Origin of the sequence: Achromobacter sp. LC458 (genome assembly GCF_001005835.2) — a bacterium.
In the GTDB taxonomy this organism is placed as follows: Bacteria; Pseudomonadota; Gammaproteobacteria; order Burkholderiales; family Burkholderiaceae_B; genus Achromobacter; species Achromobacter spanius_B.
On the sequence record NZ_LBHW02000040.1, the window covers coordinates 1 to 54,913 of the forward strand.

53 protein-coding genes are annotated in these 54,913 nt (G+C 65.0%); 25 read left to right on the forward strand and 28 right to left on the reverse strand.

Annotated elements, in window-relative coordinates; translation table 11 throughout:
* Positions 1-112: 112 nt before the first annotated feature.
* From YH64_RS24595 to flgA, 3 genes are all read right to left on the reverse strand, one after another.
* A complete protein-coding gene (locus tag YH64_RS24595) occupies positions 113-592 on the reverse strand; it encodes a flagella synthesis protein FlgN (RefSeq protein WP_046807750.1) in 480 nt (159 codons plus the stop codon).
* 37 nt (positions 593-629) lie between these two features.
* Positions 630-923, reverse strand: coding sequence for a flagellar biosynthesis anti-sigma factor FlgM (gene flgM / locus YH64_RS24600; RefSeq protein ID WP_046807748.1), 294 nt, complete (start codon positions 921-923; stop codon positions 630-632).
* Positions 924-1,050: 127 nt separating this feature from the next.
* On the reverse strand, positions 1,051-1,767 hold the full coding sequence (gene flgA, locus YH64_RS24605; RefSeq protein ID WP_046807747.1) for a flagellar basal body P-ring formation chaperone FlgA: 717 nt from the start codon (positions 1,765-1,767) through the stop codon (positions 1,051-1,053).
* Positions 1,768-1,944: 177 nt separating this feature from the next.
* Between flgA and flgB the strand changes: the two genes are divergently transcribed.
* The 19 genes from flgB to YH64_RS24700 all read left to right on the forward strand — a co-directional run bounded on the left by flgB (position 1,945) and on the right by YH64_RS24700 (position 26,440).
* The gene (gene flgB, locus YH64_RS24610) at positions 1,945-2,352 is read left to right on the forward strand and encodes a flagellar basal body rod protein FlgB (protein ID WP_006219042.1); all 408 of its coding nucleotides are present in this window, start codon (positions 1,945-1,947) and stop codon (positions 2,350-2,352) included.
* Positions 2,353-2,374: 22 nt separating this feature from the next.
* Positions 2,375-2,794: a flagellar basal body rod protein FlgC gene (gene flgC, locus YH64_RS24615; protein WP_046807746.1), complete on the forward strand. Its 420-nt coding sequence runs from the start codon at positions 2,375-2,377 to the stop codon at positions 2,792-2,794.
* A 20-nt stretch (positions 2,795-2,814) separates the two neighbouring features.
* Positions 2,815-3,513: a FlgD immunoglobulin-like domain containing protein gene (locus YH64_RS24620; RefSeq protein WP_046807745.1), complete on the forward strand. Its 699-nt coding sequence runs from the start codon at positions 2,815-2,817 to the stop codon at positions 3,511-3,513.
* 69 nt (positions 3,514-3,582) lie between these two features.
* Positions 3,583-5,061, forward strand: coding sequence for a flagellar hook-basal body complex protein (locus YH64_RS24625; protein WP_046807744.1), 1,479 nt, complete (start codon positions 3,583-3,585; stop codon positions 5,059-5,061).
* Positions 5,062-5,094: 33 nt separating this feature from the next.
* Entirely contained in the window at positions 5,095-5,856 is a 762-nt protein-coding gene (locus tag YH64_RS24630; RefSeq protein ID WP_046807743.1) for a flagellar basal body rod protein FlgF, read from the forward strand.
* Positions 5,857-5,920: 64 nt separating this feature from the next.
* Entirely contained in the window at positions 5,921-6,706 is a 786-nt protein-coding gene (flgG, locus tag YH64_RS24635; RefSeq protein ID WP_006219047.1) for a flagellar basal-body rod protein FlgG, read from the forward strand.
* Positions 6,706-7,395, forward strand: coding sequence for a flagellar basal body L-ring protein FlgH (locus YH64_RS24640; RefSeq protein WP_046807742.1), 690 nt, complete (start codon positions 6,706-6,708; stop codon positions 7,393-7,395). The genes flgG and YH64_RS24640 overlap by 1 nt, the downstream gene beginning before the upstream one ends.
* A 2-nt stretch (positions 7,396-7,397) precedes the next feature.
* Entirely contained in the window at positions 7,398-8,534 is a 1,137-nt protein-coding gene (locus YH64_RS24645) for a flagellar basal body P-ring protein FlgI (protein WP_046807741.1), read from the forward strand.
* 5 nt (positions 8,535-8,539) lie between these two features.
* Complete coding sequence (gene flgJ, locus YH64_RS24650; RefSeq protein WP_046807740.1) at positions 8,540-9,517, forward strand: flagellar assembly peptidoglycan hydrolase FlgJ; 978 nt, start codon at positions 8,540-8,542, stop codon at positions 9,515-9,517.
* A 73-nt stretch (positions 9,518-9,590) separates the two neighbouring features.
* Positions 9,591-11,264 (forward strand): flagellar hook-associated protein FlgK, encoded by a 1,674-nt coding sequence (flgK, locus tag YH64_RS24655; protein ID WP_046807739.1) that lies wholly within the window; start codon positions 9,591-9,593, stop codon positions 11,262-11,264.
* 45 nt (positions 11,265-11,309) lie between these two features.
* Positions 11,310-12,569, forward strand: a complete 1,260-nt coding sequence (gene flgL / locus YH64_RS24660) for a flagellar hook-associated protein FlgL (RefSeq protein ID WP_046807738.1) — start codon at positions 11,310-11,312, stop codon at positions 12,567-12,569.
* A gap of 143 nt (positions 12,570-12,712) precedes the next feature.
* Positions 12,713-14,713, forward strand: coding sequence for a methyl-accepting chemotaxis protein (locus YH64_RS24665; RefSeq protein ID WP_046807737.1), 2,001 nt, complete (start codon positions 12,713-12,715; stop codon positions 14,711-14,713).
* A 110-nt stretch (positions 14,714-14,823) separates the two neighbouring features.
* A complete protein-coding gene (locus YH64_RS24670) occupies positions 14,824-16,689 on the forward strand; it encodes a methyl-accepting chemotaxis protein (protein ID WP_046807736.1) in 1,866 nt (621 codons plus the stop codon).
* A gap of 29 nt (positions 16,690-16,718) precedes the next feature.
* Entirely contained in the window at positions 16,719-17,186 is a 468-nt protein-coding gene (locus YH64_RS24675) for a hypothetical protein (RefSeq protein ID WP_046807735.1), read from the forward strand.
* A 138-nt stretch (positions 17,187-17,324) separates the two neighbouring features.
* Positions 17,325-19,055, forward strand: a complete 1,731-nt coding sequence (locus YH64_RS24680) for a methyl-accepting chemotaxis protein (RefSeq protein ID WP_046807734.1) — start codon at positions 17,325-17,327, stop codon at positions 19,053-19,055.
* A 352-nt stretch (positions 19,056-19,407) separates the two neighbouring features.
* The gene (locus tag YH64_RS24685; RefSeq protein WP_046807733.1) at positions 19,408-21,003 is read left to right on the forward strand and encodes a PAS domain-containing methyl-accepting chemotaxis protein; all 1,596 of its coding nucleotides are present in this window, start codon (positions 19,408-19,410) and stop codon (positions 21,001-21,003) included.
* Between the two features lie 84 nt (positions 21,004-21,087).
* Positions 21,088-23,685 (forward strand): type VI secretion system Vgr family protein, encoded by a 2,598-nt coding sequence (locus tag YH64_RS24690; RefSeq protein WP_143215523.1) that lies wholly within the window; start codon positions 21,088-21,090, stop codon positions 23,683-23,685.
* Positions 23,682-25,394, forward strand: a complete 1,713-nt coding sequence (locus YH64_RS24695; RefSeq protein WP_046807479.1) for a triacylglycerol lipase — start codon at positions 23,682-23,684, stop codon at positions 25,392-25,394. The genes YH64_RS24690 and YH64_RS24695 overlap by 4 nt, the downstream gene beginning before the upstream one ends.
* On the forward strand, positions 25,391-26,440 hold the full coding sequence (locus YH64_RS24700) for a T6SS immunity protein Tli4 family protein (RefSeq protein ID WP_143215524.1): 1,050 nt from the start codon (positions 25,391-25,393) through the stop codon (positions 26,438-26,440). The genes YH64_RS24695 and YH64_RS24700 overlap by 4 nt, the downstream gene beginning before the upstream one ends.
* 97 nt (positions 26,441-26,537) lie before the next feature.
* Here YH64_RS24700 and fliR read toward each other — a convergent pair whose 3' ends face one another.
* From fliR to fliF, 13 genes are all read right to left on the reverse strand, one after another.
* Positions 26,538-27,326, reverse strand: a complete 789-nt coding sequence (fliR, locus tag YH64_RS24705; protein WP_046807478.1) for a flagellar biosynthetic protein FliR — start codon at positions 27,324-27,326, stop codon at positions 26,538-26,540.
* A 34-nt stretch (positions 27,327-27,360) separates the two neighbouring features.
* Positions 27,361-27,630, reverse strand: coding sequence for a flagellar biosynthesis protein FliQ (gene fliQ, locus YH64_RS24710; RefSeq protein ID WP_006219058.1), 270 nt, complete (start codon positions 27,628-27,630; stop codon positions 27,361-27,363).
* Between the two features lie 16 nt (positions 27,631-27,646).
* A complete protein-coding gene (fliP, locus tag YH64_RS24715) occupies positions 27,647-28,438 on the reverse strand; it encodes a flagellar type III secretion system pore protein FliP (protein WP_082134665.1) in 792 nt (263 codons plus the stop codon).
* Between the two features lie 27 nt (positions 28,439-28,465).
* Positions 28,466-28,789, reverse strand: a complete 324-nt coding sequence (fliO, locus tag YH64_RS24720; protein WP_006219060.1) for a flagellar biosynthetic protein FliO — start codon at positions 28,787-28,789, stop codon at positions 28,466-28,468.
* 12 nt (positions 28,790-28,801) lie between these two features.
* On the reverse strand, positions 28,802-29,368 hold the full coding sequence (gene fliN / locus YH64_RS24725) for a flagellar motor switch protein FliN (protein WP_046807477.1): 567 nt from the start codon (positions 29,366-29,368) through the stop codon (positions 28,802-28,804).
* Complete coding sequence (gene fliM, locus YH64_RS24730; RefSeq protein WP_046807476.1) at positions 29,361-30,368, reverse strand: flagellar motor switch protein FliM; 1,008 nt, start codon at positions 30,366-30,368, stop codon at positions 29,361-29,363. Before fliM ends, fliN begins: the two co-directional genes overlap by 8 nt.
* A 2-nt stretch (positions 30,369-30,370) precedes the next feature.
* On the reverse strand, positions 30,371-30,988 hold the full coding sequence (locus YH64_RS24735) for a flagellar basal body-associated FliL family protein (RefSeq protein WP_046807475.1): 618 nt from the start codon (positions 30,986-30,988) through the stop codon (positions 30,371-30,373).
* Positions 30,989-31,158: 170 nt separating this feature from the next.
* Positions 31,159-32,541, reverse strand: a complete 1,383-nt coding sequence (locus YH64_RS24740) for a flagellar hook-length control protein FliK (RefSeq protein WP_046807474.1) — start codon at positions 32,539-32,541, stop codon at positions 31,159-31,161.
* 24 nt (positions 32,542-32,565) lie between these two features.
* On the reverse strand, positions 32,566-33,015 hold the full coding sequence (gene fliJ / locus YH64_RS24745; RefSeq protein ID WP_046807473.1) for a flagellar export protein FliJ: 450 nt from the start codon (positions 33,013-33,015) through the stop codon (positions 32,566-32,568).
* Positions 33,008-34,441 carry a flagellar protein export ATPase FliI gene (fliI, locus tag YH64_RS24750; protein WP_162941321.1) on the reverse strand — a complete coding sequence of 478 codons (1,434 nt, stop codon included), beginning with the start codon at positions 34,439-34,441 and terminating at the stop codon, positions 33,008-33,010. The genes fliJ and fliI overlap by 8 nt, the downstream gene beginning before the upstream one ends.
* A 62-nt stretch (positions 34,442-34,503) precedes the next feature.
* Complete coding sequence (fliH, locus tag YH64_RS24755) at positions 34,504-35,247, reverse strand: flagellar assembly protein FliH (RefSeq protein WP_046807472.1); 744 nt, start codon at positions 35,245-35,247, stop codon at positions 34,504-34,506.
* Positions 35,240-36,250, reverse strand: coding sequence for a flagellar motor switch protein FliG (gene fliG / locus YH64_RS24760; RefSeq protein WP_046807471.1), 1,011 nt, complete (start codon positions 36,248-36,250; stop codon positions 35,240-35,242). Before fliG ends, fliH begins: the two co-directional genes overlap by 8 nt.
* Complete coding sequence (gene fliF / locus YH64_RS24765) at positions 36,240-37,919, reverse strand: flagellar basal-body MS-ring/collar protein FliF (protein ID WP_046807470.1); 1,680 nt, start codon at positions 37,917-37,919, stop codon at positions 36,240-36,242. Before fliF ends, fliG begins: the two co-directional genes overlap by 11 nt.
* Before the next feature lie 320 nt (positions 37,920-38,239).
* Between fliF and fliE the strand changes: the two genes are divergently transcribed.
* Positions 38,240-38,572, forward strand: a complete 333-nt coding sequence (gene fliE / locus YH64_RS24770; protein WP_046807469.1) for a flagellar hook-basal body complex protein FliE — start codon at positions 38,240-38,242, stop codon at positions 38,570-38,572.
* Between the two features lie 114 nt (positions 38,573-38,686).
* Here fliE and YH64_RS24775 read toward each other — a convergent pair whose 3' ends face one another.
* From YH64_RS24775 to YH64_RS24805, 7 genes are all read right to left on the reverse strand, one after another.
* The gene (locus tag YH64_RS24775; RefSeq protein ID WP_046807468.1) at positions 38,687-39,487 is read right to left on the reverse strand and encodes a flagellar brake protein; all 801 of its coding nucleotides are present in this window, start codon (positions 39,485-39,487) and stop codon (positions 38,687-38,689) included.
* Positions 39,488-39,511: 24 nt separating this feature from the next.
* Positions 39,512-39,865, reverse strand: coding sequence for an EscU/YscU/HrcU family type III secretion system export apparatus switch protein (locus YH64_RS24780; protein WP_255444725.1), 354 nt, complete (start codon positions 39,863-39,865; stop codon positions 39,512-39,514).
* The gene (locus YH64_RS24785) at positions 39,865-41,220 is read right to left on the reverse strand and encodes a flagellar hook-length control protein FliK (RefSeq protein ID WP_143215525.1); all 1,356 of its coding nucleotides are present in this window, start codon (positions 41,218-41,220) and stop codon (positions 39,865-39,867) included. Before YH64_RS24785 ends, YH64_RS24780 begins: the two co-directional genes overlap by 1 nt.
* Entirely contained in the window at positions 41,217-41,573 is a 357-nt protein-coding gene (locus YH64_RS24790; RefSeq protein ID WP_046807481.1) for a flagellar protein FliT, read from the reverse strand. The genes YH64_RS24785 and YH64_RS24790 overlap by 4 nt, the downstream gene beginning before the upstream one ends.
* Before the next feature lie 47 nt (positions 41,574-41,620).
* Positions 41,621-42,049 carry a flagellar export chaperone FliS gene (gene fliS / locus YH64_RS24795; protein WP_046807466.1) on the reverse strand — a complete coding sequence of 143 codons (429 nt, stop codon included), beginning with the start codon at positions 42,047-42,049 and terminating at the stop codon, positions 41,621-41,623.
* 19 nt (positions 42,050-42,068) lie between these two features.
* On the reverse strand, positions 42,069-43,457 hold the full coding sequence (gene fliD, locus YH64_RS24800) for a flagellar filament capping protein FliD (RefSeq protein WP_046807465.1): 1,389 nt from the start codon (positions 43,455-43,457) through the stop codon (positions 42,069-42,071).
* Positions 43,458-43,601: 144 nt separating this feature from the next.
* On the reverse strand, positions 43,602-43,979 hold the full coding sequence (locus YH64_RS24805) for a flagellar protein FlaG (RefSeq protein WP_046807464.1): 378 nt from the start codon (positions 43,977-43,979) through the stop codon (positions 43,602-43,604).
* Positions 43,980-44,122: 143 nt separating this feature from the next.
* Here YH64_RS24805 and YH64_RS24810 point away from each other — a divergent pair, with 143 nt between their 5' ends.
* Positions 44,123-44,860, forward strand: a complete 738-nt coding sequence (locus YH64_RS24810; RefSeq protein ID WP_046807463.1) for an IclR family transcriptional regulator — start codon at positions 44,123-44,125, stop codon at positions 44,858-44,860.
* Between the two features lie 25 nt (positions 44,861-44,885).
* Here YH64_RS24810 and YH64_RS24815 read toward each other — a convergent pair whose 3' ends face one another.
* The 4 genes from YH64_RS24815 to YH64_RS24830 form a co-directional block, all read right to left on the reverse strand.
* On the reverse strand, positions 44,886-46,052 hold the full coding sequence (locus YH64_RS24815) for an acyl-CoA dehydrogenase family protein (protein ID WP_046807462.1): 1,167 nt from the start codon (positions 46,050-46,052) through the stop codon (positions 44,886-44,888).
* Positions 46,052-47,284, reverse strand: coding sequence for a CaiB/BaiF CoA-transferase family protein (locus tag YH64_RS24820; RefSeq protein WP_046807461.1), 1,233 nt, complete (start codon positions 47,282-47,284; stop codon positions 46,052-46,054). The genes YH64_RS24815 and YH64_RS24820 overlap by 1 nt, the downstream gene beginning before the upstream one ends.
* Positions 47,281-48,252: a tripartite tricarboxylate transporter substrate binding protein gene (locus YH64_RS24825; RefSeq protein WP_046807460.1), complete on the reverse strand. Its 972-nt coding sequence runs from the start codon at positions 48,250-48,252 to the stop codon at positions 47,281-47,283. The genes YH64_RS24820 and YH64_RS24825 overlap by 4 nt, the downstream gene beginning before the upstream one ends.
* 71 nt (positions 48,253-48,323) lie before the next feature.
* Positions 48,324-48,740 (reverse strand): cupin domain-containing protein, encoded by a 417-nt coding sequence (locus tag YH64_RS24830; RefSeq protein ID WP_046807459.1) that lies wholly within the window; start codon positions 48,738-48,740, stop codon positions 48,324-48,326.
* A 164-nt stretch (positions 48,741-48,904) separates the two neighbouring features.
* Between YH64_RS24830 and folC the strand changes: the two genes are divergently transcribed.
* From folC to purF, 4 genes are all read left to right on the forward strand, one after another.
* The gene (folC, locus tag YH64_RS24835) at positions 48,905-50,215 is read left to right on the forward strand and encodes a bifunctional tetrahydrofolate synthase/dihydrofolate synthase (protein WP_046807458.1); all 1,311 of its coding nucleotides are present in this window, start codon (positions 48,905-48,907) and stop codon (positions 50,213-50,215) included.
* Positions 50,216-50,278: 63 nt separating this feature from the next.
* Entirely contained in the window at positions 50,279-51,130 is an 852-nt protein-coding gene (locus YH64_RS24840; RefSeq protein ID WP_046807480.1) for an SPOR domain-containing protein, read from the forward strand.
* Positions 51,130-51,618, forward strand: a complete 489-nt coding sequence (locus YH64_RS24845) for a CvpA family protein (protein WP_046807457.1) — start codon at positions 51,130-51,132, stop codon at positions 51,616-51,618. Before YH64_RS24840 ends, YH64_RS24845 begins: the two co-directional genes overlap by 1 nt.
* A 30-nt stretch (positions 51,619-51,648) precedes the next feature.
* Positions 51,649-53,169, forward strand: coding sequence for an amidophosphoribosyltransferase (purF, locus tag YH64_RS24850; protein ID WP_046807456.1), 1,521 nt, complete (start codon positions 51,649-51,651; stop codon positions 53,167-53,169).
* A 1-nt stretch (position 53,170) separates the two neighbouring features.
* Here the strand turns inward: purF and dld are convergent, their stop codons facing one another.
* Positions 53,171-54,907: a D-lactate dehydrogenase gene (dld, locus tag YH64_RS24855; protein WP_255444726.1), complete on the reverse strand. Its 1,737-nt coding sequence runs from the start codon at positions 54,905-54,907 to the stop codon at positions 53,171-53,173.
* Positions 54,908-54,913: the final 6 nt, after the last annotated feature.

Genomic DNA, 54,913 nt, shown 5'->3' on the forward strand with positions numbered 1-54,913 from the left:
CGGCACTCCTGTCCAGCAAAAAGCGCGCGGTATCCCGTTAGGGATCCCGCGCGCTTTTCACAAGAATTCGCGTATTTTGGCGCGCATGCCGCGCCAGGGACTATACGCCGGATCAGCCGGCGACGATCGGTTTGCGATTAGGCGCGCCGCGCGCACCTCGGCCGTACGCGTCATAGGTCGCGTTCTTGCTGCCTGCGCCGTTCACGTCGCGCAGCGCGTCCAGCGACTGCTGCGTGTAGCGCAGATGCACATCGATCAACGCGCCATTGCGCAGGTTGATCTCGTTGGCCGATGCCGACTTGGTCAACAGCGCCTGCCAGATCCCCGACAACTGCGGATGCAGCACGGCAGCCTGCTCGGTGCCGGCGTGGCCGATGGGCAGGCCGATTTCGGCCAACAGGCCGTCGCGCGTGCCGCTCAGGTCAACCAGCTGCTGTGCCACGCGCGACTTGCGTTCGGTAATGGCTTGCAGCGCGCCGACGTTGCCCGGGCCGACCAGAACCTCGGTCTCTTCTTCCAGAATGGCTGAAAACTCGGTAATCAGCGCGTCTTCCTGACGCATGCAGGCCTGGAGGGAGTCGACGGGGTTCATGGTCATGCTTCGAAGGAGGATAGGGCGGTGGACGGGATTACTTCAGCAGATCGCGCGCACTGGCGATCAGGCTGTCGGCAATGCGGCCGGTATCGATCTTCAACTGGCCCGAGGCAATGGCGGCACGGATGGCAGCCACGCGCTCGACGTTGATGTCGTTCGAACCGTCTTGCAGGGCCAGCATCTTGCGCGACGCCGAACTCAACGCCACTTGCGAGCTGCTGGAGCCCGAGGGGGTGCTTGCGCCATAGGCTTGCGCAACCGCGGAATCCGGGCGCTGGCTCACGGCGTCGGCCGAAAGGGGCCGGTTGGTGGTCGAATTGATTTTCAAGGTTTTCTCCGCAGGGCGTCCTGGGTCGGTTTGCGACGGATACGCCTACTATTGTCTCTGTAACGACAGGGCCGGAAGGAACTTTAGGGCAGCTTGCCCAATGGTGTCGCGCGATTTGTAACAGACCCTACAGTTGTATTTCCACCAGACCCGCGTTACGCACTACACCGCTGACCACCTGGCCGCTGGCGGTGCGCACCTGCACCGTGGCGCCCGGCGCTGCATTGTCCAGTGCCTGCCCCTCGCTACTGACCACGAATCCGTTGCCGCGCGCGTTGATCCGAACGTTGGCGCCCCGCATGACCGACTGCGCGTTGCGCAGCGACGAGCCACGCACCGGCTGGCCGGCGTTGATGCGGTAAGCGGCCGACATGCCCACGACCGTTTGCGGGTCGGTGATGGCACCCGGCGGCAGCGACACCAGGTCGCCGTCCCGGGGGGAGAGGTCGTCCGGCGTCAGCGCCTGGCCCGCCGCGATCATCCGCGAAGCGACGTAATAGTACCCGGGCACGCTGACAGTGGCCTGCACATACGTCGTCCAGGGCTTGGGCGCGTTGCATCGCACACCCACCGTCATGCGCGACCGCAGCTTCATGCCCGACGGCATAAACGGGGACATGGCGTCGCAGGGCGCCAGGCGGTCCACCCTGGGCGGGTCGATGGCCACCGAGGGCTGCCCGGGCAGGCCGGCCAATTGTTCAAGCAGATAGTCTTGCGCCGCGTTCACGATGGCCTCGGGCGGCTGGCTGGCGGCGTCTTGCGCCAGCGCGGCTTCGTTGCCTGCCAATGCCAGGACAAGAAGGCCGCTTGCGCGCGCGAGGAGAAGTCGTGCGGAGATTTTCATGATGACTGAATTGTAAGAGTCCGAGCGGCTTGGCAATACGTGAATTGGATGAGAAATGGCGGGTTATTTGGCTGATTGTGTTTCACCGTCGGCCCCTATGATTCCGTCATCCAATGGGATAACGGTGCGTCCGAAGTCCCGTGCTCTATCCGTATTGCAACGCACGAAGGCGCCACGATGCTAGACAGGCTTAACGAAGATTTCCGGTTCTACCAGCAGGCTTTGGGACTGCGCGCGCAGCGCCAGGAAGTGTTGTCGTCCAACATCGCCAACGCCGACACGCCGAACTACAAGGCCCGCGATTTCGACTTCAAGACGGCGATGCAGAACGCGATGGAAGATTCCAAGCGCCTGGCCGATACGTCGTTGACGCTGACCTCCGCGCGTCACATTCCGGCCAAGGCCGTGTCGCAGGGCCCGACGGACCTGCTGTTCCGTTTGCCTTACCAGCCCAGCATGGACGGCAACACGGTGGACATGGACATCGAACGCGTGCAGTTCGCCGACAACACCTTGCACTACCAGAGCACGATGCAAATGATCTCCGGCCGCATCCGGACCATGCAGACCGCCATTCAGGATTGATCCATAAAGGGAGCAACAGGCAATGTCCTTGTTGAGCATTTTCGATATCGCCGGTTCGGCGCTCAGCGCGCAGTCGCAGCGCATGAACGTCACGGCCAGCAACCTGGCCAACGCCGACAGCGTGGTGGGCCCGGACGGCCAGCCGTATCGCGCCCGCCAGGTTGTATTCCAGGTCAACCCGGCCGCCGGCCAGGCCATGGGGCAGGAGATCGGCGGCGTGCGCGTTGCCGGCGTCATCCAGGACCCGTCGCCGCTCAAGCAGATCTATGACCCCAAGCATCCGCTGGCCGACGCCCAGGGCTACGTCAGCATGCCCAACGTCGATCCCGTGGCCGAAACGGTCAACATGATCGCGGCGTCGCGCTCGTACCAGGCGAACGTCGAAGTGCTGAACACCGCCAAGTCCTTGATGCAAAAGACGTTGACCATCGGTCAATCCTAATTTCCGCTCAGAGTGAATCCATGACCACCGTCGATCAAAACACCAGCACCACCGGCTTGGGCCTGGCCCAGGCGGGCGCCGGCAGCTCCATTACGTCGCAGGGCCTGCAAGATCAGTTCCTGAAGCTGCTGATGACGCAGCTGCAGAACCAGGATCCGCTGAACCCGATGCAAAACGCCGAGCTGACCTCGCAGATGGCGCAGATCGCAACGGTGGAAGGCATCACCAACCTGAAGAGCACCATCCTGGCCATCAGCGGCCAGATCGATGTGTCCCAGTCGATGAACGCCGTGTCGATGATCGGCAAGGGCGTGTTGATCCCGGGTTCCAAGGTCAAGGTCGGCGTGGACGGCGACAACGCCGCCGAGCGCGTCGTCACCCCCTACGGCCTGGATCTGCAAAGCGATGCGCAGAAGGTCCAGGTTCGTATCGCCGACGCGAACGGCGCCGTGGTGCGCACCATTGAAATGGGCGAACAGAAGACTGGCGTCTACACCCTGAACTGGGATGGCAAGAACGACGGTGGCGTGGCATTGGAGCCGGGCGCTTACACCGTGTCCGTGCTGGCAACCGACGGCGACGGCAAGAAGGTGAACGCGGAAGTCCTGAGCTACGGCCAGGTCAAGAGCGTGGCTTACTCGACGAACGGACTGCGTCTGGACCTGGGCCTGGAAGGCCAGACCAGCATGTTGGACGTGCGCAAGGTTATCGGCGCCTGAACCGGGCGGATTTGAATCGATGCCGGCGCACGGGCGACGGCTCCACATCATTAATTAGCGAGAGAAAACATGGGCTTCGGACAAGGACTAAGCGGCTTGAACGCCGCTGCGCAGAACCTGGACGTGATCGGCAACAACATCGCCAACTCCGGCACCGTCGGCTTCAAGTCGGCCACGGCCTCGTTTGCTGACGTGTACGCCAGCTCGCGCGTGGGCCTGGGCGTCAAGGTCGCCGCCATCAACCAACGCTTCACCGTCGGTACGGTGCAGGGCGGTGGTGGCGAATACGATATCGCCATCGACGGCGCCAAGGGCATGTTCCGCCTGACGGACACCAGCGGCGCGGTGATGTATTCGCGCAATGGCGAATTCCTGGTCGACAAGAACAACTTCATCGTCAACGCGCAGGGCTACCGCCTGACGGGCTACCCCGCAGGCGCCATTGGCGCCAACCCGGTCGAACTGCAACTGCCGACGGCCAACGTGGCGCCGCGCGCCACCGCCACCGGCACGACCGTGGCCAACCTGGACGCCAACGCCAAGGTGGTTTACCCGGTTGATACGCAGACTGTTCCGCCCGTTCCCGGGACGATCGCTGTGAGCGGCACGAACTATACGTTTACTCGTACGGCTAATGGAACCGCAGAGCTTCGGAATGCTGCTACCGGTGCACTAGTACCGTCCGGGCCCATTACCGATGGCACCAACACGATTAACGTTGGCGCTAACGGCTTGGTCACGGACGATCTCTCTGTGATGCCAGGCTTCACGGAGTACACCGCCGCCGTCACCGAAATCGGCCGTCCGTTCGACCCCACGGTGTCCAACAGCTACACCAACGCGTCGCCCATGACGGTGTTCGATTCGCTGGGTAACTCGCACCAGGTGATGCAGTACTTCGTCAAGCGCCCGGCGGATGCCGCCGGCAACAGCGTGTACGACGTCTACTACACGATGGACGGCCAGGCCATGGCGCCCACGACCGAAGCGGGCGGCGTCTGGGGCACCCCCCAGCAGTTCACGTTCAACAAGGCCGGCGCGCTGACCAGCGCCCCAGTCGTGACCTTGAGCTTTGCCCAGCCCGGCGGCACCACCACGCCCGCCGACCCCATCAGCATCGCCATGAACTACACCGGCACCACGCAGTACGGCAGCAACTACAAGCTGGTTGCCAAGCCCGACGGCTACACCTCCGGTGAATTCAGCGGCATCAACATCGGCGGCGACGGCAGCCTGGTGGCCAGCTACACCAACGGTGAAACGCAAGTGGTCGGCAACATCGTGCTGGCCGACTTCTCGAACCTGCAAGGCCTGCAACCGGTGGGCAACAACGCGTGGACGGAAACGTCCGCCTCGGGCCAGCCGATCCTGGGTCAGCCGGGCACCAACGGCATGTCCAAGGTGGTGGGTCAGGCGACGGAAGCGTCCAACGTCGACATGAGCAAGGAACTGGTCAACATGATCATTGCCCAGCGCACCTACCAGGCCAACTCGCAAACCATCAAGACCCAGGACGAAATCATGCAAGTCCTGATGAACCTGAAGTAAAGCTGGCTCGCGACGACACCGACGGAATAGGCAATGGACAGAATCATCTACACCGCCATGAATGGCGCGGCACGTATCACTGAGCAGCAGGCCGCGATTTCGAACAACATGGCCAACGTGAACACGACGGGCTTTCGCGAGCAGATCGCGCTGTACCGCTCGGTTCCCGTGACGGACGGAGTGAGCCTGCCCACGCGTGTTTCGACGGTGGCCTCGACCCCGGGCAACAGCTTTGAAATGGGCAACATGCAGACCACGGGCCGCGACCTGGACGTGGCACTGGCCAGCGAGAACGGCTGGATCGCCGTGCAGACGCCGCAAGGCGAAGCCTATACGCGCGGCGGCAGCCTGCAAGTGGGCATCAACGGCCTGTTGCAGACCTCGCTGGGCCAACCGGTGCTGTCCGACCAGGGCGGCCCCATCGATGTGCCCGACCAGGCCTCGCTGACGATCACGTCCGACGGCACCATCACGGCCATCGGCGCCGGCGACGGCCCGAACAATATTCTGAACCTCGGTCGCCTGAAGCTGGCCAACCCGAACAACGCGCAACTGGTGCATGGCGACGACGGCGTGTTCCGCCTGGCGCCGGTCAATGGCCAGCCCGCGCCGCCCGCGCCGGCGGACCCCAGCCTGCGCCTGCTGTCCGGCGTGCTGGAAGGCAGCAACACCAATCCGATGAAAGCGATGGTAGGCATGATTGAAAACGCCCGCCGCTTCGAGCAGCAGATGCAGGTGATCCAGCAGTCGGACCGTAACGCCGAACGCGCCAACGGCATCTTGTCCGTCAGCTGACTCGGCCGCTGATTCAACCCAAATTTCGCGCGCGGCGCTGCCGCGGCACCAGGAGTACTTCATCATGATGCGTTCGTTGTGGATTGCCAAAACGGGCCTGGAAGGTCAACAGACCTCCATGGACGTGATCTCGAACAACTTGGCCAACGTTTCCACCAACGGGTTCAAGCGCGGCCGCGCCGTGTTCCAGGACTTGATGTACCAGACGCTGCGCCAGCCCGGTGCACAAGTGGGCGACGCCACGCAACTGCCGTCCGGCCTGCAATTGGGCACGGGCGCCCGCGTGGCCGCCACCGAGCGCATCCACACCGCCGGCAACCTGAACAACACGGGCGGCGAAATGGACATCGCCATCAACGGCCGTGGCTTCCTGCAAGTCGAACTGCCCGACGGCACCCAGGGCTACACCCGTGACGGCGCCCTGCAACGCGACCAGAACGGCCAGCTGACCACCGTCAGCGGTTACGTCATCCAGCCGCCCATGAACGTGCCGGACAACGCCTTGTCCATCTCCATCGGCAAGGACGGCATCGTCTCGGTGACCCAGCCCGGCGCCGCCGGCGTGAACGTGCAGATCGGCCAGTTGCAGATCGCCACCTTCATCAACCCCACCGGCCTGCAAAGCATCGGCGAAAACCTGTATCTGGAAACGGATGCATCGGGCCCCGCCAACCTGCTGCAACCGGGCGTGGACGGCGCGGGTTCGATCATGCAGAACTACGTTGAAACGTCCAACGTGAACGTGGCTGAGGAACTGGTCAACATGATCACGACCCAGCGCGCCTACGAAATGAACAGCAAGGCCGTCAAGACCTCTGACGAGATGCTGGCCCGCCTGACCCAACTGTGATGCCCATGTCTGTCCTGCGTCTGGTATTCGCTGCGGCGCTGGCTATGCTGGCGGCCGGTTGCGCCATGATCCCGCCCGAGCCCATCGTGACCGGGCCGACCACGGCCGCGCCGCCGCCGCCGCCCATGCCGATGGCGCAGCCGACGGGCTCGATCTATCAGCCCACCACGTACGGCAACTATCCGTTGTTCGAGGATCGTCGTCCGCGCAACGTGGGCGACATCGTCACCATCGTGCTGAACGAACGCACCAATGCGTCCAAGAACGTGGCGACGAATACGAACCGCACCGGATCGGCCACGCTGGGTATCGCCGCCGCGCCGTCCTTCATGGACAGCTGGGCGGGCGCTAACCTGAACACCGACGCCAAGGGCGGCAACGTGGCGCAGGGCAAGGGCGACAGCACCGCCAACAATGCCTTTACCGGCACCATCACCACGACGGTCGTGGGCGTGATGTCGAACGGCAATTTGCAGGTGGCTGGCGAGAAGCAGATCGCGATCAACCGCGGCAGCGAATACGTACGCTTTGCCGGGGTGGTCGACCCGCGCTCCATCACCGGCACGAACACCGTGTCGTCCACGCAGGTGGCCGACGCCCGCATCGAATATCGCAGCAAGGGCGTCATGGACGAAGTTCAGACCATGGGCTGGCTGCAACGCTTCTTCCTGCTTGCTTCGCCGTTCTGACCATGACAAAACCCACCTCCATATCCGCCATGCTGTCCCTGTTCGCCCGTGTGTGCGTGGCGGTAGGGCTGGTGGCCGGCGCCGGCGCGGCGCACGCCGAGCGGCTCAAGGACCTGGCCTCGATCCAGGGCGTGCGGGGCAACCAGCTGATCGGCTACGGCCTGGTCGTGGGCCTGGACGGCAGCGGCGACCAGGTTCGCCAGACGCCTTTCACGCAGCAAAGCCTGACCAACATGCTCTCGCAGCTGGGCATCACCGTGCCCGCCGGCAGCAACATGCAATTGAAGAACGTGGCGGCCGTCATGGTCACCACCACCTTGCCCGCGTTCGCGCGGCCCGGCCAGACGCTGGACGTGGTGGTGTCGTCCATGGGTAACGCCAAGAGCCTGCGCGGCGGCACCTTGCTGATGACCCCGCTCAAGGGCGCGGACAGCCAGGTCTACGCCATCGCCCAGGGCAACATCCTGGTCGGCGGCGCGGGCGCATCGGCCGGCGGCTCCAGCGTGCAGATCAACCAATTGAACGGCGGCCGCATCAGCGCGGGCGCCATCGTCGAACGCGGCGTGCCCACCACGTTCTCGCGCGACGGCTACATCCACGTCGAACTGAACAACACCGACTTCGGCACCGCGCAGAACGTGGCGCAGGCCCTGAACCGCAAGTTTGGCCAAGGCACGGCCACCGCGCTGGACGGCCGTGTGGTGCAGGTGCGCACGCCCATGGAGCAGTCGTCGCAGGCGCGCTTCCTGTCGCAAGTGGAAGACTTGCAGGTGGCGCGCGCGCCCACGGTGGCCAAGGTCATCATCAACGCCCGCACCGGTTCCGTCGTGATGAACCGCACGGTCATGATCGAAGAGGCGGCCGTGGCCCACGGCAACCTGTCGGTCATCATCAACCGCCAGAACCAGGTGTCGCAACCGGACACCCCGTTCACGGAAGGGCAGACCGTGGTGGTGCCCAACACGCAGATCGAAGTGCGCCAGGACAACGGCTCGTTGCAGCGCGTAAGCACCAGCGCCAACCTGGCTGATGTGGTCAAGGGCCTGAATGCCCTGGGCGCCACGCCGCAGGACCTGCTGGCCATCTTGCAGGCCATGAAAAGCGCCGGCGCCTTGCGCGCCGAACTGGAAATCATCTGACGGCCATGGCGATTACTCAAGATGCGGCAAGCGGCGCGGGCCGCCAGGAATCGGTCTTTGACATGGGCCGCTTGTCGGACCTGAAGCGCGACGTCAAGAAAGACCCCGCCGGCACCGAGCAGCAAAAGCAGGTGGCCAAGCAGTTCGAAGCCCTGTTCCTGCAAATGATGGTCAAGCGCATGCGCGAGGCCACGCCCAAGGAAGGCCTGTTCGATTCGCAGCAGACGCAAATGATGCAGTCCATGGCCGACGAGCAATTGGCGCTGCACCTGGCTTCGCCCGGCATCGGCCTGACGCAATCCATCCTGTCGCAGATGCAGCAAGGCAAGCCGGCGGACATGTCCGACGAGGCGGTGCGCGCGATCGGGCAGGGCGGCGACCTGGACTTCCGCACGGGCGGTTCGCGCGAAGTGTCGGCGCTGCTGAACGTGATGCGCAACAACCGTCCCAGCGACCGCGCGCTGGCCGCCGCCGAAGGCGCGCCCGAGCACGTGGTGGACTTCGTGTCGAAGATGTCGCGCGCGGCCAACCTGGCGTCGCAGCAAAGCGGCGTGCCGGCTCGCCTGATCATGGGTCAGGCGGCGTTGGAATCGGGCTGGGGCAAGCGCGAAATCAAGCACCCGGACGGCAGCACCAGCTACAACCTGTTCGGTATCAAGGCAGGCGCAAGCTGGAACGGCAAGGTCGTCAACGTGCTGACCACCGAATACGAAGGCGGCGTTGCCAAAAAGGTGACGCAGCCGTTCCGTGCCTATTCCTCTTACGAGGAATCGTTCTCGGACTACGCCCGCCTGATTGGCAACAGCCCCCGCTACGAGGCCGTTACCCAGGCGCGCAACGAGATCGACGCGGCACGCAAGATCCAGGACGCGGGCTACGCAACCGACCCGCGTTATGCACAAAAACTGATCGGCATCATGGGCCAATTGCGCGGCGCGGCCTCCAACGTGGAAATTTCTCGCCAGATGTTGGAAGGACTCTAAATTTGGACGATCTCCTGCCGTTATTGGAGTATCCAGAAATATCAGCTGCGGTTACATACGGGGCATTGTCAGCATGAACTTGTACAAAACAGCGCTGGGCGGGCTGAACGCCGCCCAGGCCGGCCTGGCAACCACCAGCCACAACATCAACAATGCCACCACGGTCGGCTACAACCGCCAGCGCGTCCTGACCTCGACCGCCGGCGCCCAAGCCACCGCCAACGGTTACATCGGCCGCGGCGTGCAAGTGGACACGGTTGAGCGCAGCTACGACAGCTTCCTGTACAAGCAGCTGGTCGGCGCGCAAGGCAGCGGTGCGCAATTGCAGACGCAGTTTGCACAGGTGTCGCAGATCAACAATCTGTTCGCCGACCGCACCGTGGGCATCGCCCCGGGCCTGACCGATTTCTTCACCAGCATGAACACGGTTGCCAGCAAGCCTGCCGACCCGGCGGCCCGCGCCGACCTGCTGGGCAAGGCCAACAGCTTGACCACGCAGATCCGCTCGGCCTATTCCGAGATGCAGAACCAGCGTGAAGGGCTGAACACGCAGATCACCACGACGGTGGATCAGGTCAACAGCTACCTGAGCCGCATCGACGACCTGAACACGCAGATTTCGCTGGCCGCCGGCAAGGCCAACGGCAGCCCCCCCAACGACTTGCTCGACCAGCGCGACCAGGCGGTGTTGGAACTGAACCAGATCGTGGGCATCACCACCTACGAGCAGGGCAACAAGATCAATATTTCGTTGACCAAGGGCGGCCAGTCGCTGCTGTCGGGCACGACGCTGTATCCGCTGCAAGCGGTGGCCTCGTCCAAGGACGCCAGCCGCACGGTCGTGGCCTACACGCTGCCGGCCGGTTCGGGCAAGACCGTCGCCGTTGAAATGAACGACAGCGACGTCACGGGCGGCAGCCTGGGCGGCCTGTTGCAGTTTCGCGCGACGTCGCTGGACACGATGCAGAACCAGCTGGGCCAGATGGCCGTTGGCCTGGCACTGTCGTTCAACGAGCAACACAAGCAGGGCCTGGACCAGAACGGCAACCCGGGCACCGACTTTTTCAGTATCGGCTCACCCACGGGCGTGCCCAACACCGCGAACAAGAGCAACGCGCAGCTGACCGGCCAGTTCACCACGTTGAACAACATCAACGCCAAGGACTACGAGATCTCGTTCGACGGCACCAACTATCAGGTGCTGCGCATGCCGGAAGGCGCGCGCGTGTACAACGGCCCCGCGACCGGCACGCCGCCGAACGCCACGCTGAACCTGGACGCCGAGATGGGCGTGACGCTGACGATCGACGCGCCGCCGCAAGCCGGCGACAAGTGGTCGCTGTCGCCCACCCGCGATGCCGCGCGTGACATCAACGTGCTGATCACCGACCCGGAAAAAGTGGCCGCGGCCGACGCCGACGGCGGCGACGCCAACGGCAAGAACGCCCTGAAGCTGGCGCAACTGCAAAGCGCCAAGGTGTTGGGCCACGGCACGATGAGCACGACGGACATGTTCGCCCTGGTGGTGAACACGGTGGGTGTGCAGACCGCCCAGGTGAAGACGGCCGCCACGGCGCAGGCCAACCTGATCAAGCAGACGACGGCTGCCCAGCAGGCGGTGTCGGGCGTGAACCTGAACGAAGAATACGTCAGCCTGTCGATCTATCAAGAGCAGTACCAAGCCAGCGCCCGCATCATCGATGTGGCCAGCACCGTGTTCGACACGCTGTTGGGCCTGCGCGGCTAAGGCGATCTTTACTGTGATGACTAAAAAGCAATTCGGAGCTGGACCATGCGCTTGAGCACCTCGATGATGTACGCGAACGGCCTGAGCGGCATTATGGCTCAGGAATCCGACATGAACCGCCTGGTTGAACAGGTCGGCAGCGGTCGCAAGTTTCTGACGCCCGCGGACGATCCCCTGTCGGCTTCGCTGTCCATCGGCGTGGCGCAGACCAAGAGCATGAACAGCACGTACGGCATGAACCGTGACACGGCCATGACGAACCTGGGGCAGGAAAGCAACGTCCTGGAGTCCATCACCACCGCGTTGCAGGACGTGCGCACCCGCGTCATCCAGGCCGGTAACGGCACGTTTGCCGACAGCGACCGCCAAGCCTTGTCGACCGCGCTGAAAAGCGCCCGCGACGCACTGCTGGGCCTGGCGAACAGTACGGACGGCAACGGCCAGTACGTGTTCTCGGGCTATCAGGGCGGCGTGGTGCCTTACTCGCAGGACACCACGGGCAAGATCGTCTACAGCGGCGCCACCGGCGAACGCACGGTGCAGGTGGACCAATCGCGCCAGTTGTCCACCAGCGATCTGGGCAGCGATGTGTTCGGCCGCGCCAACCCCGGTTCGCAGGCTTACGTCAGCACCGCCGCCAACGGCAACACCGGCACGGCGCAGTTCAGCACGGTGTCGGTCACGCCGGGTTCGGCCAACATCGGCAAGAATTTCCAGGTCCAGTTCGAAGCGGACCCCACCACGGGCAGCATGGGCTACCGCGTCACCACGACGGACCCGAATGCTAACCCGCCCGTGCCGCCCGTCGTCACGCCCGCGCCGCCCGCCACCGCCACGCCCTATACCGATGGCGCGGCCATCGACTTCGGTGGCGTGTCGGTTGTGATCAAGGGCACGCCGGCCAACGGCGATGTCATCAATGTCGAGTCCGTGCAGTCGGCGGACCTGGATATGTTCAACACGCTGGACAGCCTGATCAAGGTGCTGGATTCGCCGATCGCCGGTGATGAAGTTGCCCTGGCCAAGCTGAACAACGAACTGGCCACGGCCAACAAGAAGTTGTCGAACAACTACGACAACGTCCTGACCGTGGCGGCTTCGGTCGGCGCCCGCATGAACGAGCTGGAAGCGCTGGACGCGACCGGCACGAAGAAGGGCCTGACGTATTCCAAGACGTTGTCGGACCTGGAAGATCTGGATTACTACGCCGGCACCAGCCAGCTTGCCTTGCGCCAGGTGGCGCTGCAAGCCGCGTCCGGCGCGTTCCTGACCATCCAGGGATCCAGCCTTTTCAGCCGCAAATAAGCGGCAGGTTTTCCAGGCCGGGCCAGGATAGGGCTTGAGCCTAGTGCGCCACTCTCGGACGCTTCCGGTCAAGGGCCGGGGCGTCCGTGGTTGCGTTCAGGGTAGGTTGTGTCGTTTCACGTTGCTTAACGCTCGGGTATTTCATGCTTGTCAATTTGAAAGTCCGCACCTGTATCGTCCTGGTGCTGTTGCTCTTCACGGCCGCCATGTTCGCGTCGAACGGCGTGGCGTGGATGGGTCTCAATTCCAGCAACGCCAAGCTGGAACAGGTCAATGACGCCTATTCCAATCAGGCGACCCAGCTCAATCGCGCGTACGCCGCATTCCTGCGTGGCCGCTTGCTGCTGGCCAATTCGCTGATGGACATGCAGCAGGGCAAGACCGAGCAGGCCACCTCGCAGGCCAAGCGCGCCGACGCGCTGATGCAGGAGGGCAACCAACAGCTGGACGCCTTCCGCAAAAACCCCCGCATGCCGGGCTCGGACGCCGTGGTTCAAAAGCTGGAAGCCGGCTACAAGCAGTTCGAAGACGTCTACAAGCGTCAGGCCGCCGCGCTGGCGAACCTGGCCATTCAAGATTATCTGGACCTGAACGATGCCGGCGGCGCCGCCAACACGGCGTTCCGCGAAGGCGTGTATGGCGTCTTGCAGTTTGTCGATGCGCGCACTGACGAATTGGTGGTGCAGGCCGAGGTCGACCATCGCATCTCGCGCACGGTCACCATTGCACTGCTGGCCATTTCGCTGCTGTTGGCGCTGGGCTGCTGGCTGTTCATCAACCGCACGGTGCTGCGTCCGCTGCATCATGCGGGCGAGCACTTCGACAAGATTTCCGGTGGCGACTTCACGGGCCGTATCGACGTGCGCAGCACCAATGAAATCGGCCAGCTGTTTGCCGCCATCAAGCGCATGCAGGAAAGCCTGACGCGCACGGTGGCCACGGTGCGCCGTGGCGTGGACGAGATCAACGTGGGCGCGCGGGAAATTTCCGCCGGCAACACCGACCTGTCCAGCCGTACGGAACAACAAGCCGCCTCGCTGGAAGAAACCGCTGCGTCGATGGAGCAACTGGCGTCCACCGTCAAGCAGAACGCCGACAACGCTCGCCAGGCCAATCAGCTGGCTGCCAGCGCGTCCGACGTGGCCGAGCGCGGTGGTTCGGCGGTGTCGGAAGTGGTCAGCACGATGCAGGGCATTTCTGCCAGCTCGCGCAAGATCTCGGAAATCGTTTCCGTCATTGATGGCATCGCGTTCCAGACCAACATCCTGGCGCTGAACGCCGCCGTGGAAGCGGCGCGCGCGGGTGAGCAGGGCAAGGGCTTTGCGGTGGTGGCGGGCGAAGTGCGCTCGCTGGCGCAGCGCAGCGCGCAGGCGGCCAAGGAAATCAAGGGCTTGATCGAAGACTCCGTCAACAAGGTTGGCGCGGGTTCGCAGCAGGTCGAACGCGCAGGCGCGACGATGCAGGAAATCGTGGCCTCCGTGAAGCGCGTGACGGACATCATGGGCGAGATCTCGGCCGCGTCGGAAGAACAATCCAGCGGCATCGACCAGGTCAACCGCGCCGTCTCGCAGATGGACGAAGTGACGCAGCAGAACGCGGCGCTGGTGGAAGAAGCGGCCGCTGCGGCGGGCTCGCTGCAAGAGCAGGCCCAACGCCTGGCGGAAGCCGTGGCGGTGTTCAAGATCAATGCGGGCGAAGTCATCGAAGTGCCGGCGCGTCAACTTGCCGCGCAGCAAAGCGCGCCGCGCGTGTCGTCGCCGCAATCGCCGCCGCAAGCTTCCACCCACGCCTCCACCCACGCCCGCGCATCGACCCCGTCATCGTCCGCCCCTCGCGCCTCTGCCGCGCGCCTGGCCAAGCCGATGCCGGCCGCTGCCGAACCGGCAACGCAAGAGTCGGACGACGAATACGAAGCGCCGACGCAGCCCGCACCCGCCCCGGCGGCCGCGCCTGCGCCCGCGCCGCGCAAGACCCAGGTGGCGCGCCCCAAGCCGGCGGCTACCGCCGCCACGGTGGTGCGTCCGTTGCGCCGCCCGGCGACGCGCGCTGATGGCGCCGGCGCGGGCGGAGCGGCAACGTCGCCCTCCGCGCCCGCCGCCAGCCGCCGTCCGCCGCCCGCGGATGATGATTGGGAGTCCTTCTGACGCAACCCACGTCAGTGCATTGAACAGGCAGTCGATTACGAACAGTACCCCCCCTTTACGGACCGGCGGCCACAGCGTGCCGCCGGGACGACTACCGGAACTCTTGGAACATGTTTAGCAATCTGAAGGTGCGCACGGGCTTGATGCTCGCTCAGTTGGCAGTTGCCCTGGCCGCACTGGTTGCAATTGGTTTGGGCTGGAACAGCATGCAGGCCAGTGCTGTCACGATCAACGCGCTGGATTCGCTGAGCGTGCAGCAAAGCAATCTGATCAAGGACGCGTACACGCAGATGTTGCGCGCCACGATCCGTGCGGATATCGCCGCTGCGCAACGTGCGGCGGGCGACGCGAACGGCGCCGCCGACAACTCGCGCACCGTGCAGCAACTGATCGGCGATGCGAACAAGAAGATGGAAGCGTTCAAGGCCGTGCCCAAGCTCACGACCATGAGCAAGACGGCGGAAGGCGAGCTGATTGCGACGTTCAACGCCTTCTCGGGGGCCTTGCAGGCCATGATGGGCGCGCTGGACAAGGGCGACGCCGCGACGTACCTGACGCTGAAGAACACCAAGGCGGGCGCCGCCAGCGGTGCGTTCTTCAAGCAGCTGAGCGATTTCGCCGGCACCATCAATACCTTCAGCGAACAAGAAGTGCAGGCCGCGCGCTCGCAGGCGTCCACGATGACGTTTGTGTACCTGGGCCTGGCCGCGTTGATCCTGGCCGTGTCGCTGGGCGCCTTCCTGTTCATGAACCGCGTCATCCTGCGCCCCTTGCGCGCCGTCAGCGAGAGCTTTGACAAGATCGCGGGCGGCGACCTGACCGTGCGCGTGGAAGCCACCTCGTCCAATGAAATTGGCCATTTGATGGCGGCGGTCAAGCGCATGCAGGAAAGCCTGACGCGCACCGTGTCGGCCGTGCGCCGTGGCGTGGACGAAATCAACGTGGGCTCGCGTGAAATCTCCGCTGGCAACACGGACCTGTCCAGCCGCACCGAGCAGCAAGCCGCTTCCTTGCAGGAAACCGCCGCGTCGATGGAGCAGCTGGCATCTACCGTCAAGCAGAACGCCGACAACGCGCGCCAGGCCAACCAGTTGGCGGCCAGCGCGTCGGACGTGGCGGAGCGGGGCGGTTCGGCGGTGTCGGAAGTGGTCAACACCATGCACGACATCTCAGCCAGCTCGCGCAAGATCTCGGAAATCGTGTCCGTCATTGATGGCATCGCCTTCCAGACCAACATCCTGGCGCTGAACGCCGCCGTGGAAGCGGCGCGTGCGGGCGAGCAGGGCAAGGGCTTTGCCGTGGTGGCGGGCGAAGTGCGCTCGCTGGCGCAGCGCAGCGCGCAGGCCGCCAAGGAAATCAAGGGCTTGATCGAAGACTCCGTCAACAAGGTTGGCGCGGGTTCGCAGCAGGTCGAACGCGCAGGCGCGACCATGCAGGAAATCGTCGCGTCGGTGAAACGCGTGACGGACATCATGGGTGAGATCTCGGCGGCCTCGGACGAGCAGTCCAGCGGCATCGACCAGGTCAACCGCGCCGTGTCGCAGATGGACGAAGTGACGCAGCAGAACGCGGCGCTGGTGGAAGAAGCCGCCGCGGCGGCCGGTTCGTTGCAAGAGCAGGCCGAACGTCTGGTCCAGGCCGTGGCCGTGTTCAAGATCAATGCGGGTGAAGTCATCGAAGTGCCGGCTCGCCAGCTGGCGCAGCAGCAACCGCAGCGTCGCGCGCCGCGCGTGGCCGCACCGGCTGCCGCGTCCGAGGCGCCCGCCGAAGCGCCGGCACCCGCGCGCGCCGCGCCGGCCGTGCGCCTGACGCATGCCACGCGAGCCAAGCCGGCCGCCGCCGCTGAAGGCGCCACCGCGACACGTCCGGTGCGTCGTCCGGCACCGCGCGCCGCCGCCCCGGCAGGTGAGGCCAAACCGGCCCCCGCGCCGAGCCGCCGCACCGCGCCGTCCGACGACGACTGGGAATCTTTTTGATGCCGGCGCAGCCGGCGAACAGGTAAGGTATGCGAGGCTATAGACATCTTCTGGCGGCCGCCGCCATCGCGTTGTTGCTGGGCGGCTGCGCGGCCACGGGTCATAACTTTGATCCGGGCAAGCTGGGCACCCTGACCCCGGGCCAGACGACGCTGGAAGAAGCCTCGCGCGCGCTCACCGCGCCGCCTGACAAGCTATACAGACAGACCGACGGCACGCAGCTTGCCCTCTGGTCCTTCAAGATCACGTTTGTCGCCGATGGACTGTACAGCCGCAAGGAAGCGCTGTTGCAGTTCGGCCCGGATGGCCGCTTGATGCGGCTGGTCGACAGCACCAATATTCTGCTGGAACCTTGGGAACGCCAGAAGTTGCTGGGCCCCGCGCCCATGCCCGACGTGCGTCAGGACTGGGCGCAGCCCGTGGCCGAACCCGAGGTCCAAACCATCTACATACCTGGTCCGGGCGAACCGGCCGTGTTGGCGCCGAAAGGCAAGTAGCGCTGGAAATCCGGTAGAGAGCATTGCGGCTCACGCCGCAATGTACGTCGCCTTGAATGTACCCGCCGTGTAACAGGGCGTGTCCACAAGGTGGTTTTTCATTTGGTCAGAGCAGTTCCTGAGGGATGGGGAAATAATATGGAAGCGAGTCTCGAATCCGGCGCAAAGGCCGGCAAAGGCGGCAAGAAAAAGGCCGCGCGCGCACCCAAGGTGAAACGCAAGCTACGGCTGCGCGACGCCCGCGTCGGCACGATGCTGCTGTGGGTCATGGCGTTCTTCGCGATCTTGATCGCGGCCGTCGGCGGTCTGGCGGCATTCTTCTTGCAGCACAATTACGAGTCCATCCGCGAAGTCAACGCGCTGACCGAACGTGCCAAGCAGGTCGAGGTCATTAACAGCGACATGCTGCGCGCCCGCGTCAGCCTGATGGTGGCCGCGCGCCACTTGCAGGAATCGGGCTGGGGCAGCGGCGAGAACTCGGCACGCGATGCAGCCGCCGCGCTCAAGGGCGCCACGGACCTGCTGACGGGCGTGCGCAGCCGCTTCTCGGACTTCCAGAAAAACATGCTTCAGGACGACACCGGCCGCCAACTGTCGATGAACCTGGTGCGCCGCTATCGCTCGTACATTGACGACGGCGTCGACACGATGGTCGAAGCCCTGCGCAGCGAAGACTATTCGACGTTCTACATGGTGAACAACGAATATGGCACGCCGCGCAGCGCCGCCTTCATCGAGGCGATCAGCGACTTCAGCAAGTACATCGGCGACCAGCAGCAAGCCACGATCGACCAGGCCGAAGCCAACTTCAACCGCGCCATGGTTGCCGTGGGTGTCGCCGTGGGCCTGGCCCTGCTGTTGATGGTGTTCTGCCGCATCCTGTTCGGCCGCCTGGTGGTGCGCCCCTTGGTGGAAGCCGGCCAGCACTTCGACAAGATCGCCGCCGGCGACCTGACCAGCCGCGTGGAAGTCAAATCGCATAATGAAATCGGCCAGCTGATGGCTGCCGTCAAGCGCATGCAGGAAAGCCTGTCGCGTACGGTGGCGACGGTGCGCCGTGGCGTGGACGAGATCACCGTGGGTTCGCGCGAGATCGCGGCCGGCAACACCGACTTGTCCAGCCGCACGGAAGAGCAGGCGGCATCGCTGGAAGAAACCGCCGCGTCGATGGAAGAACTGGCATCTACCGTGAAGCAGAACGCCGACAACGCACGCCAGGCCAATCAATTGGCCGCCAGCGCGTCGGACGTGGCCGAGCGCGGTGGTTCGGCGGTGTCGGAAGTGGTCAGCACGATGCAGGGCATTTCCGCCAGCTCGCGCAAGATTTCCGAAATCGTGTCCGTCATCGATGGCATTGCATTCCAGACCAACATCCTGGCGCTGAACGCCGCCGTGGAAGCGGCGCGTGCCGGCGAGCAAGGCAAGGGCTTTGCGGTGGTGGCGGGCGAAGTGCGCTCGTTGGCCCAGCGCAGCGCGCAGGCCGCCAAGGAAATCAAGGGCTTGATCGAAGACTCGGTGCACAAGGTCGGCGCGGGTTCGCAGCAGGTGGAACGCGCCGGTGCGACGATGCAGGAAATCGTGGCCTCGGTGAAGCGCGTGACGGACATCATGGGCGAGATCTCGGCCGCATCGGAAGAGCAGTCCAGCGGCATCGACCAGGTCAACCGCGCCGTCTCGCAGATGGATGAAGTGACGCAGCAGAACGCGGCGCTGGTGGAAGAAGCGGCGGCTGCCGCCGGTTCGCTGCAAGATCAGGCGCACCGCCTGGCCGAAGCCGTGGCGGTGTTCAAGATCAACGCGGGCGAAGTCATTGAAGTGCCCGCGCATCAACTCAGCGGCTACGCGTCGCCGACGTTGACGCAAGGCTGATCGCCACCGACTTCCCGCCGGGGCACGCCTCGGCGGGAACGTCATGCTGGACGGCGTCACGATGCAATGTCGTGACGTTGCAATGCTGTGACGTCGCCATGCTGTGACGTTGCAATGCTCTGACGTGCCGACGCCCAAGCGGCGAATTAATACGCACGTTAAGTTTTCGAAAATAAGTCCGTTAATAACAATAACGCCTGGGGAAGGGCGGTGAACAGTGTTTGACGATAGGGCGGCGCTCGCGGCGCGTCCATCGGACAAACCGGGCGGGGACAGGTTTATCCGGGGCGTTACGGCCGGTTTGCTCGCTGCTAATCATTCGCTGCTCTATAGATGTCACTGGAGACTAGCTGTGCGCGTAAACCTACCCATCAACGATGTGGAAACCAAGCTGCGCGAGGATCAGTACCTGATCTCGCGCACCGACACCAAGGGCCGCATCGTTTACGCGAACCCGGCTTTTGTCGAAGTCAGCGGATTTACCCGCGAAGAACTGATCGGCAAGCCACACAACATCGTGCGCCATCCCGACATGCCGCCCGAAGCCTACGCAGATCTGTGGGAAACGCTGGAAGCCGGCGAGTCGTGGTTGGGCCTGGTCAAGAATCGTCGCAAGGACGGTGGCTACTACTGGGTGCTGGCCAACGCCACGCCCATCGTCGAGAACGACGAAGTGGTGGCGTATTCGTCCGTGCGCGTGCGCCCGTCCGACGAACAGATCGAGATGGCAGAAGACCTCTACGCCCGCATCCGCGAGGGCACGGCACGCGGCGTCCGCATCAAGCGCGGACGGCCGGTGCGCGCTGGTTGGCGGCGTGGCTTGGACGTGATCGCGTTTCCGTTCCGGCGCAGCGTGCGCAGCCGCATGTTCCGCCATGCCCTGGTGTCCGCGGGCATCGTGGCGGGCGCGGGCGCCTATGGCCTGCACGCCAATTGGGACAGCCTGGGTGTGTGGGGCGCCAGCCTGGGGTGCGGGGTGATCGCGTTGGGCGTGATGGCTATTTTCGGCATGGGCTGGAGCTTGTCGCGGTCGCTGCTGGACCCGATGCAGGACGCCGCCAACATGGCGCGCCAGGTTGCCGCCGGCAATCTCACCACGCAGATCATCGCGGACTCGGATGACGAAGTCGGCAGCTTGAAGTTCTCGCTGGAAGTCATGCGCAAGAGCCTGATCGGCATCGCGCAGGACGTCTATCGCGGCATTGAGGGCACGACGCATGCGGCCGTGCACATCGCGCGCGGCAACCAGGAACTGGCCGGCCGCACGGAAGGGCAGGCGTCTTCCTTGCAGCAGACGGCCGCCAGCATGGAGCAGCTGACGTCCACCGTGCGCCAGAACGCGGACAACGCACGTCAAGCCAATCAGTTGGCGGCCAGCAGCATGGACGTGGCGCGGCGCGGTGGCGTGGCGGTGGGCCAGGTGGTGGACACCATGCACGGCATTTCGGCCAGCTCGCGCAAGATCGCCGACATCGTCAGCATCATCGAAGGCATTGCGTTCCAGACCAACATCCTGGCGTTGAACGCTGCCGTGGAAGCGGCCCGCGCCGGCGAAACCGGCAAGGGTTTCGCGGTGGTGGCGGGCGAAGTGCGCAGCCTGGCGCAAAAGAGCGCGCAGGCCGCCAAGGAGATCAAGGGGTTGATCGAGGATTCCGTGGACCGCGTGTCGGAAGGTTCGGCGCAGGCCGAGCAGGCGGGCGCGACGATGGAAGAAATCGTGGCCGCCGTCAATCGGGTCACCGACATCATCGGCGAGATCTCGCAAGCGTCCCAAGAGCAGTCCAGCGGCATCGAGCAGGTCGATACCGCCGTGTCGCAGATGGACGTAATGACCGTGCAGAACACGGCGCTGGTGCAGGAACTGGGCGGTGCGGTGATGCAGCTGGGCACGCAGTCCGGCGCGCTGCGCGAGACGATTCGCGTCTTCCGCCTGACAGGGCAGCCGTAGCCTTTTTCGTAAGCCTCCTATAGACGCGCGGCGCCTACGCTGCGCACACTGGCCCCTCTCATTGGATTCGTCCTGGAGGGGCCAGTGTCTTTGCAGGCGCACATTTATCGTTTTACGTTCACGCCCGCCAGTGGCGCGGCATTCGACGTCATTGAATTCACGCTGGACGAAGCGCTGTCCGAGACGTATCGGCTATGCGTGGAGTTGTCCAGCTTTGATCCCGCGGTGGATTTCGGCGCGCTGCTGGATCAGCCGGCGCTGTTCACGATATGGCGCGGGGCGGTGGCTGTGCGGCACGTGCACGGCGTCGTCACTGAATTTGTCCAAGGCGACACGGGCTTTCGGCGCACGCGGTATCGGCTGGTGCTGGAACCGTCTTTGGCGCGCGCCGCGCTGTGTTCCGATTGGCGCATCTACCAGCATCTGTCCGCGCCCGAGATCCTGGCTGACGTCATCAAGCGGCAGGGGATTGCCGATTACGAACAGGTGACGACGCAGGAACACCTGCCGCGCGAATATTGTGTGCAGGCCGGCGACACGGACTTGGCGTTTCTGGACAGGCTGGCGGCAGAAGAAGGCTATTTCTATCGCTATGCGCATTCGGAGCATGGGCACCGTTTGATTCATGGCGACCGGATTTATATCCACGGCGAGATCGCGGGCGGGCCGGTGGTTTACAACCCGATGCCGGGCGGTGATCAGGCAGAACCGGCGTTGCATCGGTTTTCTTATGCCGAGCGCGTGCGCACCGCCGTGCAGACGCAGCGCGACTACACGTACACGCATCCGCGCTATAGCCAGGAACATTCGCCGGTTGCATCGGATCTTTCTCATCAGGATGCCCGCTACGAACGTTACGACTACCCCGGCCGCTACAAACGCGACGAGGCGGGCCAGCCGTTTACGCAGACGCGCTTACTGGGCCGCCGCCGCGATGCGCGCGTGGCACTTGTCGAAGGGGATGACGCGCGCCTGGTTCCTGGCGTGGCGTTCGATCTCGCGGGCCATCCCCGTGAAGACTGGAACCATGGTTGGCGACCCGTGCGGATGCAACATCGGGGCGTGCAGCCGTCGAGCCAGGAAGAAGACGGGTTCGGAGCCGAATACGGTCAGCAAGGCGGGCTGGATCATGGCCCGATGCACCGCTCGGAATATCGCCCGGAGCACGGCACACAATACCGCTACACCGCTGAACTGGTGCCCGACAAGGTCGATTGGAAGCCCGAGCCCCTACCCAAACCCCGCATCGACGGCCACCAGATGGCGACGGTGGTCGGACCGCCCAATGAAGAAATCTATTGCGACGAGTGGGGCCGCGTCAAAGTCCAATTCCCGTGGGATCGCGTAGGCGAGCACAACGAACATAGCTCCTGCTGGATTCGCGTATCGCAGAACTGGGCCGGTGCGCAGTGGGGCCACATGGCGATACCTCGCATCGGACAAGAGGTCATCGTGCAATTCGCAAACGGCGACCCGGACCAGCCGCTGATAATCGGCAGAACTTTCCGGGCGACCAATCTGCCGCCCTATGAACTGCCGCGCCACAACGTCCTGAACACCATCAAGAGCAAGGAATTCCGGGGCAATCGCGCGAACGAATTGCGGCTGGATGACACGTCCGCGCAGATCAGCGCGGCGTTGATGAGCGAACACGGCGACACGCAGCTGCATCTCGGGTATCTGACGCATCCTCGTCCGAGCGGTGGGCAAGCTCGCGGTGAAGGGTTCGAACTGCGCACGGATGAACATGGAGCGCTGCGGGCGGCGAAGGGGTTGTTGCTGACGGCCGAGACGCAACTGCACGCCAAGGGCGGGCAGTTGGATAGATCCGATATCGTCGCGGCTTTGCAAGCGGCGCTGGAACTTGCCCGCAACCTGGGGGATTACGCCGAGAAGCATGAAGGCGTCGCCCACGACGCCCAGCCGCAGCAGTCACTATCGGATGCGGTGCGCGACCTGGGCCACGGCGCCAACAACCAGTCGGACGGTAACGGCCTAGGCGACGTTGGCGCCATCGCGCTAAGCGCCCCAGCCGGCATCGCCGCCGCCACGCCGGCAGGCATCGTATTGTCGGCCGGGGGCAATGTGGACAGCGTCGCGCAGCAGCATCAGCAGGTCAGCGCGGGCGACAAGATCGTGCTGAACGCGGGCGGCGATGTAGGCCTGTTCTCGCAAGGCGGCGCGCTGCGCCAGATCGCGCATCAAGGCGAAATGCTGCTACAGGCGCAGCACAACGCCATCCGCATCCAGGCCGATCAAAGCGCGGAAATCACGTCCAGCAAGCAACACGTGCTGGTCGCCGCCGACAAACACATCACGCTGTTGTGCGGCGGGGCCACGATCAAGATCGCCGACGGCAACATCGAACTGGGCATGCCGGGCACGTTTACGGTGAAGGCAGCGCAGCACGTTTTTTCGGGGCCAAGCAGCGCGTCGATGGAATTCAACACCTGGGACGCAACCCCGTTCGACGACGCCTACGTCGTGCGAGACGCCGCCAGCCTAGAGCCGCTGGCGCACACCAAGGTGGAATTGCGCCGGGGTGACGGCGCCATCTTTCAGGTGGTCACCGACGCCCAGGGCCGCCTGCCCATGCAGCAGGATCTGTTGATGGACCTGGTCAGCATGCGCACCGTGTCGGCTGATTCCGACGCACAAGACAATCGCAAGGAAAACGCATGAAGCCGATGCTGCCCGATGACGAGGTGCTGATTCCGTGTACACGCGACGACCTGGGCCGGCGAGTGTATTCAACACGCCTGACGCCGACGGAAGACAAGCGCGACAAGGTGCTGCTTTGCTCCGTGCCGGCGCCGATACCGGTGGTGTTTCTGCCCGGGATCATGGGTACGAATTTGCGCAATAAAGAATCTCGGGAATCTGTTTGGTGCCCGCCAAACACCGGATTCTCGCTTGGAGATATTTTTGGATTGATCGCGGCGATTTTCACTTGGTGGTGCCGGGGACCCAAAGAGCGCCAGGAGCTATTGGACCCGGCGGCCGTTGAAGTGGACGACAGCGGCCCGATCAGTCTGGGCGATTCTGGCCTAAACGCCGGCGCGGCACGACGACGCGGTTGGGGCAGCGCCCACAAGATGTACTACCACCCGTTCCTGGCCCGCTTGGAACAACGGCTGGACAACATCTATCGCGCTCGAAAAATTCAGGAATGGTGGAACGAAGAAAGCCTGCGCGAACCAGCGGAATACGGCGAGGAACGGGGCCAGGTCACCGCGCTGACAGAAGATGAACTGATCCGCGCCGGCAAATACCAGTTCGACGTCTGGTGCGGCGGCTACAACTGGCTGCAATCCAATGCGGATTCCGCGGCAGACATCCGCGACTACATCGAAAACACGGTGCTTGCCCACTACCGCGAAGAAGGCGGCATCAGCGCCGAACAGGCCGACAGCATGAAGGTGATCTTGGTCACGCACTCGATGGGCGGCATCGTCAGCCGCGCGCTGACTCAGTTGCAGGGGTACGACCGCGTGCTGGGCGTAGTCCACGGCGTGCAGCCCGCCAGCGGCGCACCAGCGGCCTATCACCACATGCGCTGCGGTTACGAAGGCGCGGTTCAGATCATCCTGGGATCCAACGCCGGCGAGGTCACCGCGGTCGTGGGGCGTTCACCGGGCGGCCTGGAATTGCTACCCACGACGCAGCACCGAGGCGGCATGCCATGGCTGTTCTTGCGCGATGCCAAGGGGCAGGTGTTGAAAGACGCAGCCGGTGTTCCCCGCGCCTATCCGCAACGCGGGAATCCGTACGAAGAAATTTATAAAACCGAAGCGTGGTATGGCTTGGTGCCGGAGCAGAACACGAAGTACTTGAATATGTTGGAGAAGTCACGAGATTCCAAAGCGCCTTCCGGACCTCGAGTGCCCTTTGAGTTGATGTTGAATAGGGTAGGGGCGTTTCAACAAGCATTATCGGCCGCAGGCTACCACCCCGAAACCTATGCACACTATGGCGCCGATGATGGCTTGCATAGCTGGCGCGAGATTATCTGGCAAGGTGACCCTGCTCCATTGGAAATTTTTGGTGCCAAACCTCGCGATGACGGCAATGGCAGTTACCAAGGACTGTTCGAACGGAAGCTGCCCACATTAATCCCCACTACACCACCCTGGACGGAGCAGGGGCAGGACACACATGGCAGTGGAGGAGACGGAACCGTTTCAACAGATTCCGGCCGGATACCGGGAAGAAGCAATATCAAAGCCAGCTTCAGGCATGGCAGTAAGGGTACTGGCGAATACAACAAGGCGATGGGCTATGAGCATGCGGATAGCTACGTCGACGAACGTGCTCAATGGGCCGCGATATTCGGTGTGATCAAAATCGCGCAACTTGCAGACTGGCATCCTTCTGATAAGGAACAGACATGAACCGCATGTCTCGCGCATTGGTTGCGGGCGGCGTCGCGACTTCCTTGGTTCTTTCCGGCTGCACCGCTTTCTCAACCCAATCCCGGAGTTCGACCGTGAACAAAGATGGATGGATCACTCACTGCTTTGGTCGGTATGTGATCGACCTTCCTGCGAATGCAGTTATCAGACCCAGTTACAGGCTGTGGGGTGACCCGCTGAAGTGGATGACAGAACGGGCTTCGGCACTTGGCGAGGTCCTTGCTGCAAGAGAGCGTGATCTCAAGGCACAGCCGCATCAAAAGAGTAACGGCAGTTTGTTCTTACGTCGCATAGCCTTCGGTCCCGACGCGATGGGACTCTCTTCCTGGTACGCGGACTACAGTTTGGAGGCCTATCGCCTTGAGACCTATGCGGTGGCGCAGCCGGCGGGACGGATTTTGCGGTTGGAGCATCTTGTATCGCCCGATCGCGAAGAGATGACTTTTGGGTACGTAAGAAGCTGGACCAGCAACCTGCGTTCACGCGAACCGCTGGAAATCCCGACCGACCCCGGCTTCTGCATCGACGGCGGCTTCATCGCGGGCAGCGCGTTTCAAGTGGAGAGCTTTCGAATTGGCGTGACCTTTCCCAACCATCCCGGCGCGCAATTTCTATTCCGCTCCAGCACTGGCGCCGAAGAAAACCGCTTGCTGGAAAGGATGGGCGGCTTCCTGATGGGCGTCGCCAAGCTAGTCGCGGGCATGACCACCTTGCGCAAAGGCGAGCGCAACATCGGCCCGATCCAGGCCGAGGAATACGCCACGGCGGGCAGCCAGGAAGGGCAGCGGCTTTACTCCTTTACCTGGGAATCGCAGGGCAAGGATGACTCGATCACCGAGCCGAATCTAGCCGCGCAACTGGGCGTCCTGGAGCGCAACCGCGACAACCAAGGCAACCCGCCACCGCCCGCCTTTGCATCGGACGCGGAGGCCGTGGCGTTATGGGATGCCATCGTCGAATCCATTCGCCTGCGTCCCGGCGCGGCGGGCGCGTCGTCAAGCCAGGGCAATGCGAGCACGGGGTGACGGCGGCGTCCGGTACGCCTTGTCCCTGGCCTGGCATCTGGAAGTGCGACGGCGCGGCGCAGTCCTACCAACCCGCCAGCATCACAGGGGCAAGGCCCTACCGGCCCGCCAACGCATCCACCACGCGGCTCATTGCGCCCAACCCGGATTCGAATAGCGTTTCCAGGAACGGTCCCGCGTGGGGAAGCACCACCGTCAGCACGGTGACGCCGATGATGAGCGTGACCGGAAAGCCGACCGAGAACACGGACAGTTGCTGGGCGGCGCGGTTCAGGATGCCCATGGCCAGGTTGATGGTCAGCAGCGCGCAAATCAGCGGCAGTGCCAGCAGCAGGCCGGAGACGAAGACGGTCTTGCCCCATTCCACCACGACGCCCCAGCCGTTCTGGTGCAGCTGGATCGCCGCTACCGGCAGCGTGTCGAAGGATCGCACCAGGGCGGCCAGCACCAGCAGGTGGCCGTCCAGGGCCAGGAAGGTCAGCATCGCCACCATGTTGAACAGGCGCGACAGCACAGCGGTGTTGGCGCCGGCGCTGGGGTCGAAGAACGAGGCGAACGACAAGCCCATTTGCAGGCCGACGAATTCGCCGGCCGTCTGCACGGCGGCGAACACGATGCGCATCGTGAAGCCCATGGCGATGCCGATCAGCACCTGCTGCATCACCATCCACAGCCCGGCATACGAGCCCGGTGAGATCGGCGGCATGGGGTCCAGCGCGGGGCTTACCGCCACGGCCAGCACGAAAGACAGGCCGACCTTCACCTTGACGGGAACGGCGGATTCCGAGAACAGCGGCGCGGTGCCGATCAGCGCCAGGATACGCACGAAGGGCCAGAGAAACTGGCCGATCCAGCCGTTGAGCTGTTCGAGCGTGAAGGCGATCATGAGGAGACGTCCGGGGCCGGGCGGCGCGGGCCGCTCAGGACACCAGCATGGGAATCTGGCCGATCAGCTGCCGGATGTAGTCGACCATGACGCCGATGAGCCACGGGCCCAGCAGCACCAGCACGCCGCACATGGCCAGCAGCTTCGGAATGAACGACAGCGTCATTTCGTTGATCTGCGTGGCGGCCTGGAAGATGCTGATGACCAGGCCCACCACCAGCACCACCAGCAGCAGCGGGCCGGCCATCGCCAGGACGATCTTCATCGCCTGGTAGGCCATGGTCATGACGGTTTCCGCGGTCATGGCGATTGCTCCGGCGTTATTGGTAGAAGCTCTGGGCCAGAGAGCCCATCAGCAGGTTCCAGCCATCGGCCAGCACGAACAGCATCAGCTTGAACGGCAGCGCCACGGTCACGGGCGGCACCATCATCATGCCCAGCGCCATCAGCACGCTGGCCACCACCAGGTCGATGATCAGGAACGGGATGAAGATCGTGAAGCCGATCTGGAACGCCGTCTTCAATTCACTGGTGATGAAGGCGGGCACCAGGATGCGCAAGGGCACCTGCGATGGGTCTTCCAGCGCGGGCTGCTTGGCCAGGTTGGCGAACAGCGACAGGTCGTTCTCGCGGGTCTGGTGCAGCATGAACGTACGCAGCGGACCGGCGGCGCGTTCCACGGCGGTCTCGAACTGGATTGACCCTTCGGACAAGGGCTTGTAGGCGTCGGCGTAGATCTTGTCGAACACCGGCGACATCGTATAGAAGGTCAGGAACAGCGCCAGCCCGATCAGCACATGGTTGGGCGGCGACATCGCCGTGCCCATCGCGCTACGCAACAGGCCCAGCACGATGATGATGCGGGTGAAGCCCGTCATCATCAGCAAGGCGGCCGGCAGGAACGACAAGGACGTCATCAGCAGCATCGTCTGCATGCTGAGCGAATACGTCTCCGAGCCGTTGGGGCCGGGGGTGGCCGTCAGGGCGGGCAGGGTGGCCTGGGCGACGACTCCGGCGGGAAAGAAGGCCAGGCCCAGCACTGCGGCGGCGGCCAGCAGGGGCAGCGCGCGCGGGCGAGCAGGCAGGAGTGTCGTGCGAGAGAGAAAGCTCATGGGTGTCGCAAAGATGCGCGTGTCGCGCTAGCGGCGCTTGAGCGCCTGGCCCAGCTTGGCCGCGAAGGCCGCGGCGGGCAAGGGCGAACCCTCCGGCATCTGGCCGGCGGGCAGGGTATGCAGCGTGGTGAGCTGGTTCGGGCCTACGCCCACCACCAGCCAGGTGTTGTCGATTTCAACGACGACGATGCTTTGGCGCGCCCCAACGGGCAGACTGGCCACTTGCTTGAGCAGGTTGCCGCCGCCGCGCTGGGTCAATCCGGCCCGCCGCGCCAGCCAGGCCGATACCAGGATGGCGGCCACCACCAGCACCAGGCCGATGATGACGCGCAGCAGGGCGGATTCAGTCATGGCGCCGGACTGCTAGCGGCGGTTGTTCAAGCGGTTGATCCGCTCGGACGGGGTGATGATGTCGGTCAGGCGGATGCCGTACTTGTCTTCCACAACCACGACTTCGCCTTGGGCGATGAGGTAGCCGTTCACGAAGATGTCCATCGGCTCGCCAGCCAGGCCGTCCAGCTCGACCACGGAACCCTGGCCCAGCTGGAGCAGGTTCTTGATGGTCAGGCGGGTGCGTCCCAGTTCAACCGTCAACTGGACGGGAACGTCCATGATCAGGTCGATGTCGGTGCCGGTGCCGCTTGTGGCGCCGGCCAGCGGCTTGAACACCGACTGCGCCGCCGATTGCGCGGCGGGGGCAGCGGGGGCAGCGGCCGGTGCGGGAGCAGCCGGTGCCGGCGCGGGTGCCGGTGCCGCAGCAGCGGGAGCGGGCGCCGAGGCGGTTTGTTCAGCCATCGCGGCCGCCCAGTCGTCCTGCGGCTTTAAGCCGTCGGCTTGCGTGGGCGGGTTGGCGCGGGATTGTTCGGCGAGCGCGTCGGCCCAGTCGTCGGCCGGGGACGAGCCGGAGCCAGGCTCGTTCTTGTCAGTCATGGTCGGGGGCCTCGTTTGAATCGGTATCGTAGGTAAACATGTTCTGTACGCGTAGCGCGTACTGGCCGTTGAAGACGCCGTAGCCGCATTCCATCAGCGGCACGCCATCCACATTGGCGATGATGGTCTCGGGCACGTCCACGGGAAGGACGTCGCCCACCTTCAAATTCATCAGTTCGCGGATCGAGGACGGGATGCGCGCAAATTCCGCCACCACGTCGATATCGGCGCTGCGCACCTGGCGCGACAGCTGCTGCGACCAGCGCTGGTCAACTTCTTCCAGCGTGGTTTCCTGCAGCGGCCGCGTCAGCAGATCGCGCACCGGCTCGATCATGGAATAGGGCAGGCAGATGTTCAGGTCGCCGCCGGTCGCGCCGAATTCGATATGGAACGAGGTGACGACCACCACTTCATTGTTGCCGGTGATGCTGGCGAACTTGGTGTGCATCTCCGAGCGCACGTACTCGAATTCGATCGGATAGACGGGGTCCCAGGACTTGCCGTAGCTTTCCAGGGTCAGGTTGAGCAGGCGCCGGATGATGCGCTGCTCGGTCGTGGTGAAGTCCCGGCCTTCGACGCGCGTGTGGTAGCGGCCATCGCCACCGAACAGGCTGTCGATAACCAGGAACACCAGGTTCGGGTCATACGTGAACAGCGCCGTGCCACGCAGCGGCTTCATCTGAATCATGTTCAGATTGCTGGGCACGGGCAGGTTGCGTTCAAAGTCCGCGTACTTCTGGATCTTGATCGAGCCGACGGTAATGTCGGCGCTGCGGCGCATGAAGTTCAACAGCACGTTGCGCATATGCCGCGCAAAGCGTTCGTTGATGAGCTCCAGCGTCTGCATGCGGCGGCGCACGACGCGCTCGGGCGAGCTCAGGTCATAGGCACGCGCGCCATCATTGGAGTTCGCGGCCGCCGACTTGCTATCGCTCTCGCCGGTAACGCCGGCAAGCAGCGCATCGACTTCGTCCTGCGAAAGGAATGCCTCGTAGGCCATGCTTATTGCACCACGAACGCCGTGAACAGTACGTCGGTGACATACTGGCCGTCGGGCAACGGCGAGAACGGACGGTTGACCGCGACCTTGATCGCGTTGGCCATGTCGGTCTTGCCTTGCTGGGTCTGCACGCCGGTGGGCGATTGCGACGACAGCACCATCAGGATGCGGCTGCGCACTTCAGGCATGTACTTTTCCAGGCGCGTGCGGGTCTGCTCGTCGCTGACGCGCAGGGTCAGGCCCACGTGCATGATGCGTTCGGTGTCGGCGTTTTGCAGCGTGACGGTGAATGCTTCGATGGGCACGAAGATCGGCGCGGGCACGGCGATGGGGCCGGCGGGCGGCGCAACAAACGTGGTCGGGGTGGCTTGCGGGCCTTGGCCGGGCTGACCCGGCTGACCGGGTTGGCCGGGCTGGGCGCCGGGCACCTGGCCCACGCCCAATTGCACGGCAGCGCCGGCGGGCGGTTGCTGCATGCGCTGCGTGATGAACCAGGTTGCGCCGGCGCTGGCGCCTGCAACGATGAGCAGGACCAGAAGGCCCAGCAGCAGGCGAAGGACGCCGATGCCGCCGGATTTCTTGGCGCCCGACGGCGCGGTAATAGGTTTGGTAGTCGCCATCTCGGTTTCGATGCGTATTAAGCCGCTGGTGAAAACGGATTCTTAGTGGATGAAAGCATTCTGCCCCAAAGTGCGTCTCGCCTTGGAGGCGAAAAACAGGGCGAAAGCCGCGTATCTCAAGCTATTGCTGCACCGCCCGCTTCCGTTGCCGGTCGCGGGCCGCGTGTTTATCAGGCAAAGGTGTCGACCAGTGCGTTGGCGTTGCGCGACACCGTCACGGTGGGCGCGGCGATATCGGCCGATGCATCGGCAACCGCCGATCCATTGCCCGACTGCCGATGCGATCCGCCATTGCCTTGTTGCTGTGCGAATTCCTGCTGCGCGGCCTGTTCGCCCACGCTGGTCTGGCCCAGCGAGATACCGGCTTGCGCCAGCGCCTGTTGCAGTTGCGGGATCGCGGTTTCGATGGCCTGGCGCACGGAGGCATGCGCCGACACGAACGACGCGCTGGCCACGCCATCCGACAGGTTCAGGCTGACGCGCAAGGGGCCCAGGTCGGGCGGGTCCAGGCGCAACTCGGCGGTCTGCATGCCCTGGCGTGCGTTGGTGCTCATCATGACGACCTGCTGGCCCAGCTCGGTGCCCCAATGCGTGCCGCCAACGGGCGTGGCGACCTGCATCACCAGCGGTACGGCCGGCGGGGCGATGGCGGCCTGGTTCACGACCGGCGCGGCCTGGCGCTGGCTGGCGGCGGCAAGCGCCTGGGCCAGGTTGTCCTGCGGCGTGGCGCCATGTTGCGGCGCCTGGAATTGCTGCGCGGTGCTGTTCAGGGCGGCCGTCAATTCCTCTTCGGTGTGGGCGGGCAACGTCGTCGTATGCTCGGCGGCAGCGGCGTGCGTGTCGCGCGCCACGCGCGGCAAGGGGATCTCGGGCGCCAGACGCGGCGCATCGGCCTTGGCCGTGGTGGGCGCGGCGGGCTTGGCGGCCGGCGCGGCGTCCGCTACCGGGGGCACGGCGCTGCCCGGTTTGACGGCGCTGGTCAGGATGGGTTGCGCGGCCTGGGCGTCGCGCGCGGCGGCGGCTAGGGCAGCTTCGGCCTGGACGGCGGTGGCGGCAACCGGCGTGCGCGGGGTGGCGGGTGCATCGGCGGCGGTCAGCGCGGCGGTCAGGATGGCTGCGCCGTTGCTCATCGCGGTGGCGGCGGACTCGGCGGTGCCGCGTGCCAGCTGCACCTGTTCGGCGGCCTGCGCCGCCAGTTCCAGCGTTTGCTGCGGCAGCGCGGCAACCGGCTGCTGCGCGGCGGCCACGGCCAGCGCGCCGGCTTCGGCCGACGTGGCGGTCTTTACGGCTTCATCGATGGCGCCCGAGGCGGCCGATTCGGCCTTGCCGGCGGCGTCGTTGCCGGCGTCACCGGCGTTTGCATTCTTGGTGGGCGTCTTGGCGCCGTTGTTCGCGGGGCGCGAATCGGCGGACGGCTTCGGGCGCTGCTGGGCCAGCACGTCGGAAAAGCTCGGGCCTTTCTTGTTCGCGGGTGCGGACTTGGCACCCAGCGCGTCGGCGATGGACGTGGGCGCAAAAGGCGCGACGGTGGGCAAGGGCAGGGGAGCGGTCATCTGGGGCTTCCTGTTAGGTATTGCTTAATGCATCCCGGCCTGGCGCTGGACCAGGCGGGCGGAATATTCATCATTGGCGCGTTGTTCGCGGCGCGATTCCACGACGGCCTGCGCGCGCAGTTCGCGCTGCGCCAGGGCGTCGTACGAGCTGAGCTTGCGCTTTTCCTGTTGCCAGTACTGGCGGCCCTTGGCCAGGTTGTCATCGGCCTGGCGCAACACCGCCTGCTGCTGGCCGATGGCGTCGTCCAGGGTGCCGATAAAGCGCTGGTAGTTGTGGCAATCGCTGGCCGACATGCCGGTCGTCATGGCCTGTTGCAGACGTTCCAGGTAGTCCTGGCGATAGTCGCTCAACATACCCAGCTGGCGCTCGGCGTTGGTGCGTTCGGCGCTGAGGCGGCCCAACAGGCGCGCGGCTTCGTCCGTGCTTTCCTTGGCCAGGTTGATCAACATGTCCAAGGGCAATTGGCTAGGCATAGGTGTCCCTTAACTCGAAACTGGCGCGCAACTGGTTGACGGCTTCGTCGTAGCCGATGTTCTCGCCGATGTCTTGCTGCAAGAAGGCTTCCAGGCGCGGATAGCGGGCGATGGCTTCGTCCAGCTGCGGATCGTTGCCCGCCGCGTAGGCGCCCACCGCGATCAGGTCGCGGTTGCGCTGGTAGCGCGACAGGTTCTGCTTGAAGCGACGCACCACGGCGAATTGCTGCGGCGTGATCAGCGACGTCATGGCGCGCGAGATCGACGCCTCGATATCGATGGCGGGGTAGTGCCCGGCTTCGGCCAGATGGCGCGACAGCACCACGTGGCCGTCCAAAATGGCACGGGCCGAATCGGCGATGGGGTCTTGTTGGTCGTCGCCTTCGGCCAACACCGTGTAGAACGCGGTGATGGAACCGGCCTTGCCGGACGGCCCCGGTGCACCCATGCCGGCGCGTTCGACCAGCATCGGCAGCTTGGCGAATACCGACGGCGGGTAGCCCTTGGTGGCGGGCGGCTCGCCGATGGCCAGCGCGATTTCGCGTTGGGCCATGGCGTAGCGCGTCAGCGAATCCATGATCAGCAAGACGTCCAGCCCCTGATCGCGAAAGTGCTCGGCCAGGCGCGTGGCATAGGCCGCGCCTTGCAGGCGCAGCAGCGCGGACACGTCGGCGGGCGCGGCCACGACGACCGAGCGCGCCAGGCCCTCGGGGCCCAGGTTGTGTTCGATGAATTCCTTGACTTCGCGGCCGCGTTCGCCGATCAGGCCCACGACGATGACGTCGGCCTTGGTGTAGCGGGCCATCATGCCCAGCAACACGGATTTACCCACGCCCGAACCGGCGAACAGGCCCATGCGCTGGCCGCGTCCCACCGTCAACAAACCGTTGATGGCGCGCACGCCCGTGTCCAGCACGGTGTCGATCGGCGCGCGCGACAAGGGGTTGATGGGCAGCGCGGACAAGGGCGCGAGTTCGGCGCCGGTCAGCGGGCCCAGCCCGTCCAGCGGGCGGCCCGCGCCGTCCAGCACGCGGCCCAGCAGCGCGTTGCCCACAGGCAGGTGGCGGCCCAGCTGCGGCTTGGCATTGCCATTTAATTCGGCCTTGCGCGGCAGCGGAATTGCGCGTTGCACGGGCGGCTCGCCGGGCACGACGCGCGCGCCGGGCGGCAGGCCGGAAATATCGGCTTGCGGCATCAGGTACAAGGTGTGGCCATCAAAGCCCACCACTTCGGCATCGGCCCAGTGATCGTGGCCGCGCGCGATTTCAATGCGGGCGGCCGCGCCCACGGGCAGGCGCAGGCCGGTGGCATGCAGCACCAGACCGGTGGCGCGGGTGATCTTGCCGCTGACCAGCCAGGGGTCGGTGGACGCCGCGCGGATCGAACCGATCTCCAGCTGCGTCTTCCAGCGGTCCAGCACCGGCACCGTGCTCGCGGAGGTCGCGGGCAGGGTGGGTTGGGCGGTCTGCGCCGAAGGCTGATCGCCGTTCACGCCGGGTCCTCCCACGACACGTTGCGGCCCAGCGAGGCCGCCACGCGGCGCCAGCGGGTTTGCAAGGTGGCGTCGATATCGCCAAAAGGCGTTTCGGCACGGCAGCCGCCGCGCGCGATGGACTCATCGGCCAGCACGCGCCAATGGCCTTCTTTCAGTTCGTCCGCCAGGTGCAGGCGGATCAGCTCGATGTCTTCGGGGTTGGCCCACAAACGCATCTGGCCGCCGGCCGACGGGTTGATGTGCAGCACATCGCGCACGGCGGCAATCACGGTGTCGGGTTGTTCGGACAGGGTGGTGCGCACGACCTGCTGCGCAATGTCCAGCGCCAGCGTCAGCAGGCTCTGGCCCATCTTTTCTTCCAGCGCGCCCACGGACGCGGCGCAGGCTTGCACCAGCGCGTTCAAGCGCTGCGCTTCCTCCGCGCCTTGCTGGCGCGCCTGGGCCAGCCCTTCGGCGTAACCGGCTTCGCGGCCCGCGGCGTAACCCGCTTCGTGGCCCGCCTGCTGGCCGGCTTCAACGCCGGCCGCATGGCCCTGCGCGTAGCCTTCCTCGCGACCTTCGGCCATGGCCTGGGCGCGCAGCTGCGCCATCACTACCGCGGGGTCCGGACCGGGATCGGGTTCCGGTTCGGGCTCCGCTTCGACGGTCGCCGGCTCGTCGAACGACAGCATCTGCCAGCGCCGCCAGGCGGCACTGCGCGAGATGAGCGTCGTCGCGCCGTTGTCCGCTTCAGACATACGCGTCGTCTCCGGAATTGCCCAGCACGATCTGGCCGCTCTCGGCCAGGCGGCGGGCGATTTGCAGGATCTTCTTCTGCTCGCCTTCCACCTTCGACATGCGGATGGGGCCTTGCGCTTCCAGGTCCTCGCGCAGCATTTCGGCGGCACGGCTGGACATGTTGCGCAGGAACTTCGCACGCAGCTCTTCCTGGGCACCCTTGAGCGCGACCATGAGCGTGTCGTTGTCGATTTCCTTGAGGATGAGCTGGATGGCGCGGTCTTCGACGTCGAGCAGGTTGTCGAACACGAACATCTCGTCGATGATCTTTTGCGCCAGGTCGTTGTCGCGTTCGCGCAGGCTGGCCACGACGGTTTCCTCGTCCGAAGAATTCATCATGTTCAGGATCTCGGCCGCGGTGCGCACGCCGCCCATCTTGCTGCGCTTGGCGCCTTGGCCGGCCAGCACGGAATTGAGCACTTCGGTCAGCTCGGACAAGGCCGCCGGCTGCACGCCGCCGAACGTGGCGATGCGCAGCATGACGTCGTTGCGCAGGCGGTCGGTCAACAAGGCCAGCACACCGGCCGCGCGGTCGCGCTCCAGGTGCACCAGGATCGTTGCGATGATCTGCGGGTGCTCGTCGCCGATCAGTTCGGCCACGGTGTTCGGGTCCAGCCAGTTCAGCGCGTCGATGCCGCTGCCGCCGTCGCCGGCTTCCAGGATGTCTTCGATCAGGCCGGCCGCGCGGTCGCTGCCCAGCGCCTTGGTCAGCACGCTGCGGATGTAGTCGTCCGAGCCCAGGGTGACGGCCATGAACTGGTCGGCTTCCTGGCGGAATTCTTCCAGCACCACGGCCACGTCGTTGCGCGTGACCTGCTTCAGGCTGGCCATCGCGCCGCCCACCTGCTGCACTTCACGCGCGCTCAGGTACTTGAAGACCTCGGCTGCGGCGTCTTCGCCCAGCGACATCATCAGGACGGCGCTGCGCGTCATGCCGTCCATCGGAGTGGAATCATTTTTCATCTTTGCTCATCCAGGTGCGCAGAACCATCGCGACGGCGCGCGGATCCTTGTTGGCCATCGTGCGGGCGCGTTCCAGGTTGTCTTCGTAACGGCTAAGTTCCTTGCTGCGGGCGGCGTCCTGGGCCTCGCGAGCGGCTTCCTGACGCTCGGCTTCAGCCATTTCCGGATCCACCGGCGGGTACAGGTACTCGGTGACCGAGCGGCGAATCTTGCGATACAGCCAGAACGCAACCACCAGACCCACCAGCCACGCCAGGATCGTCTTGAACAGGGCAATCATTTCCGGATCGCGCCACATCGGCAGCGGCGGCGGGCCATCGTTGAACTGGCTGTTGACCAGGTTCAGCGAGTCGCCACGCGTTTCGGAATAGCCCATGGCTTCACGAACCAGGTTGGTCAGCTTGTTCAGTTCTTCGGGCGGCAGGGCTTGCGGCTCGCCGTCCTTGTCGCGGATGTAGTTCACCACCACAGCCACCGACAGGCGCTTCAGGTTGCCCACCGGCTGCTTGATGTGGCTGATGGTGCGGTCCACTTCATAGTTGGTGGTGGCGTCGCGGCGCTCGTTCAGGTTGGCCGTGGCCGCCTGGGTGCCGGTCTGCTGCTGTTGTTGTTGCTGTTGCTGGGCGCCGGCCGCGGCGGGCGGCTGGCCCGGGCGCGGCGGCTGCTGCGCGGGCGGGTTGGTCAACGGCGCTTGCGCGTTGGGAGGCGCCTGGTTCGACAATGCACCCGGCACGCCCTGAGCGGGGCTGACGCCGCGCTGGGTGGAATCGCTGGTTTGCTGGCTGCGCACGGCGGCCTGGCCAGGTTCCTGGTTCGGGCGGTAGACCTCGGAGGTTTCTTCGCGGCGGGCGAAGTCCACGTCGGCGCTGGCTTGCGCGTGCACGTTGCCGGGGCCGACCAAGGGGTTCAGGATCGTCAGGATGCGTTCGACGGTGCGCTGTTCCATTTCGCGCACGAAGCGCATCTGGTCGGCGTCCATGCCGCGTCCTTCGCCCAGCGGCGCGGACAGCAGGCGGCCGTTCTGGTCGACGATGGAGACGTTTTCGGCGGTCAGCTCGGGCACGCTGGAGGCCACCAGCCACGAAATCGCCGAGACCTGCGCGTCGCTCAGGCTGCGGCCCGGGTAGACGTTCAGCAGCACGGACGCGGTGGGCGCCTGGCGTTCACGCACGAACAGCGACTGGCGCGGCATGGCCAGGTGCACGCGGGCGTGCTGCACGGTATTCATGGCTTCGATCGAACGGGCCAGCTCGCCTTCCAGACCGCGCTGGTAGTTGATCTGTTCCGCGAACTGGCTGGCGCCGAAGCGGGCGTTGTCCATCAGCTCGAAGCCGACGGAACCGCCGCGCGGCAAGCCTTGCGACGCCAGTTGCAGCCGGGCGTCGTAGACGCGGTCGGCCGGCACCAGCAGCGCGGTGCCCGTCTCGTTGTAGCGGTAGGGCACGTTCATGGTGCCCAGGGCCGTAACGATGGCACCGCCGTCGCGGTCGTCCAGGTTCGAGAACAGGACCTTGTACTTGGGCTCGCTGCTCCACATCACCGCGGCGATGATCAGCGCGACGACGGCGGCCGCCGCGCCAAGCAAGACGGGCTTGGGCAGTGCGCGGACCTTTTCCAGCACAGGGAACTTCGCCAGCAGCGACGAACTCAGAGTGGCCTGCTGATTCATCGACGGCTCCCGCTGGCTGCGCGGCGCAAGGAAAAGGACTTCATGTCTGGGTAGGGCAGATTACACATGCAACGTGCTTCTGGTCTGGGGAGAGCCTGGATTATTGCCGTTGGGTCGACAATCCCAATCGATGAAAACAGCCGGTTTTTGGCGTTACTTATCCTCTATGTCGATAGCGAATGGGCGGATCCGGCCCCGGCTATGGGCATTCGTTGAAATGTCGGGGTTTTTGGCGGTTTTTAATCGCTATGGGTGCGCGCGATCGGCGGTACGCTTTGCGGCAACATTGGCGAATCGCCCCACCAGCAAGGAATCAGGTAATGGCTGTATCAGGCTTGAACGGCATCGAAAGCATGCTCCAGCAGATGCGCACCGTCGTGAGCAAGGCGGAAACCGGCAATCTGGCCGCCGGAGAATCGGTCGGCCAGCCCGACGGTTTTGCCGCCGAGTTGCAGCGCTCGATCCGCCGCGTGACGTCGGCGCAGAATGCCTCGTCGGCGCAGGCGAAGGCCTTTGAAATGGGCGCGCCCGATATTTCGCTCAACGATGTGATCATCGACATGCAGAAAGCCAGCCTTGGCTTTCAGACGGCGGTGCAGGTGCGCAACAAGCTGGTTGCGGCCTACAAGGAAATCTCGTCGATGGCCGTGTAAGACGGGTAAGCCGGGTAAGTCGTCTAACGGCGGCGTCGATTTGAAAAGGCCTTTCCACTGGAAAGGCCTTTTTGCTTTTTGGCGCGGGGCTGCCGCGTCAGTTGCGCTGCCGCGTCAGTTACGCTGCGCGCCTTTCTCCAGACGCCACACCACTTTTTGCAGCCAGTTTTCCTGGCGCGCGTCCAGGTTCAGGAACACCGCGCCCACGTGGCTCATCGGCGGTTCGCCGGTCAGCGACAAATGCCGCGGCGCTTCGTCCGGGCTGTCGGGCTGGACCATCGGCTGGCCGGAAATCGGGTAGACGTTGCGCACTTCCAGGTTGGCGTTGAGCTTGCCCAGGTCGCCGAAGTCCAGCTGCACGTCTTCCATGACGGTGCCGCGCTCGGGCAGGGCGGGCACGGCCAGCCCGGCGCGCAGGCCCACGCCGTCAACGGAAATATCGCGCACGGTGAAGCTGAAGGGGCGGGCCTTGGGTTCGGGCTGCCACGTGGCCTGGCATTGCCCCGCGCCGGTAACCAGCGAGGCGCGGAACATCTTGCGTCGCTGGATGCGGGCCAGGCGATCGGGAAACGGTGACATCAACGCCGCGCTGCCGTCATCGAAATGAATAACCTCGGGGCGCTGCACGCGAAAGCGGATCTGCACGCCGCCATAGGCGGTGGCGTGGAAGTGGAACGTCGTGCCGCTTAACAACCCCATGCTGTCCGACTGTTCGAAGTCGGCGCCGGCGTAGTCCCGGGGCCGCCAGAAGAACTGGCGCGTCTGCTTGTCGGCGCCCAGCACCAGCACCGCCATCTCGCGGTCGGCGGCGTCGCGCACCAGGATGTGGCTGTCGGGGTGCGTCAGCTCGAACAGGGCGGAACGCATGTCTTCCGGCCGGGTCAGCAGGAATTCCGGGTCGCTGGCTTCCAACACGATGGTGGTCCTTAGAAAGTGGGGTCAGGCGGGCGGCGCCGCTTGGGGAAGCTCGCGCGATTCCAGGCGATACAGCCAGGCCAGCAATTCTGCCACCGCTACGTACAGTTGGGGAGGAATATGTGCGTCCAGATCCACTTGCATGAGCAAGCCGACCAATTCCCGGGACTCATGCACATACAGGCCGTTTTCCTCGGCGGCGCGCACGATGGTGTCGGCAAGCTGGCCGTAGCCCTTGGCCACCACGCGGGGCGCGCCGTCCTTGTCGTCGTAGGAAATGGCGACGGCGGCATTGCGGTTGGCATTGGGGCCGGCATGGGGGCCGGCATTGGAGCCACCAATTTGGCCGCCGTCCTCGGAATAGGAGATGTTGCTCATCAGAAGTCGGTCGGGATGACGGGGCGCGGGTCCGTCACGCTGACCGCCAGGTTGCTCAGCGTCAGGCCGGCGGCCAACAGGCGCGAGCGCAGCTGGTCGGACGCATCGTTGATTTCACCGGCGGCCAGCGGCGCGACCAGTTGCAGGACGATCTGGTCGCCTGCCAAATTCAGGCGGGCGTCCACCAGCCCCAGGCGCGGCAGGTCCAGCTTCAAGCGCGTGGCCCAGGTGGGCGTGGCCGAATCGGGATCGCCGCCGTAGGGGTCGCGTTCCACTTCCCATTCCATCGGCGTGCCGGGCCAGGCTTCGCCTTGCCAGGTCAGCGATTGGTTGGCCAGCACGTCCAGCTGTTGGCGAACCAGCACGGTCAGGTCCTGGTGGATGCCGGCTACGGGCGTGCCGGGTGCCGGACTGGTCGAGGTTCCGGTGCCTGTTGCCGCATCGCCGCCGCCGGCCGCGCGGTTGGCGGCGGGCGCATCGGCGCGGTTGCGCGCCAGCATCGCGTTCTGCTGGGCGGGGTCTTTGGTCAGGTTGGCCTGGGGCTCTTTTTGCAGCGCGTCCGGGTTGGTGCGGCCGAACACCATGTCGGTCAGGTGCGATTCGTAGAACAGCCCGCTGGTCTGCAAGGCCTGGCGCAGCGCCTGCCCCAGCAGGCGTGCCGACGGGCCCCCGGCGGCAAGCGCGGCATGGGCCGCGGCGTCGGCGCCGCGCGTGGCAGCCGTGTCGGCGTGGCCGGCGGGGCGGCCGGCCTTGGTGCCGGCGGCCGCATCGGCGCCGGCCGTCGCGGCGGAAGGGGGGACGGAGGGGGCGGCGGTGTTCGCGGCAGCGCCCGTCTGCGGGGCGCCCGGCAACGTCTGCGCGGCTTGTCCGGGCTGGGCGGCCGGGCCGTTCGCGGGCGCGGGTTGGGATCCGGCTTGGGCGGGCGCTTGCTCAGCCGCGCCGCCATTGGCGTTCCACAGCGGGGCGCGTCCCTGGACGGCGGGCGCGGCTTCTGGAAACTGCGCCAGCAAGGCAAGAATCGTGCGGGCGGTGGTGCCCAGCGTGGTCGGCGCGGACGCGGTGGTGTCGCTACTGGTGACCAGCCCGCGCGCGGCCAGCGCCAGCGCGGCGGCGGTCTTGGCGTCGACAACGGTATTCTGGCGGTCGCCTCGGGCGCCGCCAGTTTGTATGCCTTGCCGGGGATCGCGGGTGGACCCGTCCGACGACCCGGGCTTTTCCGGGCCGCCAGGCTGGCTGACGGCGTCCGGCCGGGCGCCCGAAACCTGGTTGGCATTCGCGGCGGACATCGTCGTGCCAAGCACGGCGTCCAACCGCTGCACCAGGACGTTACCGAGTGCGGCGGGACCGACGCTCATTCTTCAGGCGCCTGCTGGTATCCGTAGGCCGACAGCAGCGTCTGCTGGCGCTTCATGCGCCCCAGCAGTTCGCCCAGGCGGGCCAGTTGAGGAATGGCCAGATCACGCGTCAGCGCGTCGTTTTCCAGGATGCGCACCAGCAGGTCGTACTTCATGGCGCGCGTGGCTTCGTCCAGCGGCGCCTTTTGTTCGGTCTGACGCAGGCGTTCGACGCGTTCGCAGTATTGCTGGCCGTGCACCATGGCCAGGTCCCAGTCGCCGGCCTTGGCGGCGGAGAGCATTTCCCCCGTGATGTCAGCAATCTCCTGGTAGTTTTCCAGGATGGAGGGAAGGGACTGGGTAAGGGACGTCATGGAAATCTCGGGCGTGCGCAGGCTGGCTAGGGACATGGTTCTGGCCATTACGGCTCCATGCCGCCGGCAGGCCGGTCGATGGAAGTCTGCCAGGCCTCGGCCAGGTCGGCCAGCAGGCGGTCGGCAATATCCAGCTGTTCGGCATCCGCCTTCAGGTTCGCCGTCAGCAGCGTGCGGATGATGTAGTCGTACAGCAGGGCGAGGTTGGCGGCGATATCGCCGCCGGCCTCCATATTAAGCCCCGTCTTCAGACCTTCATCGACGATCTTGATCGCTTTCGAGATGGCGGCGCCGCGCTCGGCGATCCGGCCTTCGTTCAAATGGATACGTGCCTGCCCGATGGCCGCCCGCGCACCCAGATACAGCAGGGTGATCAGCCGCTCCGGGCTTGCGCCCAGGACTTGCGTTTCCAGACCGATATCGGCGTAGGAACGAACAGAATAAGACCCTGAGGGCCGTCGGGCGGCATACGTCATTTAATGCATCTTCTATAAGTTACTTGTTGGACTTATTCATTGCCTCAAACTGCTGGGTCAGGTACGCGCCTGTGCTTTGCATCTTCATGTAGAAGGTGTCCAGCGCAACAAACTGCGAGCGCATCCGTTCGATTTCAGCGTCGCTGGACGCTTTGGCGCGTGCCTTCTGCGCATCCACGGCAGTGATGGACTTGGCCAAGCCGTCCTGGCGCGTCTTGAGCGAACCCGTCGAACCCAGCACGTCCTTGAGGGCGGCGTCGATGTTCTTGGCCAGGCCGTTTTCGCCGGTCAGCAGCTTGGTGACGTCTGCCGGGTTTTCCGTCAGGGCCTTGGTCAGCTTGGTCGTGTCCAGCTTCAATTCGCGGGCGGTGGCATCCGTGGTGATGCCCAGGTCTGCCAGCGATTTCAGCGTGCCGTTGCCCAGCACGCCTTGCAGCGCGCCGGACAGGGCGGATTGGATCGAACGCGTCGTACCGTCGCCGGTCAGCGGCTGGTTGGTGGCGGCCTTGGCGTCGAACGACGTCAGGTTTTTGATCGTGGTTTGCAGCGTCTTGTACTTGGTGACGAAGTCCTGCACGGCCTTGCTGGCGACCGAGGTATCGGCTTCCAGCTTCAGCGTGATCGGCTTGTCGGCGTCCGTCTTTTCAGCCAGGTTCAACGTGATGCCGTCGATGGCGGTCGAAATGTTGTTCGAACCGCTCTTGACCGGGATGCCGTTGATGATGACTTCGGCGTCCTGGCCCTTGGTGGCCGTCATGCCGCTGGTGACGCCGCCGGCGTCGGTGCTGAAGGTCAGGATGTCTTTCAGCGACTGGTCGCCGTTGACGGTAATGGACTTGACCGATGCCTTCTCGCCCGTGTCACGCGCGGTCAGCATCAGGAAGTTGTTGCCATTGCCGTCGTTGATGACCGTGGCGCGCAGGCCGGTCTTGTCGTCGGCGTTGATGGCTTTGACGATCCCGTTCAGCGACGTGTCGTCTTTCAGGTCGACGGTACGCTTGGTGCCGTCGGCCAGTTCGATTTCAAAGGTGCCGGTGGCGCCGTTCTGGGCCGTGCGGTCGGCAATGGCCGACGATTGCAGGCTTTGGGCACGCGCCAGGTTTTTCACTTCGATGGTGTACTCGCCAGCCACCGCGCCTTCCGCGGCCACAGTGGCCGTCAGGGCGGAACCGCCGGTCACGCTGCCCTTGATGGCAGCCATCGTTTCGGTCTTGCCCAGCACGGCGGCAGACGACTGAAGGGCTTCCAACGCGCTTTGCAGCTGCGAGTAAGCGTCGATACGGGTTTGGTAGCTTTCGGCGCGGGTCGTGTAGACCGACAGCTTTTTCGTCTCGGCGTCTTGCAGGTCCGACAGGATCTTTTCCAGCGGCAAGCCGGACACGGACCCAAGGTTGGTAATAGAAGCCATGTGAAATTCCTTCCTAGCGATGCGATTCTGTCAAAAATATGATGCCGGCGATTGGCCGGGTAAGGGCATAAGGCGGGCCTAATTCGGGGTTTCCCTCACGAAATGGCGCCAACTTGCATGGAAAACACCGTTTTAAAGGGTCACCTACGCGGAAGTCTTGATGCCGTTGCCTTGCATGTTCACGATCATTTTGGCGATTTTCAGCACGGTTTCGCTGGGGATCGTGCGAATGACATCGCCCGATTCCGCGTCCACCACCGACACCACCACCTGATGCACGTTCGGGTCTATCTCGAACTGAAGCTGAGTCGACCACGCCTTCATCTGGTCGTTGATTTCGTCCAGCGCCTTGTCCAGCGGCAGCTTCTGCGAATCTGATTGGTCCGACGTGGCACTGTCGGAGGCGCCGCTGTTCGTGGCGGCGGCCGCGGGCGTCACGCTCACAGCCGGTTCGGCTGCGACCGGGGCCAACACGGGCGCAACGGGTGCGAACGTAGCGGGGGCTAGGGGGGTTACGGCCATGATCACTCCAGCGGCGATGTGGGCGTCTCGGAGGAACGCGCTGTTTTCAGGGAATTCTCAGCTACGATTACGGCACCTTTGCAGGGAACTTTAGCCCCCGGCGGGGCTGGGTCTTTCACGTGCTAATCAGTTTGGATCGGGCAATGAGTGTCAAGACAGCGCTGCGAGTCATCGAAATCATCGAAACCTTTGCCCGCGAAAAGCGCGCGTTGCCCTTGTCGGAGCTGGCCCGTCTGCTGGATGTGCCGGTGTCCAGCTGCCTGGCGCTGATCCGCACCTTGACCGGGCTGGGCTACCTGTACGAAACGGGGCGGCGCCAGGGGTACTACCCCACCGGCCGGCTGCTGGCCATGGCGCAACGCATCGCGCGTGCCGACCCCGTGCTGGATCGCGTCTACCCCAGCCTGGCCGAATTGCGCGACGCCACCCGCGAAACCGTTGTTTTTGCCAAGCTGACGCAGGACGGCCGCGTGGTCTATCTGGACGTGCTGGATTCGCCACATACCATCCGATACGCGCCCGTTGCCGGCGAGTTCAAGGACGTACACGCCAATTCGCTGGGCAAGGCCTTGATGTCGCTGATGGATGAATCCGCGCGCCATGCCGTCCTGGCCGGCACGCCGATGACGCGCTACAACGAGCGCACGCTGGTCACCGCCGAGGCACTGGAAGCTGATCTTCAGCGCTCGCGGCAACGCGGCTGGTTCATGAACAGTGGGGAATCGATCGCCGACGTGGGCGCCATTGCGTGGCCCGTCACGCTGTCGGGCGAGCACTATGCGATTTCGGTGGGCGGCCCGATCTACCGGATCGAGCCGCAGCAAGAGGCGTATGCGCGCATCCTGCGTGCGGCCTGCACGGCGCTGGAACAGCAGGCCTGACGGGGCGCGGGCCCCGCCCTGATCCTTAATACGACTTCGGCAGCCCCAGCACCTTTTCGGCGATAAAGCACATGATCAGCTGCGGGCTGACGGGCGCAATGCGCGGAATGAAGCTTTCGCGCAGCAGCCGTTCCACGTGGTATTCCTTGGCGTAGCCCATGCCGCCCAGCGTCATCACCGCCGTCTGGCAGGCGTTGTAGCCGGCTTCGGCCGCCAGGTATTTGGCGGTGTTGGCGTAGGGGCCGCAGGGCAGGCCGGCGTCGTACAGGCTGGCGGCCTTGAACACCATCAGGTCGGCGGCCTCCAGCTGCATCCAGGCTTGTGCAAGCGGGTGCTGGATACCCTGGTTCTGGCCAATGGGGCGGCCGAATACGGTGCGTTCGCCGGCATACTTCACCGCCCGGTCCAGCGCCGCGCGGCCAATGCCCACGGCTTCCGCCGCGATCAGGATGCGTTCGGGGTTCAAGCCGTGCAGGATGTATTCAAAGCCTCGGCCCTCTTCGCCGATGCGGTCGGCCACGGGGATGCGCAGGCCATCGATGAACAGCATGTTCGAGTCCACGGCTTTGCGGCCCATTTTCTCGATTTCACGCACCTCGATCTTTTCGCGGTCCAGGTCCGTATAGAACAGCGACAGGCCCTGGGTGGGTTTGTCTACCTCGGACAACGGCGTGGTGCGCGCCAGCAGCAGCATTTTGGTGGCAACCTGCGCCGTCGATATCCAGATCTTGCGCCCATGCACCACGTATTCATCGCCCTGGCGCACCGCCCGGGTCGACAGCTTGGTGGTGTCCAGCCCGGCATCGGGCTCGGTCACGGCGAAGCAGGCTTTCTCGCGGCCGGCGATCAGTGGTTCCAGCCAGCGGCTGCGTTGTTCGTCACTGCCGAAGACCACCACCGGATTCAGCCCGAAGATGTTCATGTGCACGGCGGACGCGCCGGTAAAACCCGCGCCGGACGCGGCGATGGTCTGCATCATCAGCGCGGCCTCTGTCATGCCCAGGCCGGCGCCACCGTATTCCTGCGGCATGGCGATGCCCAGCCAGCCGTCGCGGGCCAGATCGGCATGCAGCGGCTCGGGAAAGCCGCCTTCGCGGTCGCGTTCCAGCCAGTATTCGTCGGGGTAGCGGTCGCAGATGCGCGAAACGGCGTCGCGCAGCGCCAATTGGTCGGGGGTGAAAGCAAAGTCCATCAGTCGTTTCCGTCCTGGGTAATGCCACGGGCGAGCAGGTCGTCGATCCGGGCGTCGTCGTAGCCGGCCTGCGCCAGCACCTCGCGGCTGTGTTCGCCCAGCCGGGGGGCGGGCCGGCGCAGCGATGTCGGCGTGCCTTGGTAATGGCCCAGCGGCGCGGGGGTGCGCAGCGGGCCTTCGCTGGGGTGGTCGATGTGGCGGATGAAGTCGGTGGCGGCCAGGTGCTCGTCTTGCAGCAGGTCGTCCACCGTGTACAACTGCGAGGCCGGGATGTCGGCCCCCGCCATCGCTGCCAGCCAGTGGTCCGTGGAGCGGGTGCGAATCACGTCTGCCACGAAGGCGTAGACCTCGCTGATGTGCGCCGCCCGCGCGCCATGCGTGCAAAAGCGCGGGTCCTGGGCCAATTCCGGCTGCTCGATCAGCTTGAAGAAGTTGCGCCAGTGCTTGTCGTTGTAGATCAGCAGGCACAGATAACCGTCGGCCGTGGCGTAGGGGCGGCGGTGCGGCGCCAGCAGCCGGGCGTAGCCGGTGGGCCCCAGCGGCGGTTCAAAGGTCGCCCCGCCCAGGTGATCGCCCAGCACCAGGTGCGCCATGCCTTCAAACATCGGGATCTCGACCTGTTGGCCGCGCCCCGTGGTCTTGGCGTGCAGCACGGCCGACACCAGGGCGATGCCTACGTGCAGGCCCACCGCGCGGTCCGCCAGCGTCAGCGGCGCGTAGCGCGGCACGTCGCCGCTTTGCTGGGCCGACAGCGCCGCGATGCCCGTCTGCCCCTGGATCAGGTCGTCGTACGCGGGCCGGCCGGCGTAGGGGCCGGCCTCGCCAAACCCGTAGGCGCCCAGGTAAACGATGCGCGGGTTGCGCGCGGCCACCGCCTCGTACGACAAGCCCAGCCGCGCCATGGCTTGGGGCCGGATGTTGTAGAGCAGTGCGTCGCAGCTTTCCGCCAGCTTCAAGCAAGCCGCCAGGCCCTCGGGCGTCTTCAGGTCCAGCACGATGGACCGCTTGTTGCGGTTCAGGTGCAGGTACAAGTGGCCCATGCCCGGATTGCGCATGGGGCCCACGGCGCGCATGTTGTCGCCCGCGGGCGATTCCACCTTGATGACGTCCGCGCCCAGGTCCGCCAGCGTCTGGGTGGCGTAAGGGCCCATCACGACCGAGCTCAGGTCCAGGATGCGCACCCCGGCAAGCGGGCCGCCGGCGGCGGCATCAGTGGATGAATGCGGCGTCATTGTTGTTGGATCCCCGCGTCTTTGATCAGCTTGCCCCACAGGTCGCGCTGTTCGCTGACGAACGTGGCGAAGTCCTGCGGCGTACCCGAGAAGGCGTCGAAGCCCAGGCCCGCCAGGCGCTTCTTCACGTCGGGATTGGCCACCACTTTGTTGATCGCGGCGTTCAACTTGGCGACCACCTCGGGCGGCAGGCCGGCCGGGCCGAAGTAGCCGTTCCAGGAATTCAGGTCAAAGTCCTTCACGCCCGCCTCGGCCATGGACGGCAGGTCCGGCACGATGGCGCTGCGCTCGGCGGTGGACACGGCCAGGGCCCGCAGTTGACCGGACTGCACGAACGGCAGGCCGGAAGCCAGGTCGGTGAACATGAAATCCACCTGCCCACCCACCACGTCGGTCAGCCCCTGCGGCGTGCCCTTGTACGGCACGTGCAGGATGTCGATCTTGGCGCGGTCGGCCAGCGTTGCGCCCGCGACGATGCCCGTGCTGTTGCCGCTGGCATAGGTGATGCGGCCCGGGTTTTTCTTCGCGTCGGCCACCAGTTCGGCCACGTTCTTCCACGGCCGTTTCGGGTTCACGACCAGGATGAAGGGCAGGTTGCCGCCGCGCGCGATGGGCGTGAAATCCTTGACGGGGTCGTAGGACACGTTCTTCATCAGCCAGGGGGCGGCCGAGTGCGACGTATTGGTGGTGACGAACAAGGTGTAGCCGTCCGGCTTGGCGCGCGCCACATAGCTGGCCGCGATGGTCGCGTTGGCGCCGGGCTTGTTCTCGACGACGATCTGTTGGCCCAGGATGGTCGACAGCTCCTGCCCGAAGATGCGGCCGACGGCATCGGTGCCTGAACCGGCCGGGAACGGCACGATCAACGTAATGGGTTTGTTGGGGTAGTCGGCCGCCTGCGCCAGGGGCGCGGCCAACAATGCCGCGCCGCTGAGCAGGGCGGTACCGAATAGACGGAAGGGGTGCATGGGTTGTCTCCAGTTTTTATAGATAGGAATGCAAGCGCGGCTCTGCGTCCGCTGCCTGGTGCCGCGCCGCGTCAGGCGGCGGGCGAGGGCGCCGGAAAGTCCCGGATCACGCGGTCGGGGGATTCTTCGTACGGAGGGGTGTAGATCACCAGCAGCCTGGCGGGCTCGTCGCTGGTCACGGTAAATACGTGGGGGATGTCGGGCGGGAAGTAGCAGCAGTCGCCCGCCACCATGTCGGCCGTTTCGTCCGCCACCTGCGCGCGCGCGGTGCCGGACAACAGATAGCAGACCTGTTCGATGCCCGGATGCGCATGCGGCAGCGCGCCCTGGCCTTTTTCAATCACGCCCAGCAGCACTTCCACGCCACGCGCGCCGACCGTGTCGGGGCTGATCAGCCGGCGGTTCAAGGTGCCGGTGTGATTGGCGGGGTGATAGCCGGGGATGTCGGCTTCGCGAACCAGCCAGCGGGGGGGTGAAGATTGCGTCATGTTTGTCCGTCTAAGTTTTCATACGTAAATTCATTTTCACGTATGCGAAAAACATCGGCAAGCGCTTTTTCGGAATCGATACCGTGGCGCGCCCTAGGGGATTAGGGAAAACACCGGGCACCGGCTGTTAAAATCCTGGGCTGATCTCCTCTCTCGGCCCCGACATGTCCCCCGTTTCTTCGCCTGACGCTTCCGCCACCCTGTCCGACTGGCTCCAGTACCTGGAATCCATACACGCCACCGCGATCGACATGGGCCTGGACCGCGTGCGCGACGTGGCCACCCGCATGGGGCTTGAGCTGTCGGGCGTGAAGTTCGTGGTGGGCGGCACCAACGGCAAGGGGTCCACCTGTGCCATGCTTGAAGCCATCCTGCTGGCTGCCGGCTACAAGGTCGGGCTGTACACGTCGCCCCACCTGATCGACTTCAACGAACGTGCCCGCGTCAACGGCCAGATCGCCTCTGACGCCGAGCTGATCGCGCAGTTCCAGGCGGTCGAAGCGGCGCGGGGCGAGGTTTCGCTGACCTACTTTGAATTCACCACGCTGGCCATCTTGCGGCTGTTCTCGCAAACGCGGCTGGACGCCATCGTGCTGGAAGTGGGGCTGGGCGGGCGGCTGGACGCCGTCAACATCGTCGACGCCGATTGCGCCATCGTCACCAGCGTAGACCTTGACCACACCGACTGGCTGGGCGACACCCGCGAAAAAATCGGCTTCGAAAAGGCCCACATCTATCGCGCTGGCCGTCCGGCCATTTGCAGCGACCCGGTGCCCCCGCAATCGCTGCTGGACCACGTTGAAAAAATCGGCGCGGATCTCTGGCTGTTCGGGCGCGACTACAACTATTCCGGCGACCGCCAGCAATGGGCGTATGGCGGGCGCGAACAGCGCCGCAGCGCGCTGGCGTACCCGGCGCTGCGCGGGGCCAACCAGCTGCTGAACGCGTCCGCCGCGCTGGCCGCGCTGGAATCGGTGCGCGACCGGCTGCCGGTGCAGCAGCAGGCGGTGCGGCTTGGGTTGCTGCAAGCCTCGCTGCCGGGCCGCTTCCAGATTCTGCCCGGTCAGCCGTCGGTCATCCTGGATGTGGCGCACAACCCGCATGCCGCAGCCGTGCTGGCGCAGAACCTGGACAACATGGGCTTTCATCCCTACACCCACGCGGTGTTCGGCATGCTGAACGACAAGGACCTGGCCGGCGTCATCGCCAAGCTGGGCTCCCGCATCGACCACTGGTATTGCGCAGGGCTGCCGGGGCCGCGCGGCACGTCGGGCCAGGCGCTGGCCGACAAGGTGGCCGCCGCCTTGCCGCCATCGCCCGCGGGGGCGGAAAGCCCCAGCATCGCCGCCTTCGACGATCCCGCGCAAGCCTACGCGGCGGCGCGCGAACGGGCGGTCGAGAATGATAGAATCGTCGTGTTTGGGTCGTTTCTCACCGTGGCCTCGGTTTTGCAGGCTCTGGGTCGCAAGGCATAGGCAAAACGGGACATGGCGGCCCGCCGCCATATTGCCGCAAGGCGCCGCAAGGAATTCTCTTCCATGGGTTTTTTCAATCGCAAAGATCCTGCCGACCAGGCGCAGTCCTCTAAACGGGCGGCAGTGCCTAGCGAGGTTCAGGCTGCGCAGCTGCGCGGCCGTGCGCGGCGCAGGTTGGCAGGCGCCGTCGCCCTGGTGCTGGCGGCGGTCATCATCCTGCCCATGGTGCTTGATTCGCAACCGGTGCCGGTTGCCGACAACATTCCCATCCGCGTGCCGGACCGCAACACACCCTTCCAACCGCAGGTAAGCGAGCCGCAGGCCGCCGGGTCCGGTGCTGCCGCGTCGGGCGCAGCCGCCGCCAATGGCGCCGCCACGGGCACCGCGCCTACCGAAACCCCGGTGCCCACGCCGCCTGCCGTGACCTCCACGCCGCCCGCCGCGACGGCGTCCAGCGCGCAAGGAACCACCGTGCAGGTCACGCCGCCCCTGGTGCCGCCCAAGCCCGAAGCCAAGCCCAAGCCGGAACCCAAGCCCGAGGCCAAGCCGGAAGCCAAACCGGCTACCCCCGCCAAGCCCGACACGCGTTCCGATGACGGCGCGCGCGCTTTGGCGCTGCTGGAAGGGCGCGCGGCACCGGCTGCTTCGGCGCCGGCCGCCGCGCCCAAGCCTGCCGCCAAGGGCAATTTCGTGTTGCAGATCGCGGCGTACACCACGTCGGAAGACGCCCAATCGCGTCGCGCCAAGCTGCATCAGGCGGGCGTCACCAACGCATTTGTTGAACAAGCCTCCATCGGAGGCAAGCAGCAGTACCGTTTGCGCGTGGGGCCGTTCCCCTCTCGCGAAGCGGCACAGGCGGCCCAGGCGCGTTTGCGCACCTTGGGCTATGACAATGGTTTTATCGCCGCCCAATAGTGACCGGTTTCGACTTCGTCGTGCTGGCCATCCTGGCGGTCTCGGGTGTGCTGGGCCTGGTGCGCGGCCTGCTCAAAGAGGTGCTGTCGCTGGTCGCCTATCTGCTGGCCTTTGTGGCCGCGATATGGTGGGGTCCCACGGTGTATACGTGGCTAGAGCCCTATATTGAAACGACGCTGCTGCGCATGGGAGTCTCATACGCCGTGGTGTTCATCCTCGTGCTGCTCGGTGTGGGTTTGGTCAACATGACGCTAGCCGCCTTGATCCGCAGTACCGGACTCAGCCCGGCCGATCACGGCCTGGGCGGAATGTTCGGGCTGGCCCGTGGTCTGCTGATCGTGCTGGCGTTGGTGGCCGCTGCCGGCTACACGCCGCTGCCCCAAGAGCCGTGGTGGAAGGACGCCATGTTTTCGCATTCGGCCATCGAGGCCATCAAACATATCAAAACGTGGCTGCCGCCGTCTTTGGCGACTTGGCTGCCGTATTGATTAGCTTCAAATCAACCAGGAAATCTCACCATGTGTGGAATCGTAGGGGTCATCGGGCGCGGGCCGGTCAACCAGCTGCTCTATGACAGCTTGCTGTTGTTGCAGCATCGCGGGCAGGACGCCGCGGGCATCGCGACGTCGCAAGGCAACCAATTCAATATGTACAAGGCTCACGGCCTGGTGCGCGACGTCTTCCGTACGCGCAACATGCGTTCGTTGCCCGGTACGTCCGGCGTCGGCCAGGTTCGCTATCCCACCGCGGGCTCCAGCGCCAGCGAGGAAGAGGCCCAGCCGTTCTACGTCAACGCCCCGTTCGGCATCATGTTTGCCCACAACGGCAACCTGACCAACTGGCGTGAACTGCGTGAATCGCTGTACCGCGTCGACCGTCGCCACATCAACACGAATTCCGATTCCGAAGTGCTGCTGAACGTGCTTGCGCACGAGCTGCAATCCTCGGCCAACGGTGTGTCGCTAGACGACGACGCGATCTTCCGTGCGGTGTCGGCCGTGCATAAGCGCGTGCGTGGCGCCTATGCGGTCGTGGCGCAGATTTCCGGTTACGGCCTGCTGGCCTTCCGCGACCCCAACGGCATCCGCCCGTTGTGTATCGGCCGCATGGAAACCGACGAAGGCGTTGAATGGATGGTGGCCTCGGAATCCGTGGCGCTGGAAGGCAGCGGCTTTGTCTTCGTGCGCGACGTCGAGCCCGGCGAAGCCGTGTTCGTCGACCTGGACGGCCGCTTCGTCAGCCGCCAGTGCGCCGAGAACCCGCAACTGGTGCCCTGCATTTTCGAATACGTGTACTTCGCGCGTCCGGATTCGCTGATCGACGGCGTGTCGGTCTACGACGCCCGCCTGCGCATGGGCGAGTACCTGGCCGACAAGGTCGCGCGCAACATGCGCCTGGGCGACATCGATGTCGTCATGCCGATTCCGGATTCCTCGCGTCCCGCCGCCATGCAGCTGGCCGCGCGCCTGAACCTGGACTACCGCGAAGGGCTCATCAAGAACCGCTACGTGGGCCGCACGTTCATCATGCCGGGCCAGGCCGTGCGCCGTAAGTCCGTGCGCCAGAAGCTCAATGCCATCGGCATGGAATTCAAGGGCAAGAACGTGCTGCTGGTTGATGACTCCATCGTGCGCGGCACCACCAGCCGCGAAATCGTCGACATGGCGCGCGCCGCCGGCGCCAACAAGGTGTACTTCGCGTCCGCCGCGCCCCCGGTGCGATTCCCGAACGTGTACGGCATCGACATGCCCACGCAATCGGAACTGATCGCCACCGGCCGCACCGACGAAGAAATCGCCCGCGCCATCGGCGCCGATTCGTTGATCTACCAGGATCTGTCCGACATGCAGCAGTCGGTGCGTGACCTGAACCCCAAGATGCAGCGCTTTGAGGCTTCGTGCTTCGACGGCGAATACGTCACGGGCGACATCACCGCCGAATACCTGGCCCGCCTGGGTCAGTCGCGCGCCGAACCCGGCCAGGACGAAGGCGCCAGCGGCTTGCAATTCAACATGGGCTACGCCGCCAACGACGCCTGATCTACCCCTGCGCGCCGCGGCCATCCTCTTGGCCGCGGTAAGCGGCCGGCAACCCTTGCTGGCCGCAGCAGGCGCCCCAATTCAACAGTTTTGACGTGTGCCCGATGCCCGGGTTGAACGTGTTGGTGGGGTCTAGTTCCCGATAAAACGCAGCCAGCGCCGGCTTGGCAACATACAAGTGCCCCACGTTGTGCTCGGCCGGATATTCCGCCTGCCGCGCGTCCAGCAACGCCCACATGCGATGCTCCATCGCGACCGGGTCGACGCCCTTGCGCACGATGTAGTCCTGGTGAAACACGTGGCAGAAAAAGTGCCCGTAATACAGCTTGTGCACGATGTCGCGTTCCATGTTGGCCGGCAGGGTCTCGACCCATTCCCGGTCATTGCGGCGCAACGCGATGTCCAGCGGCACGATGTCCTGCACCGTTGAGCGATGCGTGTCGCGATAGCGGATTGCCGCGCCCGCGATGGCAAAACGATGCAGAAAGGCCTTGCGTCCTTCTTCGGCGTCGCATTCAAAGAATGCGGCGTCCTTGCGCCCCGCGAATTGCTTCGTCAAAAACGCGCGCGTGGCCTCGATCGTATCGTTGGACACGCGCAGCAGCAGGTGGTGTTCGTAGCGGTCGCGGTAGTCGCGCATGCGGCGCGGCAGATGATTTGGCAGCAGCGCCACAACGGCCTGTATCGCGCGGTCGATCAGGCCCGGCAGGCCCAGCCGTTCCGCCATGCCGTCCAGCCGGCTCTTGATGGCAAAGGCCTTGGGTACGCGGGCGGTGCCCAGTTTGTCGATCAGCAAAAACACGTCTTTGCCATAGCGCGCGCCGATATCGAATGCGTCGCGATGGATGTATTCGCCCGCGATAGGCAGCCGTGGAAGCTTGGCCAACAGTTCGCGGCGCACGGCGGTCAGGTCATCGGGCAGGTTGCTGCCGATATAAAACACCGTGCTGGGTTCGCGCTCGAACGTGTCCAGCCGCACCGCGAACAGGCACACACGGCCGGCCGAGCCGGAGGCCTCGTGCAGGCGTGAGGGGTCCGCATTGAAGCGCGCCGGCGTGGGGGCGTCAATCTGGCGCACATGGTCGGCATAGTTGGGGTCTGACGCCGCGCCCACGTCATCGCTGATATCGCCGGGACCATAGTCGCCGGCCTGCAAACGGGTCAGGATCTCTTCGGGCGTCTGGCCCAGGTCGATGCCCAGATGGTTGACCAGGTTAAGCGAACCGTCTTCGTCCAGCCGCGCGTACAGCGCCAGTTCGGTGTACGCGGGCCCGCGCCGCAGCAAGGCGCCGCCCGAGTTGTTGCACACGCCGCCCAGCACCGACGCCCCAATGCAGGACGACCCGATCACCGAATGCGGTTCGCGGCCCAGCGGCGCCAGCGTCTGCTCCAGCCGGTCCAGCGTGGCGCCGGGCAGGCACACCACCTGCCGCCCGTCGCGGATCACCTGCACCCCCGGAATGCGCAGCGTGCTGATCAGCACGATCTCGCGGTCGTACTGATCGCCATCGGGCGTGGACCCGCCGGTCAGCCCGGTGTTGGCGGCCTGCATGATGACGATGCGCCCCGATTGCACCACGGCTTGCAGCACACGCCATTGCTCCAGCAAGCTGCCGGGGCGTACCACCGCAAGCACACGGCCTTCGCCCGTGCGATGGCCGCGACGAAAGCGGCGCGTGGCCGCATCGCCGGTCAGTACATGCGCGTTGCCGACCACGGCGCGCAGTTGGGTCAGCAATTCGGT

Excerpts from the sequence above, each read along its gene's own strand:
- flgA (WP_046807747.1), bottom strand. The coding sequence starts at position 1,767 with ATGAAAATCTCCGCACGACTTCTCCTCGCGCGCGCAAGCGGCCTTCTT.
- YH64_RS24810 (WP_046807463.1), top strand. The coding sequence starts at position 44,123 with ATGAGTGTCAAGACAGCGCTGCGAGTCATCGAAATCATCGAAACCTTT.
- flgJ (WP_046807740.1), top strand. The coding sequence starts at position 8,540 with ATGGCGATTACTCAAGATGCGGCAAGCGGCGCGGGCCGCCAGGAATCG.
- YH64_RS24680 (WP_046807734.1), top strand. The coding sequence starts at position 17,325 with ATGGAAGCGAGTCTCGAATCCGGCGCAAAGGCCGGCAAAGGCGGCAAG.
- flgL (WP_046807738.1), top strand. The coding sequence starts at position 11,310 with ATGCGCTTGAGCACCTCGATGATGTACGCGAACGGCCTGAGCGGCATT.
- fliR (WP_046807478.1), bottom strand. The coding sequence starts at position 27,326 with ATGATCGCCTTCACGCTCGAACAGCTCAACGGCTGGATCGGCCAGTTT.
- flgG (WP_006219047.1), top strand. The coding sequence starts at position 5,921 with ATGATGCGTTCGTTGTGGATTGCCAAAACGGGCCTGGAAGGTCAACAG.
- fliD (WP_046807465.1), bottom strand. The coding sequence starts at position 43,457 with ATGGCTTCTATTACCAACCTTGGGTCCGTGTCCGGCTTGCCGCTGGAA.
- YH64_RS24640 (WP_046807742.1), top strand. The coding sequence starts at position 6,706 with ATGCCCATGTCTGTCCTGCGTCTGGTATTCGCTGCGGCGCTGGCTATG.
- YH64_RS24675 (WP_046807735.1), top strand. The coding sequence starts at position 16,719 with ATGCGAGGCTATAGACATCTTCTGGCGGCCGCCGCCATCGCGTTGTTG.
- fliJ (WP_046807473.1), bottom strand. The coding sequence starts at position 33,015 with ATGCCTAGCCAATTGCCCTTGGACATGTTGATCAACCTGGCCAAGGAA.
- YH64_RS24790 (WP_046807481.1), bottom strand. The coding sequence starts at position 41,573 with ATGACGTCCCTTACCCAGTCCCTTCCCTCCATCCTGGAAAACTACCAG.
- fliG (WP_046807471.1), bottom strand. The coding sequence starts at position 36,250 with ATGAAAAATGATTCCACTCCGATGGACGGCATGACGCGCAGCGCCGTC.
- YH64_RS24700 (WP_143215524.1), top strand. The coding sequence starts at position 25,391 with ATGAACCGCATGTCTCGCGCATTGGTTGCGGGCGGCGTCGCGACTTCC.
- YH64_RS24735 (WP_046807475.1), bottom strand. The coding sequence starts at position 30,988 with ATGGCGACTACCAAACCTATTACCGCGCCGTCGGGCGCCAAGAAATCC.
- flgB (WP_006219042.1), top strand. The coding sequence starts at position 1,945 with ATGCTAGACAGGCTTAACGAAGATTTCCGGTTCTACCAGCAGGCTTTG.
- YH64_RS24625 (WP_046807744.1), top strand. The coding sequence starts at position 3,583 with ATGGGCTTCGGACAAGGACTAAGCGGCTTGAACGCCGCTGCGCAGAAC.
- fliE (WP_046807469.1), top strand. The coding sequence starts at position 38,240 with ATGGCTGTATCAGGCTTGAACGGCATCGAAAGCATGCTCCAGCAGATG.
- fliP (WP_082134665.1), bottom strand. The coding sequence starts at position 28,438 with ATGAGCTTTCTCTCTCGCACGACACTCCTGCCTGCTCGCCCGCGCGCG.
- fliN (WP_046807477.1), bottom strand. The coding sequence starts at position 29,368 with ATGACTGACAAGAACGAGCCTGGCTCCGGCTCGTCCCCGGCCGACGAC.
- YH64_RS24825 (WP_046807460.1), bottom strand. The coding sequence starts at position 48,252 with ATGCACCCCTTCCGTCTATTCGGTACCGCCCTGCTCAGCGGCGCGGCA.
- YH64_RS24595 (WP_046807750.1), bottom strand. The coding sequence starts at position 592 with ATGAACCCCGTCGACTCCCTCCAGGCCTGCATGCGTCAGGAAGACGCG.
- YH64_RS24815 (WP_046807462.1), bottom strand. The coding sequence starts at position 46,052 with ATGGACTTTGCTTTCACCCCCGACCAATTGGCGCTGCGCGACGCCGTT.
- YH64_RS24830 (WP_046807459.1), bottom strand. The coding sequence starts at position 48,740 with ATGACGCAATCTTCACCCCCCCGCTGGCTGGTTCGCGAAGCCGACATC.
- YH64_RS24780 (WP_255444725.1), bottom strand. The coding sequence starts at position 39,865 with ATGAGCAACATCTCCTATTCCGAGGACGGCGGCCAAATTGGTGGCTCC.
- YH64_RS24645 (WP_046807741.1), top strand. The coding sequence starts at position 7,398 with ATGACAAAACCCACCTCCATATCCGCCATGCTGTCCCTGTTCGCCCGT.
- fliQ (WP_006219058.1), bottom strand. The coding sequence starts at position 27,630 with ATGACCGCGGAAACCGTCATGACCATGGCCTACCAGGCGATGAAGATC.
- YH64_RS24820 (WP_046807461.1), bottom strand. The coding sequence starts at position 47,284 with ATGACGCCGCATTCATCCACTGATGCCGCCGCCGGCGGCCCGCTTGCC.
- fliO (WP_006219060.1), bottom strand. The coding sequence starts at position 28,789 with ATGACTGAATCCGCCCTGCTGCGCGTCATCATCGGCCTGGTGCTGGTG.
- YH64_RS24805 (WP_046807464.1), bottom strand. The coding sequence starts at position 43,979 with ATGGCCGTAACCCCCCTAGCCCCCGCTACGTTCGCACCCGTTGCGCCC.
- purF (WP_046807456.1), top strand. The coding sequence starts at position 51,649 with ATGTGTGGAATCGTAGGGGTCATCGGGCGCGGGCCGGTCAACCAGCTG.
- YH64_RS24665 (WP_046807737.1), top strand. The coding sequence starts at position 12,713 with ATGCTTGTCAATTTGAAAGTCCGCACCTGTATCGTCCTGGTGCTGTTG.
- folC (WP_046807458.1), top strand. The coding sequence starts at position 48,905 with ATGTCCCCCGTTTCTTCGCCTGACGCTTCCGCCACCCTGTCCGACTGG.
- flgK (WP_046807739.1), top strand. The coding sequence starts at position 9,591 with ATGAACTTGTACAAAACAGCGCTGGGCGGGCTGAACGCCGCCCAGGCC.
- fliS (WP_046807466.1), bottom strand. The coding sequence starts at position 42,049 with ATGACGTATGCCGCCCGACGGCCCTCAGGGTCTTATTCTGTTCGTTCC.
- YH64_RS24785 (WP_143215525.1), bottom strand. The coding sequence starts at position 41,220 with ATGAGCGTCGGTCCCGCCGCACTCGGTAACGTCCTGGTGCAGCGGTTG.
- flgC (WP_046807746.1), top strand. The coding sequence starts at position 2,375 with ATGTCCTTGTTGAGCATTTTCGATATCGCCGGTTCGGCGCTCAGCGCG.
- YH64_RS24630 (WP_046807743.1), top strand. The coding sequence starts at position 5,095 with ATGGACAGAATCATCTACACCGCCATGAATGGCGCGGCACGTATCACT.
- YH64_RS24840 (WP_046807480.1), top strand. The coding sequence starts at position 50,279 with ATGGGTTTTTTCAATCGCAAAGATCCTGCCGACCAGGCGCAGTCCTCT.
- YH64_RS24670 (WP_046807736.1), top strand. The coding sequence starts at position 14,824 with ATGTTTAGCAATCTGAAGGTGCGCACGGGCTTGATGCTCGCTCAGTTG.
- YH64_RS24695 (WP_046807479.1), top strand. The coding sequence starts at position 23,682 with ATGAAGCCGATGCTGCCCGATGACGAGGTGCTGATTCCGTGTACACGC.
- fliM (WP_046807476.1), bottom strand. The coding sequence starts at position 30,368 with ATGGCCTACGAGGCATTCCTTTCGCAGGACGAAGTCGATGCGCTGCTT.
- YH64_RS24620 (WP_046807745.1), top strand. The coding sequence starts at position 2,815 with ATGACCACCGTCGATCAAAACACCAGCACCACCGGCTTGGGCCTGGCC.
- fliH (WP_046807472.1), bottom strand. The coding sequence starts at position 35,247 with ATGTCTGAAGCGGACAACGGCGCGACGACGCTCATCTCGCGCAGTGCC.
- YH64_RS24740 (WP_046807474.1), bottom strand. The coding sequence starts at position 32,541 with ATGACCGCTCCCCTGCCCTTGCCCACCGTCGCGCCTTTTGCGCCCACG.
- fliF (WP_046807470.1), bottom strand. The coding sequence starts at position 37,919 with ATGAATCAGCAGGCCACTCTGAGTTCGTCGCTGCTGGCGAAGTTCCCT.